General features: G+C 49.2%; 47 protein-coding genes and 1 pseudogene (1 of these 48 running past the window's edge). 24 read left to right on the forward strand and 24 right to left on the reverse strand.

All coding sequences use genetic code 11. The annotated features are described in order from the left end of the window. Positions 1–201 precede the first annotated feature (201 nt). On the reverse strand, positions 202–8,859 hold the full coding sequence (locus tag ABF87_RS10070) for a glucoamylase family protein (protein ID WP_160829000.1): 8,658 nt from the start codon (positions 8,857–8,859) through the stop codon (positions 202–204). A gap of 302 nt (positions 8,860–9,161) precedes the next feature. Further along, positions 9,162–10,967: an AI-2E family transporter gene (locus ABF87_RS10075; protein WP_160829001.1), complete on the reverse strand. Its 1,806-nt coding sequence runs from the start codon at positions 10,965–10,967 to the stop codon at positions 9,162–9,164. Between the two features lie 79 nt (positions 10,968–11,046). On the opposite strand from ABF87_RS10075, the gene ABF87_RS10080 reads away from it, so the two are divergent. The 5 genes from ABF87_RS10080 to ABF87_RS10100 all read left to right on the forward strand — a co-directional run bounded on the left by ABF87_RS10080 (position 11,047) and on the right by ABF87_RS10100 (position 15,541). Then, positions 11,047–12,162, forward strand: a complete 1,116-nt coding sequence (locus ABF87_RS10080; RefSeq protein WP_160829002.1) for a hypothetical protein — start codon at positions 11,047–11,049, stop codon at positions 12,160–12,162. 64 nt (positions 12,163–12,226) lie between these two features. Further along, positions 12,227–12,700: a hypothetical protein gene (locus ABF87_RS10085; RefSeq protein ID WP_240143625.1), complete on the forward strand. Its 474-nt coding sequence runs from the start codon at positions 12,227–12,229 to the stop codon at positions 12,698–12,700. A gap of 52 nt (positions 12,701–12,752) precedes the next feature. After that, positions 12,753–13,748: a DUF3616 domain-containing protein gene (locus ABF87_RS10090; protein WP_160829003.1), complete on the forward strand. Its 996-nt coding sequence runs from the start codon at positions 12,753–12,755 to the stop codon at positions 13,746–13,748. Positions 13,749–13,893: 145 nt separating this feature from the next. After that, complete coding sequence (locus tag ABF87_RS10095; protein WP_160829004.1) at positions 13,894–15,144, forward strand: DUF763 domain-containing protein; 1,251 nt, start codon at positions 13,894–13,896, stop codon at positions 15,142–15,144. Between the two features lie 70 nt (positions 15,145–15,214). Beyond that, on the forward strand, positions 15,215–15,541 hold the full coding sequence (locus ABF87_RS10100; protein WP_240143626.1) for a DUF1264 domain-containing protein: 327 nt from the start codon (positions 15,215–15,217) through the stop codon (positions 15,539–15,541). Positions 15,542–15,817: 276 nt separating this feature from the next. On the opposite strand, the gene ABF87_RS15305 is transcribed toward ABF87_RS10100, so the two are convergent. Next, positions 15,818–16,474 (reverse strand): calcium-binding protein, encoded by a 657-nt coding sequence (locus tag ABF87_RS15305; protein WP_160829005.1) that lies wholly within the window; start codon positions 16,472–16,474, stop codon positions 15,818–15,820. A 302-nt stretch (positions 16,475–16,776) separates the two neighbouring features. Here ABF87_RS15305 and ABF87_RS10110 point away from each other — a divergent pair, with 302 nt between their 5' ends. The 4 genes from ABF87_RS10110 (at position 16,777) to speA (ending at position 20,671) form a co-directional block, all read left to right on the forward strand. Continuing rightward, positions 16,777–17,082, forward strand: coding sequence for a hypothetical protein (locus ABF87_RS10110; RefSeq protein ID WP_160829006.1), 306 nt, complete (start codon positions 16,777–16,779; stop codon positions 17,080–17,082). Positions 17,083–17,127: 45 nt separating this feature from the next. Beyond that, positions 17,128–17,628 carry a DUF4112 domain-containing protein gene (locus ABF87_RS10115; RefSeq protein WP_164503218.1) on the forward strand — a complete coding sequence of 167 codons (501 nt, stop codon included), beginning with the start codon at positions 17,128–17,130 and terminating at the stop codon, positions 17,626–17,628. A gap of 134 nt (positions 17,629–17,762) precedes the next feature. Then, positions 17,763–18,719, forward strand: coding sequence for an agmatinase (gene speB, locus ABF87_RS10120; protein ID WP_160829007.1), 957 nt, complete (start codon positions 17,763–17,765; stop codon positions 18,717–18,719). Next, positions 18,719–20,671, forward strand: a complete 1,953-nt coding sequence (gene speA / locus ABF87_RS10125) for a biosynthetic arginine decarboxylase (RefSeq protein WP_160829008.1) — start codon at positions 18,719–18,721, stop codon at positions 20,669–20,671. Before speB ends, speA begins: the two co-directional genes overlap by 1 nt. A gap of 51 nt (positions 20,672–20,722) precedes the next feature. Here the strand turns inward: speA and ABF87_RS10130 are convergent, their stop codons facing one another. The 4 genes from ABF87_RS10130 to ABF87_RS10145 form a co-directional block, all read right to left on the reverse strand. After that, positions 20,723–20,965 (reverse strand): hypothetical protein, encoded by a 243-nt coding sequence (locus tag ABF87_RS10130; RefSeq protein WP_160829009.1) that lies wholly within the window; start codon positions 20,963–20,965, stop codon positions 20,723–20,725. Between the two features lie 329 nt (positions 20,966–21,294). Beyond that, on the reverse strand, positions 21,295–21,825 hold the full coding sequence (locus ABF87_RS10135) for a sodium:proline symporter (protein ID WP_345789901.1): 531 nt from the start codon (positions 21,823–21,825) through the stop codon (positions 21,295–21,297). Positions 21,826–22,042: 217 nt separating this feature from the next. Continuing rightward, a complete protein-coding gene (locus tag ABF87_RS10140; RefSeq protein ID WP_160829010.1) occupies positions 22,043–22,513 on the reverse strand; it encodes a ferritin-like domain-containing protein in 471 nt (156 codons plus the stop codon). Between the two features lie 428 nt (positions 22,514–22,941). Next, the gene (locus ABF87_RS10145) at positions 22,942–24,168 is read right to left on the reverse strand and encodes a diguanylate cyclase (RefSeq protein ID WP_160829011.1); all 1,227 of its coding nucleotides are present in this window, start codon (positions 24,166–24,168) and stop codon (positions 22,942–22,944) included. Between the two features lie 278 nt (positions 24,169–24,446). Between ABF87_RS10145 and ABF87_RS10150 the strand changes: the two genes are divergently transcribed. From ABF87_RS10150 to metW, 5 genes are all read left to right on the forward strand, one after another. Continuing rightward, on the forward strand, positions 24,447–24,851 hold the full coding sequence (locus ABF87_RS10150; protein WP_160829012.1) for a PTS fructose transporter subunit IIA: 405 nt from the start codon (positions 24,447–24,449) through the stop codon (positions 24,849–24,851). Beyond that, the gene (locus tag ABF87_RS10155; protein WP_160829013.1) at positions 24,841–25,110 is read left to right on the forward strand and encodes an HPr family phosphocarrier protein; all 270 of its coding nucleotides are present in this window, start codon (positions 24,841–24,843) and stop codon (positions 25,108–25,110) included. The genes ABF87_RS10150 and ABF87_RS10155 overlap by 11 nt, the downstream gene beginning before the upstream one ends. Beyond that, positions 25,107–26,834: a phosphoenolpyruvate--protein phosphotransferase gene (gene ptsP, locus ABF87_RS10160; RefSeq protein ID WP_160829014.1), complete on the forward strand. Its 1,728-nt coding sequence runs from the start codon at positions 25,107–25,109 to the stop codon at positions 26,832–26,834. Before ABF87_RS10155 ends, ptsP begins: the two co-directional genes overlap by 4 nt. 209 nt (positions 26,835–27,043) lie before the next feature. Beyond that, positions 27,044–28,171 carry a homoserine O-acetyltransferase gene (locus ABF87_RS10165; RefSeq protein WP_160829015.1) on the forward strand — a complete coding sequence of 376 codons (1,128 nt, stop codon included), beginning with the start codon at positions 27,044–27,046 and terminating at the stop codon, positions 28,169–28,171. A 23-nt stretch (positions 28,172–28,194) separates the two neighbouring features. After that, entirely contained in the window at positions 28,195–28,812 is a 618-nt protein-coding gene (gene metW, locus ABF87_RS10170) for a methionine biosynthesis protein MetW (protein WP_160829016.1), read from the forward strand. A gap of 22 nt (positions 28,813–28,834) precedes the next feature. On the opposite strand, the gene ABF87_RS10175 is transcribed toward metW, so the two are convergent. From ABF87_RS10175 to ABF87_RS10205, 7 genes are all read right to left on the reverse strand, one after another. Then, the gene (locus ABF87_RS10175; protein ID WP_160829017.1) at positions 28,835–29,665 is read right to left on the reverse strand and encodes a ferritin-like domain-containing protein; all 831 of its coding nucleotides are present in this window, start codon (positions 29,663–29,665) and stop codon (positions 28,835–28,837) included. A 28-nt stretch (positions 29,666–29,693) separates the two neighbouring features. Continuing rightward, complete coding sequence (locus tag ABF87_RS10180; protein ID WP_160829018.1) at positions 29,694–33,098, reverse strand: CheR family methyltransferase; 3,405 nt, start codon at positions 33,096–33,098, stop codon at positions 29,694–29,696. Between the two features lie 274 nt (positions 33,099–33,372). After that, complete coding sequence (locus ABF87_RS10185; RefSeq protein ID WP_160829019.1) at positions 33,373–36,639, reverse strand: efflux RND transporter permease subunit; 3,267 nt, start codon at positions 36,637–36,639, stop codon at positions 33,373–33,375. Continuing rightward, positions 36,639–37,721 (reverse strand): efflux RND transporter periplasmic adaptor subunit, encoded by a 1,083-nt coding sequence (locus ABF87_RS10190; RefSeq protein ID WP_160829020.1) that lies wholly within the window; start codon positions 37,719–37,721, stop codon positions 36,639–36,641. Before ABF87_RS10190 ends, ABF87_RS10185 begins: the two co-directional genes overlap by 1 nt. Before the next feature lie 10 nt (positions 37,722–37,731). Further along, complete coding sequence (locus tag ABF87_RS10195; protein ID WP_205012684.1) at positions 37,732–39,144, reverse strand: TolC family protein; 1,413 nt, start codon at positions 39,142–39,144, stop codon at positions 37,732–37,734. 124 nt (positions 39,145–39,268) lie between these two features. Continuing rightward, on the reverse strand, positions 39,269–39,472 hold the full coding sequence (locus ABF87_RS10200; protein WP_160829021.1) for a DUF2892 domain-containing protein: 204 nt from the start codon (positions 39,470–39,472) through the stop codon (positions 39,269–39,271). Between the two features lies 1 nt (position 39,473). Then, on the reverse strand, positions 39,474–40,766 hold the full coding sequence (locus ABF87_RS10205) for an FAD/NAD(P)-binding oxidoreductase (RefSeq protein ID WP_160829022.1): 1,293 nt from the start codon (positions 40,764–40,766) through the stop codon (positions 39,474–39,476). Positions 40,767–41,132: 366 nt separating this feature from the next. Here ABF87_RS10205 and ABF87_RS10210 point away from each other — a divergent pair, with 366 nt between their 5' ends. Both ABF87_RS10210 and ABF87_RS10215 read left to right on the forward strand, forming a co-directional pair. Continuing rightward, complete coding sequence (locus tag ABF87_RS10210; RefSeq protein WP_160829023.1) at positions 41,133–41,555, forward strand: acyl-CoA thioesterase; 423 nt, start codon at positions 41,133–41,135, stop codon at positions 41,553–41,555. Positions 41,556–41,668: 113 nt separating this feature from the next. Beyond that, positions 41,669–42,529: an MBL fold metallo-hydrolase gene (locus ABF87_RS10215; RefSeq protein ID WP_160829024.1), complete on the forward strand. Its 861-nt coding sequence runs from the start codon at positions 41,669–41,671 to the stop codon at positions 42,527–42,529. 227 nt (positions 42,530–42,756) lie between these two features. Here ABF87_RS10215 and ABF87_RS10220 read toward each other — a convergent pair whose 3' ends face one another. Continuing rightward, positions 42,757–42,924: a DUF1328 domain-containing protein gene (locus ABF87_RS10220; RefSeq protein ID WP_160829025.1), complete on the reverse strand. Its 168-nt coding sequence runs from the start codon at positions 42,922–42,924 to the stop codon at positions 42,757–42,759. Positions 42,925–43,416: 492 nt separating this feature from the next. Next, on the reverse strand, positions 43,417–44,946 hold the full coding sequence (locus tag ABF87_RS10225) for an FAD-dependent oxidoreductase (protein WP_160829026.1): 1,530 nt from the start codon (positions 44,944–44,946) through the stop codon (positions 43,417–43,419). Between the two features lie 808 nt (positions 44,947–45,754). Between ABF87_RS10225 and ABF87_RS10230 the strand changes: the two genes are divergently transcribed. The 5 genes from ABF87_RS10230 (at position 45,755) to smbP (ABF87_RS10250) (ending at position 48,638) form a co-directional block, all read left to right on the forward strand. Next, positions 45,755–46,450: an MEDS domain-containing protein gene (locus ABF87_RS10230; RefSeq protein WP_160829027.1), complete on the forward strand. Its 696-nt coding sequence runs from the start codon at positions 45,755–45,757 to the stop codon at positions 46,448–46,450. 16 nt (positions 46,451–46,466) lie between these two features. After that, positions 46,467–47,108 carry a cell wall hydrolase gene (locus tag ABF87_RS10235; RefSeq protein ID WP_240143627.1) on the forward strand — a complete coding sequence of 214 codons (642 nt, stop codon included), beginning with the start codon at positions 46,467–46,469 and terminating at the stop codon, positions 47,106–47,108. 322 nt (positions 47,109–47,430) lie between these two features. Continuing rightward, on the forward strand, positions 47,431–47,763 hold the full coding sequence (gene smbP, locus ABF87_RS10240) for a small metal-binding protein SmbP (RefSeq protein WP_160829028.1): 333 nt from the start codon (positions 47,431–47,433) through the stop codon (positions 47,761–47,763). A gap of 109 nt (positions 47,764–47,872) precedes the next feature. Next, positions 47,873–48,229 (forward strand): small metal-binding protein SmbP, encoded by a 357-nt coding sequence (gene smbP, locus ABF87_RS10245; protein WP_160829029.1) that lies wholly within the window; start codon positions 47,873–47,875, stop codon positions 48,227–48,229. A gap of 52 nt (positions 48,230–48,281) precedes the next feature. Continuing rightward, complete coding sequence (smbP, locus tag ABF87_RS10250) at positions 48,282–48,638, forward strand: small metal-binding protein SmbP (RefSeq protein ID WP_160829030.1); 357 nt, start codon at positions 48,282–48,284, stop codon at positions 48,636–48,638. A gap of 109 nt (positions 48,639–48,747) precedes the next feature. Here the strand turns inward: smbP (ABF87_RS10250) and ABF87_RS10255 are convergent, their stop codons facing one another. The 3 genes from ABF87_RS10255 to egtB all read right to left on the reverse strand — a co-directional run bounded on the left by ABF87_RS10255 (position 48,748) and on the right by egtB (position 51,441). Next, positions 48,748–48,975 (reverse strand): hypothetical protein, encoded by a 228-nt coding sequence (locus tag ABF87_RS10255; protein WP_160829031.1) that lies wholly within the window; start codon positions 48,973–48,975, stop codon positions 48,748–48,750. Positions 48,976–49,180: 205 nt separating this feature from the next. Beyond that, positions 49,181–50,167, reverse strand: a complete 987-nt coding sequence (egtD, locus tag ABF87_RS10260; RefSeq protein WP_160829032.1) for an L-histidine N(alpha)-methyltransferase — start codon at positions 50,165–50,167, stop codon at positions 49,181–49,183. Continuing rightward, the gene (gene egtB, locus ABF87_RS10265) at positions 50,164–51,441 is read right to left on the reverse strand and encodes an ergothioneine biosynthesis protein EgtB (protein ID WP_160829033.1); all 1,278 of its coding nucleotides are present in this window, start codon (positions 51,439–51,441) and stop codon (positions 50,164–50,166) included. Before egtB ends, egtD begins: the two co-directional genes overlap by 4 nt. A 785-nt stretch (positions 51,442–52,226) precedes the next feature. Between egtB and ABF87_RS10270 the strand changes: the two genes are divergently transcribed. Continuing rightward, positions 52,227–52,964 (forward strand): Crp/Fnr family transcriptional regulator, encoded by a 738-nt coding sequence (locus ABF87_RS10270; RefSeq protein WP_160829034.1) that lies wholly within the window; start codon positions 52,227–52,229, stop codon positions 52,962–52,964. Positions 52,965–53,140: 176 nt separating this feature from the next. Next, on the forward strand, positions 53,141–53,512 hold the full coding sequence (locus tag ABF87_RS10275; RefSeq protein WP_205012685.1) for a KGG domain-containing protein: 372 nt from the start codon (positions 53,141–53,143) through the stop codon (positions 53,510–53,512). A 218-nt stretch (positions 53,513–53,730) separates the two neighbouring features. Here the strand turns inward: ABF87_RS10275 and ABF87_RS10280 are convergent, their stop codons facing one another. From ABF87_RS10280 to ABF87_RS10300, 5 genes are all read right to left on the reverse strand, one after another. Continuing rightward, positions 53,731–54,669 carry an urea transporter gene (locus tag ABF87_RS10280; protein ID WP_160829035.1) on the reverse strand — a complete coding sequence of 313 codons (939 nt, stop codon included), beginning with the start codon at positions 54,667–54,669 and terminating at the stop codon, positions 53,731–53,733. Between the two features lie 36 nt (positions 54,670–54,705). After that, a complete protein-coding gene (locus tag ABF87_RS10285) occupies positions 54,706–55,299 on the reverse strand; it encodes a TetR/AcrR family transcriptional regulator (RefSeq protein ID WP_160829036.1) in 594 nt (197 codons plus the stop codon). 11 nt (positions 55,300–55,310) lie between these two features. Beyond that, complete coding sequence (locus ABF87_RS10290; protein WP_160829037.1) at positions 55,311–56,486, reverse strand: NAD(P)/FAD-dependent oxidoreductase; 1,176 nt, start codon at positions 56,484–56,486, stop codon at positions 55,311–55,313. Between the two features lie 120 nt (positions 56,487–56,606). Beyond that, on the reverse strand, positions 56,607–57,164 hold the full coding sequence (locus ABF87_RS10295) for an OsmC family protein (protein ID WP_160829038.1): 558 nt from the start codon (positions 57,162–57,164) through the stop codon (positions 56,607–56,609). 200 nt (positions 57,165–57,364) lie between these two features. After that, positions 57,365–57,568 (reverse strand): hypothetical protein, encoded by a 204-nt coding sequence (locus ABF87_RS10300; protein WP_160829039.1) that lies wholly within the window; start codon positions 57,566–57,568, stop codon positions 57,365–57,367. A 74-nt stretch (positions 57,569–57,642) separates the two neighbouring features. On the opposite strand from ABF87_RS10300, the pseudogene ABF87_RS10305 reads away from it, so the two are divergent. Beyond that, positions 57,643–57,671, forward strand: a pseudogene (locus ABF87_RS10305) (transposase) (its annotated part continues 311 nt past the right edge of the window); the annotation flags it as partial.

Genomic DNA, 57,671 nt, shown 5'->3' on the forward strand with positions numbered 1-57,671 from the left:
TCGTCGAGAATAATTCCTGTTGATGCGTTTGCTTGCCTTGCATTGATCTTTACCGGTGGTCGATAGTGAAGCTCCTTTTTATTATTAACTCGACGTAGTATTAGGGGGTTTTCAACAGGCTGTCTGAATTACTACACCTAAAATAAGTAACATTTGGTTTCCCTACAAGTTGTTAAGCTGTTTTTTATAAACAATAAAGATTCATAGAATTATTTCTACGTAATGTTGCTGATGGTCGTTTATTAAAGGAAGTCGGTATAGTGGTTGACCTGTTTCGTTTATATTCACATTGTCCACCGTAATGCCATCAAGTATTAAAAGATTCTCACGCTGACTTTTTTCTTTATTATTACGAATAGTGATGTGATAAAAGGTTTCTCTAAATCGATAATGAACCAGATACGATCTCCACTGATCCGGAATTCGTGGGGTTATGCGAAGGTGATCAACCTCTAAATGTAAGCCCAGCAGTGTTTCTACTGACAGTCGATACATCCAGCCAGCGGCTCCGGTATACCATGTCCAGCCTCCGCGCCCTATATGCGGTTCTATCGCATATATATCAGCGGACATCACATAGGGTTCAACTTTATAACGCTCAATCTCTGCTGGCGTACGGCCGTGATTGACGGGATTGAGTATAGCGAATAGTTCCCATGCTCGTTCTCGATCTCCTAATAAAGCAAATGCCATCGTAGACCAAATGGCGGCATGGGTATATTGGCCTCCATTTTCGCGGATTCCAGGTACATAACCTTTGATGTATCCTGGCTCTAAAGCTGATTTATCGAACGGTGGATCAAACAATTGAATTAATTTTTTATCTCGTCGAACCAGATATTTGTCCACTGCATTCATGGCTTGACGCGCACGCGCAGAATCTCCGCCTTTTGAAATTACTGCCCAGCTTTGACTGATTGAATCGATCTGACATTCATCGTTGCTGGATGAACCCAACGGTGTGCCATCATCAAAATATGCGCGCTTATACCAACCGCCATCCCAAGCATTGTTTTCAACATGTCGCTGTAATTGCTTGGCCTGTTCATTACAGATTTGGGCGAAAGCATCATCTCCGCGGTTTTGCGCCAAATCTGCAAATAAATGAAGATTTGTATATAAAAACCATGCTAACCAGACGCTTTCACCTTTGCCGTCTTGCCCTACCAGATTCATTCCATCGTTCCAGTCGCCACATCCCATCAATGGCAATTGATGCTGACCAAAACGTAAGCCATGCTTTATCGCACGTACACAATGTTCATAGAGACTAGCTGATTCTCCAGAACGTTGGGGTTGATCATAATAAGCTTCTTCTTCGGGATATAATTCGCGGCCTTCCAAGAAATGAATTGGCTCATCCAATATGCCGGTATCGCCAGTGGTTCGCACATAATGGTAGGTAACATAAGGTAACCACAGATAGTCATCGGAGAAATGAGTACGAACGCCTTGACCGTTAGGAGGGTGCCACCAGTGCTGTACGTCGCCTTGCGGAAATTGGCGTTCAGCGCACCGAATCAAATGCTCGCGTACGAGCCAGGGCGTTGCGTGAACCAGTGCCATACTATCCTGCAATTGATCACGAAAACCGTAAGCGCCACCCGATTGATAATAACCGCTGCGGCCCCAAAGCCTGCAAGACAAAGTTTGATAAATCAGCCAGCCATTCACCAGTACATCCAGCGCAGGCTCTGGCGTTTCTACATGGACTGCACCCAATGTATGATTCCAATATCCCCAAACTGCTTCCAATGCTTGCCGGGCGCCCGAGACTCCGCCATATTGTTGAATGAAATGTTGGGCTTCATCCGTATCATGAGCTGCACCGAATATGAATACGATTTCACGCTCTTGTCCTTCGGCCAGATCGATATGAGTCTGAATGGCTGCACAAGGGTCGAGGCCAGCTCCGGTTTTTCCAGATAACCGTTTACGACGCATCGCCATGGGATTCGATAATGAGCCATTCCGACCAATGAATTCTGTGCGATTTCCCGTTACTGAGCGTTCTTTCTCGCTCACTTTCGCGAACACAATTCGCTTGGCGTATTCGCGGCTATAGGCATTTCGAGCGAATAATGCACCGCTATGCGGATCCATTTCAGTCACGATGTGCATTATATTGGTATGGCGCCACTCACCCAGCACGAGTTCGAAGTAGCCGGTCAGCGACATTCGCCGTGGCCGTTTTGAATCATTGCGCAATTTGATGACCACGAATTTAACTGGAGCGTCCATTGAGACATAGGTATAGAGCTCGGACGAGATACCAACTTGGGAGTGTTCGAATGCGCTATATCCAAACCCATGCCGGCATACATATCCATGAGGACTACTGGTAAGTAGTGGCATCGGTGACCAGAAAACCCCAGTATCTTCATCACGCAGGTAGAACATCTCACCACTGGTATCGCTGATTGGATCATTATGCCAAGGCGTCAATCGAAATTCGTGAGCATTATTTACCCAAGTGTATGCGCTGCCGCGCTCGCTAACCACCATGCCAATATGAGGGCTGGCAATCACATTGGCCCACGGTGCGGGCGTATTTACACCTGAATCCAGCGTAATGACATATTCACGCCCATCAAGCGTAAACCCGCCAAAGCCGTTGTAAAAAAGCCGTTCGCGCTTTGGCGGAGGAAAGACAGGTTCAGGCACCGGCAGCAACCGGGGCTCCAATAGATCAGCGATGCGTTGAGACGACATACGCCGTTCCAATGGTTCGATCAAGGTATCGGCTGTGTCGCTGAATACGATCCGAGCGACCGTTTGAAGCAAGACTCTCTCATCCTCCGACAGTTCTTCGGTACGACGAACGAATACTCCTCCGGGCTTGTCAATGATCTGTGCCTCGGATCCAGCATTTATCAAGCCGATGATTTGATCGTGCAGCACTGCTCGGTAACCCGAGAAATCCTCATTTACGATGACCAGATCGGATGCTAATCCCTTCATTCGCCAGTAAGCATGTGCTTGCAGAGCTTGTCTTATCAATTCGATACGATTGAGATTGCCGATCCGTATCAATATGATGGGTAAATCTCCGGAGATCGCGAAGCGCCACAGGCCAGCTTGCCCCAATTGATTGCGGGCAATAATGCTTGGCGCGGTACGGCGGAAAAGTGTGCTGAAGATAACCGAGCTGGCAAGACGGCCATACATTTGCGCATCTGTTTCGGTTGCATTGAGACTACGCAGCACTTCCTGGCTGTGGAACCATGCCATTTCAAAGGCTCGATCTACGAAGTGCCGGTCACAATAATTTTCCAGCAACATCAGGGCGGCTTCACGTGTGCTCGCTATACCTGAGATGATTTGCACCGTAGCAGATTCGTTGGGCATCAAGGTAATGGTGCGACGAATTGCCATGATCGGATCCAGCACCGAACCGTCGGTATTCGACAGCAGAGACTGCCGGCTATTGGCAGTCAACGCTGCTGGATTGGCGACTGTTCGGCCACGGCCGATGAATTTGGCTCGATCTGTCTCATAGGATGATTCATCGATCATTACCCCAGGGGCTGCCAATAAATGAAACATCCAGGGTATCTGCTCGTTCGGCATCCGACGCCGGCGCGTGGCCAGAATGGCATGACGATCCGGAATAATTTCTGTTTGTACGAACAGATTACTAAACGCACGGTGTGCCAAGTCGGAGTTCAAAGGTGCCAACACCACCTCTGCATAGGTCGTGATTTCAATGTGACGAGTGCGGAAGGATTGGTTAGTCAGTGTGACACGACGAATTTCCACGTCATCTTCAGGCGAAACGCTGATCTCGGTATGTGTTTCGATGGCATAATCGCGGCGGCGATATTCCGCGCGCGCCTGCACGAAAATAGCTTCGTAGTGATCAGCTTTCTGTACCGTAGGCTGATATGCTGTGGACCAATATCGACCGGATTCTTGATCCCGTAAATAAATGAAAGTCCCCCAGCTATCGCAAGTCGCATCCTCGCGCCAGCGTGTGATGGCGATGTCATGCCATCGGCTGTAACCGCCCCCGGCATGTGTCGCCATGACGTGATAGCGTCCATTGGACAACAGATGAACTTCCGGTATCGGTGTATTCAGATCGGTAAACACCCGCATGATCGTGCCCGATTCTGCAATGGCTGGACGCGCAGCCGCTGTGACTTCCGCGGCGTGGGGATGCAAGGTGGCGCCTTTTTTCGGTACGCGCTCCTGCAATAACAGCGCTGTGGCCTGAATCAAAGGATCCGACATGAAGCGGCGTTGCATCGGAGAGTTGAGCAATACCTGTTCCAAGGCCAACAGGCTCATGCCCTGATGATGCGCCATGAAGGTACGGACAGTGACACAGGCTTTGCCGCGCGGCACACGCGATGGTGTGTAATCGGCGGCTTCGTAAAACCCATAGGCACCCACCAGTCCGATCGCGGCAAGCGTTTGCAGATTGTTGCAGGCTACCTGGGGCATGACCGTCAAGGCCAATGCAGAGGCGTACGGTGCAATGACCAGATCGTCTCCCAATCCTCGTTTGAAGCCGAGACCGGGGACACCGAACGCGCGATACTGGTAAATTTGCTGAACATCGGTTGCGTTATAGCAGGATTCAGAAATCCCCCAAGGCACATTGCGCTGTTCACCATATTCGACCTGACGTAATACCGCCGCTTTGCAGGTTTGCTCCAACAAGGTATTTTCGTAACTCGGCATGATCAGGCGCGGCATGAGATATTCAAACATCGAGCCGCTCCAGGAAATCAGGCTGATATCTCCGCCATGACTGGTCAGCAACCGACCCAGCGAATACCAATGCTTTTGTGGTAATTGCCCTTGTGCAATAAGTAAGAAACTGGCCAACCGAGCTTCGGACGCCAGCAGATCATAACAGGCTTGATCGCGTCGCCGTTCGCCCACGTCGTAGCCAATGGCGAGTAGGTCGCGCGATGTGTCATACAAAAATTCGAAATCCATGCGGGCCAGCTTACCGCAACGATCAATCAAACTATCGATCACTTCAATTCGCTGCACCGCAATTCTGGATGCCTTGACCGTTGCTTCTGCCGTTCTGTCGATCGATGTCTCAATCACTAATTCAGCCAGCGTCGGAATCGTGTCGAAGTGGTGGTGGGATTCCACCATCAAATGACGGAAATCTTGCTGAAATCCAGAAACTTGTTGATTAAATGCCCGCGCCCAATAATAGAGCTCGCCATCAATATCGATATCTGCTGGCAGACAGGCCATCGTTTCGTCACTGATGCGAAGTATCTCAGCCAACAGGTGATCAATGGTAGCCCATGCTTTTTGGGCCGGCTCATGAATTGTCAGGAGTTGAACATTTCGCTCCAATGCTTCCACTTTTCGCGCCAGTTCCGAATTCGGCGAGGCCGGAATGTGTTCGCCTAGTATTCGTAACGTATCCTGCAGACCATGAAAAATATTCATGGATATAATGGGTTGATCTTTAAGTTCGGCCAACCCGGCTTGCAACGTGAGCAAGCTACCGATGAGGTTGCCGCTATCAACTGAAGAAACATATTGCGGATGCAGCGGTTGCAATGTGCGAGTATCGTACCAATTGTAAAAATGACCGAGGTAGCGTTCCAGCTTTTCCATCGTTTCGACGGTTTTGCCAATACGTTGCAGAAATTCGTCGGTTGAAATATAGCCAAAATCATGCGCTGCCAGATGAGCCAGCAGTGACATGCCGATATTGGTCGGAGAGGTGCGGGTGGCAATGATGGGTGATGGATGTTCCTGGAAATTGTCGGGGGGGAGCCAGTGATCGTCAGGGCCGACGAATTGCGCAAAGAAACGCCAAGTCCTGCGCGCGGAAGTGCGCAAGAACAAGCGTTGATCGGCTGTCAACTGAGGCTCTGGCGTTACCAGGGGCTTACTGATCCACCAGCCGACCACGGGAGATAGCAACCACGCCAGTAAGACGGGTGCATAGAACACCGACTCAGCGCTTGTATTGCTCATCAGAACATATCCCAGCACTATCGCCAGGGCAGGCGCCGTCCACATTTCCAGCACAAAATCGAATAGCGTGGTGCTGGCATTGCGGCGTGTATAAGCGGGCAAATGCCACAACATCAACCCGCGCCGAGTGAACAGCATGCGCAATCCGGAGTATAGAATAGCGCCCAGATTGATTCTCGTGTCATAAGGCAACAGAGTCAACGTCAGCGCTGCAAGGATGAGCGGATGAGCTGTTGATTTGCTGGTCAAGTTCAAATGTACCCACCAGTCCCTTTCCGCCGGTTTACGTATGAATTGGATGGCTGCACCGAGTAGAATCGGCAGAAAGACTATACCGGCTACCCATACCATCCATAGCCAGGCTGGTCCGGGACCCAATAGCCAGCCACCGATCAGCAGAGCCAGCAAGGCGGGAGCAACCAGACTGCGGCGCAGATTATCGAATATTTTCCAAATCGACAAGGCAGTCAGGGGGTTCGGCTGCCGTCGTGCTTTCGATCCATTTGCACCCGCTGGCCCGGATACATGTGAAAACATCCAGCCGACCAGTTGCCAGTCTCCGCGTATCCAACGGTGCCGTCGGCTTGATTCGATCGCATAACTGGCAGGATGTTCTTCTATGAGATCGACATCCGTAACCAACGCTGAACGTGCATATCCGCTTTCCAATAAATCATGACTGAGGATAAGATTCTCGGGAAAACGCCCGTCGATGGCTTGCCGAAAAGCATTCACGTCGTAAATGCCCTTGCCGACGAATGATCCTTCGCCAAATATGTCCTGATAAACATCAGATACCTCGCGCGTATAAGGATCTATGCCCGATTCTCCCGCGAACCATGCAGTGAAGCGCGATTGACTTGCGCTGATCAGGCTGATCGATACGCGGGGCTGCAAAATCGCATACCCTTCAATGATCCGTCCTCGATCGGGATCGTATACCGGCCGATTCAGCGGATGAGCCATATTGCCGATCAGAGGCCAGGCCGATTCCCGAGGTAGTTGCGTGTCGGTATCCAATGTGATGACGTAACGGATCGATTCGAGAATCGATGGATCACCCACGATATCAGAAAAGGCGTTTTTTGCTTCTCCGCGCAGCAGGGCATTGAATTGTTCCAATTTGCCGCGCTTGCGCTCGTATCCCATCCAGACTTTCTCGTATGAATTCCAGACCCGTGGGCGGTGGAATAGATAGAAAATGTTCGGCCGGTCTTCATGGTAAGTTGCGTTTAGGGAATTTACGGCCTTACGGGCATACTCAAGCAACGCGTCATCCGTTGGTAAAGTGTGCTGCGGTGCATCGCGAAAGTCCGTCAATAGGGCAAAAAACAAATTAGGATCACGATTGCCGAGATAGCGGATTTCTAGCGCTTCGAGAAGTTTGTCGACATCTTGCTGAGTACTGAGCAAAGTGGGTACCACAACCATGGTGCGATGCGTCGGCGGAATGCCATCTGAAAAATCGAGCCGTGGCAGCGGGCGCGGCGGTAAGATGAGCGTGATCAGCATATTGACCAATGTAACTGCCATTGCTGAAGCACCGATAAGGCCAGTGAACGTAAAAAACCAGAAACGCCAGTCTCCTGGGCCGATATCCAGCGCAGACATTGCAAGTGCAGTTGCCAGGACAGTTATCAGCCCGATAACGCCCAGATAAAGACATAAGCTGTACTGTCGACACACACGGCAGATTCGTGCTCCCAATGGCAACCGATATTCAAGCGCGTGTTCCAGGGTAAGTCGGCCGTCGTCGATCAAGTAATAGCCGACATGCGCGGTGCGGTTGCCGGTACCGAACTGATCGGCTGCTGCGCGTGCCAATGCAATAACTTCGCGCGCTACTGCGAGCTCAGCTTTCGCGCTGTTTCTGGCGAGATCTTCGATAATATGCCGGTAGCGGTCACGCGTGGCGAAATCCTGCAATTTGTGCACGCCTGCAGGGTCTTCGCTCAATATATCTTCGACGATACTGAGCGATTCGACATAATCCCGCCAGTTCATGGTATCAATGAACCGCAAGCTACCAATACTGTTGGCGATCGATAATTGATTGGCCGCGGCAGTTCTGCCTGCCGCTTCGGATAGCTGGGTTGCAGTTACTCCTTGTTCAGAAAGTTTTTGTTCGACCCATGCCTGTACAAATGCTATGGTAGTTCCGTGAGCCTGAAGTCGAGCATAAAATTCTTCTACGAAAGGCGCAGTGAGCGGCACATCGGCATTGGCAAACTCAGCCAATAACTGGATCAGATGCTTGGGATCCTTTTCAGCGATGACCAGCATGCGGTCTGCCCATTTACTTGCCGCATCGAGCTCTTCGCGCCGGCGTGCAATCCGCAGAGCAACGCGGCGGATATTTTCCAACAGCGCCAACTGCAGCATGATCGGAAATGCCCATAATTCCCCCAGCTTCAACGGCTCGACCGTTTGATAGGCAGCAATGAACTGAGTGACATTATCCTTATCGATCCGGCCGTCCATATGTGAAATGAGCTGCAAGGCCAATTCATAAATCCGGGGAAAGCCGCCTGATGAGCCATTCTTCAATCGCGGCAACTGGCGGCTGTAGCCGCGGGGTAGATGCCGGCGAGCCTGGTTGATCTGTTGTTCGATGAGATAGAAATTATCGAGCAGCCACGATTCTGCTGGGAATATGCGCTGTCCCGGCGCGACAGCGGCCGTGACGATATCATAAGCTGCCCAAATGACCCGCTCGTTATCCGCTAATCGCGGTAATAAACGATCCGGTCCCGGATGGAGGTCGAGCGTGTGCGATTCCGCCAGCATCACGGCGTGACGCTTCAATTGTTCAATGCTGAATAACTCGGAACTCAATAATTCGGTTTCATGAACACTGCCGAGTCTATTCAAGAGGGAAAATCCGAACTCTTTCACAAACATACCCTCCTTGTTCGAATTTCGATAGCCAGCGTATGTTAACAATCCGAAAACGCTCGTGATTGTTTTGTGGTTATATTTCCTTCACTTAGAAGGATAATACTGAACAGCAGAGAAAAGCGTCTGTGCGCTATCGGACAGACAAAATGATCTCCTTTTCTCAATCAGACACATGTTGTTTATACTTCAATCGCCGGTTTTTTCAGAGCTTTCTCCGCGGATATCGGCTATTTATGGGTTCTCCACAGGATTCCGTTTTCATCGAGCGCTTGTACTCCAAATCGGGGTTATTCAGATTTTGACTGTTAGCCAGCGTGTGGCACGTCCAGCAGATATAATTTATCGAGCTCCAGAAGCGTATCTTCAAGCGTGTGGGTCACGATCTTTGCGCCCACGGCCTGTAGTTTATCGGAATTATTTTTCATCATTTCGGGATCGTCTATGCCCAGTCTGCTGGCGACGATCATGACTTCCGGGAATCGCGCCCGGATGCGTTTGCACAGATAAATCGTATGCGCCAGACTGCCCGGGTAAACTGAAGCGACCACGACGATGCCCGTCTTCAGCTGAACGATCTGGGCCAGGGTGTCCGTGGCTAATCCCAAGGAATTCATCTCATGCCAGTCGAAGTGATCATTCGATATCGATTTTCCTAACATCGTGACGGCCAGCTCATCCGTCGCATCGCGGGCAGGAATGGCCAGAATCACTTTACGTTCGGCCAGCTCAAGTTGTTCGTCAGTTTTTTCGACTGAATTTTTGTCTTCGGCTTCAATGACATTTTTCAAATTATCGATGAATTCTTTTTGTTCATCGATATCCATCGTGCCTTTACGAAAATCGATCCGGGCTTGCACTAATGCAGGGACAGCCAAATCATCAAGTACTTGCGGCAGGGTATGTTCGCTGTCTTCCAGCTCCTGCTCTATCAATCCGGTAGCCTCATCGACATCGTCTGCCAATAAGCGTTGATAGAAACGCTGACCAAGCGAAAGTGCCGGCCGGTCACCGAGCAGGGTGTCGAGAAAACTCAGGTAGGGAACATAGCGACCCAGTACCACGATGCAGACTGTCAAAGGGGAAGCCAGAATCAGTCCGATCGGCCCCCACAGCCAAGTCCAGAAGGCGACACAGACCAGCAAAGCCGCCTGAGATACGCCCATGCCACGGCCATACAGCAGGGGTTCAACAATCATATTGGTGATCAATTCCAATGCACAGAAAATCGCAATCACCTGGATTGCCAATGACCAGTCCGGTGAGATCAACAGGCTGAGCGTGATGGGCAGAATTGCTGTCAGCCAAGCGCCCAAATAAGGAATGTAGCGTAACAAGGCGCCGAAAAATCCCCATAATGCTGCGTAGGGGACGCCGATCAACCACAAACCGAGTCCGACAGTTACGCCATAGCCTAGATTAATCAGCAATTGCATCAGCAGATACCGGCTCACGCGTTCCCCGGCATCTTCAAATGCCCGGGTCGTGTGCACCAATTGCTCCACACCAATCAATGAAATGACGCGATCACGCAGATCTTCCCGATTCAGCAACATGAAACAGACGAGTACGATGATGAGACCGGCATTGGCCAGAGGCTCGAGCATCGGGCCGAAAACCGACCATAACTGCGACAGTTGGAACGGGCCGTCATTGATGACCCGTACGGGCTGAATCTCGATCTTTTCTTTCTCGGTGCTGGCAACCGGTAAAGTCTCTACCGAGTTATCCAGTTGCTCAGTGATGCGCTGGGTAATGACCTGTAATTTATCTAATAACCCATCCCGGTCGCGTTCATTGATCTGATGAAGTTTGGACAGGATATTGTCTTCGTATTGCGGATAAGCATCTAACAAGCTTCCGATCTGATTGGTGACTCCCCACAAAGCGCCCCCAATGCTGCTCAACGCAAGAGACGAAGCCAGAACTACCGCAACCACTCGAGCGATACCGTGCTGCTGCAGCCATGTTACTATGGGCGATAATAAGAAAGTGAGCAGAATGGAAAGCGCTACTGGGATTACGATGACTCTTGCCCAATAAAGAAAGCCCAGTACCAGCGCTAAAGCGATGAGCAACGATACGTTATTAGCGAGTTCAAGATTTTTTTTCATTGTTTTAAATTTGGAAAGATTGGTTTATTTTTATATCCATATCCACAAACATCCCTGACACATCATCAGTACACGATTTATGATCAATCCTTTCATTCTGGCCGCATTATTAGTGACGTATGGAACGAATGCTCTGGCCTTTGATATTAACCCCTTTAAAGAATACAACGGCGGCGCCGAACTAGTGCAAACTTTCGAGCAGCCTGCGCTGGAGATGATGGTGAGTTCGATCATCCATCCCGTGCATGAAGAACTGACAGTAAAGACATTATTTTTGGTCAGAGATTCACACATGCCGGGCGCCGAGTTGATCGATGATGATTTGATCAAGAAAGTCATCAGAGGCGCGCGCTGGAATGACGATCCGCTTCATTTTTTGCCCGAATATCCCCGTCAATGGTTGATGAATTTCGAGCGCGCCAGTGAACTTGCCGAGCAAGGTGGAATCAATGAGAATTTTGATTTGTTCTACCGGAGTCATCATGCCGATCTGCAATTCCTGCATGCGATGGCTTCCACTGAAACGGAGTCGGCTCAGTTGACGCGTAATGCGATACTGAGCTGGATCGAATTGACTTATAAGGTGGCGTCAGGATATATCCCTGTTCAGACACCTTTCAGGAAACTGGGAAATTTTCTGACGCCAAGAACGGCTCAGTTTGTGAAAAAATACTTTACCAAAAACGGCAGACGATTGAATTGGACGCCAGCCTATTTGTTTTCTCTCAAATGTACGCGGGAAGTGATGCCCCCGTCCGCGGTGGGAGTGCTGGACTGCGCCGATACGCCGTGGTTGCCGCCCAAACAGGATGTGCAGAATATCGCGCTCGGCAGTTTGTTGCATGTGATTCAGGATTCTTTCTCTGACAGTCACGTGACCCGCCACCCGGATTATGAGGGTAATTACTCGTTGATTCACGGACGTTCCGCAGTCCAGGCGTTCAATGCCTACCAGAAGCAGAGCATACGGCTGCACCGTGGAGCGGATTCCTATCCGCGCGATTTCGATCAGCCATTGCAGCAGCAAGGATTCAATCTGGAGGAGGTTTCAGCAGAGATCATTTCTTATGCGTTATCCGATCGGAAAAGAGCAAGGCATCAGAACCGTCATGCGATCGTTACCGCGAAATTGAAAAAAGGCTTGTTCAGGCTTCTGGAACCCAATGCCGAAGCAGGCTCGGGTAAATATAAATAATTCAGATAACTCAGTAAAACTGAATTCGATCACCCACTATGATATTTATTTTGAAAGGCGATGAATGATGAAATGGTTTGCCATCGTAAGTGTATTGATTCTGCTGATCGTATCGGTGAGATTCAGGAAATTTGCGCTGTCCGTGACGATGCTGCTAGTGTTTTGTGGCTTGATGGTATGGGTTTATCAGGAATATGAAGCTCATCAAGTCAGAAATAGAATTCTGCCGCCGGAATTGAGGCTGGAAAATGTATCATTCGCGCCCTTGAACAACGATTATGAAATGACCGGCCGGATTTTCAATGGCTCCGAGAAACATCCACTGAATGGTCTGCAGTTAAAATTAAGCGTGAAGGAATGCAATGATCATGAAGAGCTCAACTGCATCATTTTTTACGAAACTGAAGAATATGTCTATATTATGGTTCCGCCTAGGCAAGCAAGAGATTTTAAAAAAGTTATCACCTTGTACTCCAACCAAGCTATCAAAGGCCGGCTGGTCTGGAACTATTCAATCGTGTACGCAGATTCACATTGAATTCTACAGCCAAGCTCATCTTGAATATAAGCGCAATTCACAAATATCTGTCATGAGAACATTCTTTTTTTTGCTGTTGGGGGCTACGTTATCGTTGTTCGTGACTACGATCAGTGCAGATACTGATTTCTCGCTGCTCGAGCATCGCGGCATGTGTGATGCCTCCGCAGCCGTAGCGGTTGGGCCGGAAGTGTTCGTTGTCGCCAACGATGAAGACAACATCATCCGAATCTACCGCAATAACCGATCGGGCGAAGCATTGCATTCTTTCGATCTCAGTGCTTACTTGCATACGGATCCTAAGCACCCGGAAGCTGATATTGAAGGCGCGGCGTTGATTGGTAATCGCATTTATTGGATTACTTCGCATGGCGCTAACAAAGATGGCAAACAACGGCCCAATCGTCACCGTTTTTTTGCAACGGATATCAAAGTGAGCGGGACTTCCGTCGATTTGAAGCCCGTTGGCAAGCCCTTCCAGGGCTTGATCAAGGCCTTCAAGGATTTCGATGAATTGAATGAATATCAATTGGATAAAGCTGCTCGACATGCTCCGGAATCGGAACACGGATTGAACATCGAAGGATTGACGCAAACCCCGGACGGGGATTTGTTGATTGGGTTTCGAAATCCCATACCAGGCGGTAAAGCACTATTGGTTCCCCTGAAAAATCCCGATGAGGTTCTCATCAAAGGTAAATCACCAAAGTTTGGCAAACCGCTGCTTTTATCATTGAATGGACGGGGCATCCGGAGCATCGACTACTCTGTCTCCCGCAAAGCCTATTTCATCGTGGCAGGTCCCTACGATGACGATGGCACTTTCCAGCTTTATCAGTGGTCGGGGAACCCGATTGAGCCACCGGAATCATTGAACATTGATTTTCACGATTTGCATCCTGAAGCGCTTATGATCATGCCAGGCGTCACATCGAAGATTCATATTCTGAGCGATGATGGCTCAAAAAAAATCGCCGGCAAGCATTGCAAAGGTCTAACGCGCGTGCAGGACAAGAGTTTTCGCAGTCTCTGGATTGAAGCGAGATAAGTTATTTTGCCGAGAATTCTTTCCAGTGCGACCGCCGCGCCTGATTCCGTACAAATATTATGAATAGGAGATTGTGACAGGTTTCTGGTGAAGTTCGTTTAAAAGTATTGAACAGGCAGGAATAAGATACTTGCAGGAATCCGCTATGGCTCAAAGAACAGGCAGCGCTAATTTACCTCTGCATTATGGCCATGTTCCGCAATGGCTGGCCGATCGCATGACGCGGCTTGGGGTGGTTATGACTGAGGCGATCATTCATCATTACGGCCGCGATGAGGTGTTGCGGCGTTTTGCTCATCCTTTCTGGTTCCAATCTTTTGGCGCGGTCATGGGAATGGATTGGCATTCCTCAGGCATGACCACCAGTGTGATAGGTGCACTGAAGCGAGGGTTGGCGCCACGGGCGCGTGAATTGGGCATTCATGTTTGCGGAGGCCGGGGAAAATACTCCCGTCAAACACCACTGGAACTGGCCGCAATCGGACAGCGGGTCGGCCTGGATGGCGAGCAACTGGCGCAATCCAGCAGGTTGGTCGCTAAAGTGGACAGTGCAGCCATTCAAGACGGCTATGCCCTTTATCTGCATAGCTTCATTGTGACTGACGAGGGTAAATGGGCAGTCATTCAGCAGGGAATGAATGAAGTCACCAAGCAGGCCAGGCGCTACCATTGGCTTTCGGAAGATCTCAAAAGTTTTGTTGAAGCACCGCACACGGCAATCGAAGGACAGGCCCAGGGCAACATCATCAATCTCACCGATCATCGCGCTGAGAAATCCCGCAGCGGTCAAGTAGAACTTCTGCAATCCATGAGTCCTGAACGAATTGTCAATGAAATCATTCTTTTGAAACCACAATTGGTAAGGGCGACACGTCAGCAACAGCTTGCGCTGCCTCATCTGTGCATGCCCGATCATCATGAGGTTCGCAGTGCCGACATTTCTACCAAACGATTGCAGGCCACATTGATGGCTGCGGCGGAGCGTGGGCCGAAGGATTTTTCTGAATTGTTGTTAATACCCGGAATAGGGGCGAGAACTGTCCAGGCTTTGGCAATGGTGGCTGAAATATTGCACGGTGCTCCATATCGTTTTTCCGATCCGGCGCGATTCTCGTTGGCGCATGGTGGCAAGGATCGTCATCCTTTTCCCGTTCCGGTGCGGGTGTATGATGAAACGATCGGTGTATTGAAGTCGGCTCTTCTGAAAGCCAAGCTCGGACGCGAAGAAGAGTTGAACGCGATTCGCCGGCTTGATGAGCAGGTGCGCCGGCTGGAGAAGCATGTTCTTTCAGGGCCTTCGATCGATGAATTCATCCAGCATGAAAATGCTGTTTCGCGACAGTATGGCGGGCGAAGTGTAGGCAGTGCTGCACGCCCGGCCAGAACCGACGACTGACAGGGAGCAGTCGCTGATCATAATGGATTGGTGAGTTACCGAGCAGATGGGTAATTAAAATTTTGGCTGAATGACATTTCATGTGGCTCATTCCCAAGAGGCGAAAAATTCCCATGCATTGTTTTTATTGACTGTATCTCGCCTTCTTCATCCGCATAACTTTCAGATTCTGTCTGGGCAATTAATCGCCCCCAATCTTCCGGATATGGCTGAGAAGGCGCTCATGAAAAGCAAAATGAATAGTTATGGCAAAACCTGGCGTGTTTGGAATTTTGCTCCGTTTGGCAAACCTGGGAATCAATTACCGTTGGGTGAATCAGACTGGAATGGTCGTTCGATCGGGAAAGTGAAGAATTACCGGGACTTGTCCAGCAGCGAGATCAACGATTCAATGTAAGTAACGCTGCTAAGAAAGATGATCGAGTTGATTTAGTGCCACTTGCCCATCCACAATCTGGCGTGGATGCCCTGAAGGATAAATTTCCTCATCTCACTGCGCCAACTGTGCCGTTTGCGGGAGTGGAAGATGAGAACCTTCGCGAATGAGTATTGATGCTGGGGAAAAGAAATCAGTAGAAAAACGGACAGTCTTACTATCTGTCAGTCTTTTCAGACAGTGGCACTGGGTATTGCAATCTCAACTATAGTGAGAGGTTATTTCCGGATTTATTGCTTAAACGACGACGAAGTCGAATACGGAAAGGGCTGGCGCACCGGTTAAGTTGGCAATGACTACGGCTGCGCCTGCTCCGTTGCCATCTTGGTCGTAGGAAACATCTCCGGAAGCGGTATCATAGAGCACAAAGTCATTTGCATCCGCAGCGGCTACATCCGCACCTTTGACAAAGTTTTCAGGATCCAGAACGCCGACGTCCAAGTTTGAAAAAATTGTGTCATCCAGCCAGATGGTGTCATCCGCTGTCACATAGCCATTGATTTTGTCAGCATTGACGGGAGCGGCGGCGGTGTCAAATAAGTATTTATCCTTCCCTGCGGCACCAAATAAGGTATCTCTACCGATTCCGCCGTTGAGGATATCATCCCCTACATTGCCATTGAGGTTGTCATTGCCGGCACCGCCTAAGAGTTTGTCATGGCCATCTCCGCCGGATAATACATCATCGCCGGCATTGCCGGAGATCAGATCATTGCCGAGACCTCCCAGCGCGTTATCGTTGCCGCCTTGACCATTGATGACGTCGTCCCCTGCTAAGCCATTGATGGTATCAGCATTGGCAGTTCCATTCAGAATGGCAAATAATTGAAAATCAACTCCATTGTATTGCTGAGAGTTGTTGTCATTAAATCGCGTTCCATTGATAATCGCCATAATTAATATTTCCTTATGTTGAATGTTATAAAAATTACTTCAGGCCATAAAAAGAGGACTCATCAATTGCTTCCTGATGTGTTCTTTTTATGTATTTGAATATTAAGGGTGAAAAAAATAGGCGTATGTGCGCTGGCGCACATTGAGGGAAATTTTTCCACTTTTTAGGTTATCTGGGTACTCTGCCGTACAGACAATACTGTTTTTTTTTAGGAGCCTATAAGCTATTTTAAAATACTAGAAATTATTTTTTCTCATTCAAAGAAATTGGAAAATCCCAATCAACATTCGAGAACATCAAGATGAATATCAGCAAGCAGATCATAGTGTCAGTATGGGTTATCGCATCAATGGGTTTCTCCGTAAGTATTTTTTCAGCGGATGGTCCGCCTGCCTTGACTGGAGAGATAGCGGACAAGTTGCTGGATAGAGCTGATCAAGTGAAAAAAGGCGATATGGATGCACGTCGCATATCCGAAGAGCTTGGAAAACCGAATCCCGGTGACCTCGAGGAACACGTGCCTGATGACGTCAACAACTCCATTGATGAAAGTGTCGAGGAAAAAGAACCTGAAGCAGATCCGGCGTTAAAGACGACTCCGGAATAGCTGTAAGCAAATTGACCTTCAACAGATGAGGAAGGGGCGATAGACATGAATCTTTATGATAGAGATCGAATCAATAGACCAGAAGTATCCAAAGCCACTGATAAACTGAGCCGCTTGGCATGGTTGATGGATAGTTCCTTCCGTATTCCCGGTACCCAACTCAGAATCGGATGGGATGGCCTGATTGGTTTTATCCCTGGAATAGGTGATGCGCTTGGGGCACTCATTTCGAGTCATATTCTGACGCAAGCAGCGCACATGGGTGCACCCAAGTCGGTACTTCTAAAAATGGGCTTTAATATTGCTGCCGATGCACTTTTGGGTATCATTCCTGTAGTGGGAGATGTGTCCGATTTCGTATGGAAAGCCAATCAACGAAATGTCGAATTACTAAAAGATTATCTGGAACAGCCAGAACGAACAGTGGCGCATAGTCGTTTCTTTATCGGAACGCTCGGGGTATTGGTTTTCGGCGTGTTACTGTTTTTTGGTATGATAGCTTTCCTGTTGATGCGCTGGCTATGGTTGTCGGTTCAGGGAAGCTAGGAGAACTGCAGAAAGTACGGGCGACCTTCAAGTAAAGGCAATGCCGGGAATAATTCAGTAATTTCCTCGTTGCCTTATGAGCATCAATTAAATCAAACATTGTCTATTTTCGCCGTGCCAAGGGGAGCATGTTGATGAATACTTGGGATAATGGAATTCGCGGTAAACCGGGAGAAGGGATGTCGCATACCCTGAGTTTCGGAGGAGTGGGAAGTTTCTTTCGTGTTCCTTATCAAGTGGAGATGGCGGGGGTGGACGTAGCCGTAACCGGCGTACCGTTCGATATTGCCACGACCAACCGGCCGGGCGCCCGTTTGGGGCCTCGCGCCATTCGTAATGCATCGCTGTCATTGGCGTGGGAGCGTCCCTGGCCTTGGTCCATTGACCCAATGGCCGCGCTGCGGGTCATTGATTGCGGCGATTGCGAGCCAGCTGACGATGATTTGCTGAGTATCTTGCATATCGAAAAACACATCGCCGCGATTGTTAATTCCGGCGCGGCAGCGTTAGTGCTCGGAGGGGATCACTTCATCGCCTACCCCAGTTTACGGGCGCATGCCGCCGCCTATGGCCCGATCAGCTTGATCCATTTCGATGCGCATACCGATACCTGGCCATCGTCCGGTAACGGTGTGAATCACGGCACGATGTTTTATCAGGCGGCATTGGAGAACATCGTTAATCCTGCTTTGTCGACCCAGATCGGTATCCGTACCACCAATGATGACACACTTGGTTTTCATATTATTTCTGCAGCCGATGTGCATCAAACTTCTGGCCGCGATCTAGCCCGGCAGATCATCGAGCGCGTAGGGAGTTCTCCAGTTTATATTACTTTTGACATCGATTGTCTGGATCCGGCGTTTGCGCCCGGAACCGGTACGCCGGTGCCGGGAGGATTGTCAACTTTTCAAGCGCTGAACATTATTCGCGAGCTCAAAGGCATCAATCTCGTGGGAATGGATATCGTCGAAGTGGCGCCCGCTTATGATCATGCGGAAATCACTGCGCTCGCGGCGGCTCAGATCGCTATCGAGCTGTTATGTTTGTACGCAGAGAACCGGAAGGCAACACGGCGGAAAAATGACTGATGACAAGAGCTGACACAACAGCACCGCGGGAGTGGTCGGGTGCCGATTCACAAGTGCTGTATGCCATGGACAAGTGGGCCGATGGCTTTTATTCGGTGAATCAACACGGGCACGTTTCGGTTTGTCCGTTGGACGATCAGGAATTGCACATCGATATCATGGATGTGATCGATGCCGCCCGCTCGGAGGGTGCTTCACTGCCGATGCTGATTCGCTTCCAGGATGTGATTCGATCGCGAGTGCGACGCCTGAATCAGAGATTCCAGATGGCCATTCAGGACAGTGGTTATGCAGGTACTTACCGCAGCATCTATCCCATTAAGGTCAACCAATTGCAGGAAGTGGTGGCAGAAATTCTGGAAGCTGGCCGAGAATTCAATATTGGGCTGGAGTGCGGTTCCAAGGCGGAGTTACTGGCCGTATTGCCGCTGATCACTGACGAAACGTTGTTGCTTTGCAATGGGGTCAAAGACCGCCCGATGCTGTCGTTGATGTTGAATGCGCAGCAGATCGGGCAGCAAGTGATACCCATCATTGAGAAATACTCCGAGTTTGAGCAATTGCTGAATCTGGCTGATGCGCGTCAGTTCAAGCCGCGACTGGGCGTGCGATTGAAATTGAATACCACCGGATCAGGGCGCTGGTTTGAATCGGGTGGAGTCAGCTCCAAGTTTGGACTGACTGTTCCAGAACTGGTGAAACTGATACAAACGCTTGAAAACCGAGAAATGGCCGGACAACTGGAGCTGTTGCATTTTCATCTCGGTAGTCAGATTACCGATATCCAGGTACTGCGCAGCGCGGTCAAAGAGATCATGCAGATCTATGCGGATCTGATGTTACGGGGTCTGCAAATCAAGTATCTCGATGTCGGTGGCGGGCTCGGAGTGAATTACGGCGGTGATTATGATAATCCGGAATCTTCGATTAATTACGGATTACGGGAATACGCCAATGTCGTTGTGTATACGGTCAAGGAAATTTGTGATGAACGGCAAGTGCCCATGCCGCATCTGCTGTCGGAAAGCGGCCGCGCGCTTACCGCGCATCATTCCGTACTGGTAGTTCCTGTATTGGGTGTGCACAGGCCGGACAGTCCTCCAGTGGCTGAAGTACCAGTTGATTCGCCTGCTGTCGTGGCACGCATGGCGGCTGTCTATGAAGACGCACAGGCTGCCGAAAAAAATGGTGCGTTGCTGGAATGCTATCACGATGCCCAGGAGATCCGGGAAGAGACCGAGCAAATGGCACGCCTGGGTTATCTGTCGGTGGATCATATGGCGCAATCCGATAGCTTGTACTGGAGTATCTGCCGAGAAGTGCTGTGCAAGCTTGCTGCATCGGGCCAGACCCCGGTATCAGCTGAACAGATGGCGTTGGAGAAGCAGCTTACCGATATGTATCTGGGTGATTTTTCAGTATTCCACTCGATTATCGATCACTGGGCCATTGGCCAGATTTTTCCGGTCATGCCGTTGCACCGATTGCAGGAGAAACCCGAGCGTCGGGGGCAACTGGTCGATTTGACGTGTGATTCGGATGGTAAGGTGAGTCGTTATGTACTTTCAACAGGAACCAGCGAGTATTTGTTGCTGCATCATTTACGTCAGAATGAACCTTATTATCTGGGCATTTTTTTGGTCGGAGCCTATCAAGAAATATTAGGCGATGCTCATAATCTGTTTGGACGGGTAGACGAGGTGCACGTATATGCGAATACCGACGAAGCTAACGGTTTTTGGATCGAAGAACTGTTGAAGGGAATCAGCACCAAGGAAATGCTGAGCCAAGTGCAGTATTTTCCGAATGATCTGGAGCGGCGAATGTCGGAGTTCATCCGGCGGCAGATTAATGCTGGCCGTATCAAACCAGCCGAAGGGACTCGAATTCTGAATAATTATACGCGGCGTCTGGAAGAGACCACGTATTGTGAGATAGCACCCGCTGAATAAAAAAGAAGGCCAATGCAATTCAGCATTGACCTTCTTTAAGCCTACGAGAGTTTAGGCGTGAATCTTCTTCGAAGGAAGGCGTGTTCTGTTGCGTGACAGGCTACCGATCACTAAGTAACCGAGGAAAAATAAAGCTCCTAAAATAATATCAGCTTCTAACCAACTGAGTTGGGTTTCCATTAATGAGAGTGATGGTAAGTCTCCGAATACCATGAACACAATCAGAGGTAAAATTCCAAATAACACAAACGTGATTTTTGCAGCTTTAAAAATCATCTCTTGAGTGGGTTTCATGTCAATCTCCTAGGTGTTTGTATGAGATAACTGAATATAAGATAGCATACTTCACAGAAAGTTCACATTATTTTTATAAAAATTTCACATGAGGTGTATTTTAAAATCCACTGATGCATCTCAAGCAAGTATGAAATGTTATGAATCCGCTTTAAGTTAGAGGGGGTTAGAGGGTTTTCTGCTCAGATTATGGTATTTTAGTTCTGAATATTTATTTTCGTCTTTTTTCTTTAAGGCATTGATCAAAAGTGCAATAATTCCGCTTCATCTCATCCAATGCCGCAATTTTTATAGATCAGGGCAAATCTGCATTATTCATTTTAAAATTATCACGGTGTGATAAAAGCCTTATAGACCCTAGCGGCAGAAACGCCGAATACGAGATGGGCAGTGACTGTAATCCAATCCCGCGTTTCGATAAACCAAGGGAAGATCATGACGAATCCGTACATATTGATAAGAAATATTCCCAGACCAAACAAACCTCCAATGATCACTGAATTCTTTCTATCGAAACAATGAATCAGATAGGAAAGTCCTACTGCGTAAACAATCGAGAGGCTAAAGTGAATGCATGCTGCAATCAATGCAAGTTCCCAATCGAATGTGGCGGGTATTTGTAAAACCGCTTGCCCGAATATCATTGCGGCAGTAAATCTTATGTCTCGATACAAGATCGAAGGTAACGCATCCCAGAATAACCACCAGAGGATGATTTGCGCAGCAGTTGAAAATATTCCCGCCGCAATTCCTGCATAAAATATGGCTTTCCAATATTTAGTGAATTTGGGTGGGTTGACACATGGAGTGATCAATTGAATATTCTTTTTACTGTCATGGGGCGAAAGTTTCTCGTTCACGAAGAACTCCAGGGACATTCTGGAGAGCTACGCATTGGTTTTCGTGCGCTGAAATCCGGCTTAAAATGTTCATTTGCTGCTCGTAAACTGGGCTTTTTCATCTGATCCCAGCCTGACCGTGGATCGCTGCTTTTTAGAGATTTTCTGCTGAAATGATGATAAACCAGCGAGAAAAAAAGTAGCGCATAATAAATGAGCATTGTAAGCCTGGTAGCTTTTAAGTTCTTCTCGTCTCTAAAAATGTTTCCACCGCTCCGGGACGACGCAGCATTTTATCGACATCTCCCTGATGCATTTCTTCTGCAGCGATCATTCGACGCGCATATTCTTCAAGCATCACGAATTTATCATTGACCAGATCCAACAGTTCCTTATAAACCGTTAACGCTGTACGCTCATGTTCCAGCGATTCGCGCAATATGTCACCGATGTCGTGTTGATGGGTTTCCAATAATGGACCAATTGCCAAGGAGGGGTGAGCACCGAGATGAGTGATCATTTCGCCTGCCTCACGTGCATGCATTAATGATTCGTCAGCTTGTTCCTGCAGCCACGAAACGATGGGGATGCGATTGTAACCATAAATCATCAAGGCATAATGGGTATAACGCACGACACCAGCTAATTCAAGTTCGAGGATCTTGCTGAGGCAATTCAGCACAGCAGTCTTGTCGTAATTTTCATTCATTCTTTTTCTCCTTATATGATTCTCGATGAAACTGACGTCATAGCTCGTCTGTTCGAGGGACCTCAGGAATTGTATGTTTATCTTAATCTGATAGCTTTGTTTCTAAAGAGTGCCCCTAATTTCAAAAAATCTCGGCAAAAGCTTGCGTTTTTCATTGAAATGAGGCGTGATTTGCGCCCAGCCTCGAGTGCTTGAGAAATTGGCAGGTTTTGCAAAGGATGGTTTCGTTTGCAGGAGCTTAAAGCAAGTTTGCCCGTGCTCTGAGAATTTATATGGGATTGAATTCTTCTTGCACCGGCATGCATTCTTCAGCGCTCAGGTCAACGCTGAAATCGCCAGGACGCGTCTGAGGGATGAGATAAAAGAGCTATTCACACAACATGCAATTTGATTCGGCATATCCAAGTTGTGCGATGGATTAGCGGTCATCATTCAGTTTTTTTAACACTCATATCCGCCAGTTCCACCCGGTTTCTCCCGTTGTGCTTGGCTTGATACAAGGCTTCATCAGCTTTCTGCAGCAGCAGATGCTCATCCAATGTATCTTCCCCGGTGCTGACCGCCACACCCAGGCTGATGGTGGCTGGAACCAGGCGTTTATTGGTATGGATTTCTTTGCATGCGACGGCTTCGCGGAATCGTTCGGCGGCTTTGACCGCACCCTCCTGATCATACGGGCAGACAATGACCAGAAACTCTTCGCCGCCATAGCGCCCGAGATATTCGTGGGAGCGGGCCGATTTTCTGAGACGCTCGGCGATTTCACACAACACAGCATCGCCGGTGAGATGGCCGTAAGTATCATTGATCGCCTTGAAGTGATCGATGTCGATCATGATGAGGCCTACTGTCAATCCGCCCCGTTTTGCACGCAGAATCTGCTTGTGCAGAATATCAAAAATGGCCGGGCGATTGTAGAGACCGGTGAGCGCATCATGCGAGACTCGACGTTCCAAGGATTTATTTTGCGCGATCAATTGCTTGTTGAGTTTGACTCCTTTGTACAACTGCGTTTTTTCAATGATCAGCGCCAGGTGACTGGCAATTTGCAACGATAAATCCTTGTGCAGCTTTTTATAGATATTTTTCTTGCGGCATGAGAATAAGATGAAGCCAATCGGTTTGCCGGTCGCGATCAATGGGCAGATGAGGCAAGAATGTATGCCCTCCTTGAAGGCCGACTGCACCAGACTGGAGTCGGAATGCTGATCCAAATACTGGCTCAGATCATCGACGATGAGCATGTCATGCGTTTCGAGAAGCTTTTGTGCATGACTGTCAGCAACCGGAATCGAAAAACCGGTATTTAATTCGAGTATGTGGTAGTTGGCGCGCACCCAATGCAATTTCAGCTTGCTTTTGTCAGCCTCGAGCAGCACCAAGCTGACCCGGTCATAGGGTAGATGATCCTGAAAAGATTCATAGATGTGATTCAGAACATCAATCAGGCGAAGATTGAAATTGGATTCCACCAATATCTTATACAGAGATTGGGTTTTATCCGATTGTTTTTGCAAATGGGAAGACAATTTCTTGAGAGATTGACCCAGTCGGCCAATTTCGTCATCGCCGCAAGGAATCGTTACCGTGAAATCGCCGCTCGTCATCGCTTCAGCAGCTTTTTGCAATGCCAGGATTCGATCACTTTTTTTCATTGTTCATATCCGATCGAAATATCAATATCGATATATCAAGTGTATACCGTATAAGCCTTGCGGGCTAGGTAACTCGTCGACAGTGTGACTGCTTTGCGGATGATTAATTCAACATTGCCGGCAGCGGAGCGACAGCGACTGATGGCGACGGTAAATACTATCGTGCGAAGGTGAACTATTTTTGTAGGCGGTCATAACAACACAATGATCATTAGGCAATGTCAGTGCTAAAATCGAGTCATTGATTGTTGCGAACAAAGGATGGGGACAGAGGTACGATGATCGGAATTTTGATTCTTACTCATGAAGATTTAGGGGAGCATATGATACGGTGCGCAAGTCATGTGTTGGGCATGAATCCGCCGCAATTGGATTGTCTGAGCGTGTTCATTCAGGACACGCCCGAGACGGTACTGACAAAAGGGCGGGCATTGATCGAACAACTCGATAGCGGCGATGGTGTGCTGATTCTCAGCGATATGCTCGGCGCTACACCCTGTAACGTCGCCAGCCGTCTGGTGCAGCCCGGTAAAGTGGAGTGCATTGCCGGTGTGAATCTGCCCATGTTGGTGCGGGTGCTGACGTATCGTCATGAATCGCTGCCGGTTGTGGTCGAAAAAGGACTCAGCGGCGGTCAGGGCGGCGTGATGCAGATTGAGGCGGAGCCTTGTCATGCAAACTAGAGAAATCGAAATCGTCAACAAGCTGGGATTGCATGCGCGGGCATCGGCAAAATTGACCAAGCTTGCCAGTCAATTCAAATGCGAAGTCTGGGCGACAAAAAATAACCGGCGCGTCAACGCCAAGAGCATCATGGGCGTCATGACACTGGCCGCCAGCAAGGGTTCGCGCATCCGGCTCGAAACAACCGGTGACGACGAGGTTGAGGCGATGACGGCGCTGGTGGCATTGGTTGAAGATTATTTTGGTGAAGGCGAATGAGTTTTATCCTGCAAGGTATCGGCGTATCGGAAGGTATTGCAATCGGCCATGCGCACCTGGCTGCACCGGCTGCATTGGAAGTCATGCATTATCTCATTTCCAAGAGTCAGGTGGAGAAGGAAATTGCCCGTCTGGACAATGCCTTTGCCGTGGTACGGCAGGAATTCGAGGCGCTGCAAAAGTCGGTGACTGACGGTCATGCACGGGCTGAATTCAGCGCGTTTTTGGATTTGCACCTGATGATTCTGGATGACCCGATGCTCTCCGAGGCCACCCATAGCACGATCGCGCAGACGTTATGCAACGCCGAATGGGCGCTGACGCAGCAAATGCAAGAGTTATTGGCGCAATTTGAACAAATTGAGGATGCCTATTTGCGTGAGCGTAAAGCCGACGTCGTGCAAGTGGTCGAACGCGTGCTCAAGGCCATGCTGGGTTATCCGCGGCACTTGCCGGTCGCGACGAAACTGACGGGCGACAGTATTCTGGTCGCGCATGACCTGAGTCCTGCCGATGTGATGCAGTATAAACAGCATCAATTCACGGCTTTTCTCACCGATTTGGGCAGCCAGACGTCGCATACCGCCATCGTGGCGCGCAGCCTGAATATTCCGTCGGTAGTCGCGCTGCACTACGCACACCAGTTAATTCTCGAAAACGACGCGTTGATCGTCGATGGCACGCATGGCGTCATCATCGTCAATCCGGACAAGTATGTGCTCGATGAATATCGCCTGCGGCAAGAGCAACTGGAACTGGAGAAGCAGAAATTAAAGCGCCTCAAAAGCATCGCCGCAGTCACCCTGGATGGCACGCCGGTCGATCTGTATGCCAATATTGAATTGCCGGAAGACATCGAGCAGGTCAAAGAAAGCGGCGCGACGGGCATAGGTTTGTTCCGCAGCGAATTTCTGTTCCTGAATCGCAATGATTTGCCGGGAGAAGACGAGCAGTTCGAAGCATACCGCACCGTTGCGGTCAAAATGCACAAACAGCCGGTCACGATACGCACGTTCGATCTGGGTGCAGATAAAAGCCTGCGCGGCGCTGTGCAAGTTGCGGCTAACCCGGCATTGGGATTGCGAGCAATTCGCCTGAGCCTGGCCGAACCGAGAATGTTTCATATCCAGCTTCGTGCCATCTTGCGGGCATCCAAATTTGGAGATGTCCGCATTTTGATTCCGATGTTGTCGAATGTGAGCGAAATCGAGCAGACGTTGAATCATATCGAATATGCCAAGCAGACCTTGCGTGATGACGATATTCGCTTTGATGAGCATATCAAAGTCGGCGGCATGATCGAGATTCCAGCGGCTGCGCTGAGTCTGGATACGCTCATGCGAAAACTGGACTTCTTATCGATCGGAACCAATGATCTGATCCAATACACACTCGCGGTTGATCGGATCGACGATACCGTGGCGCATTTGTACGACCCTTTTCATCCCGCCATCCTGTGGTTGATTTCGCACGTCATTCAGAGCGCCAATCGCGCCAAAATACCCGTGTCATTGTGCGGTGAAATGGCGGGTGACAAACAGTTTACGCGACTGTTGCTGGGAATCGGATTGCAGCAGTTTTCGATGTACCCGGCGCAATTGCTGACCGTAAAAAATCAAATATTGAAGAGCCACTTGCCTGATATCGTTCCGTTAGTGAACAAGATCATCAAGGCAGATCACCCGCAGAAAATGGCTACATTGCTGACCAAACTGAATGACTAGAAGCTCGAAAGAAGACTGCACGATTGGATATCGCAAAGTCAGATGGAAACGCGCAGTTCCCGCGTAGTCGATGAGCATTATGTATTGACTCTGATGCAGTCGGACCAAGCGCAGTAGTTTTTCAGAGTTTCCCTAGTCCCGGTTCGTTCTTTGGCGATATAATCATTATCAATATGTTCAGTCGTTTCTTCGGAATTTCCTTACATTAAATGCAAGAACCAAAGTCAATGGGGGTGGTGACCCCCCAGTATGTGCAGATCGTCAAACCATTGCAGTTGAAAAGCGGGTACGTGCTCGATAGCTACCATCTGGTCTATGAAACCTATGGCCAGCTCAATGCAGCACGCTCCAATGCCGTGCTGATATGTCATGCGCTGTCGGGCAACCATCATGTGGCCGGGATCTATGCCGACAAGGAAAAGAGTTCTGGCTGGTGGGATAACATGGTCGGACCAGGCAAACCGATTGATACCGACCGTTTTTTTGTGATTGGTGTGAATAACCTGGGGGGCTGTCATGGCTCCACCGGCCCTGCGAGTATCGATACGCGGACAGGTAAGCCTTACGGTGCGAGTTTTCCGATGGTGACGGTTGAGGATTGGGTGGAAACGCAAGCACAGCTTGCCGATCACCTGGGTATTGAACAATTTGCGGCGGTTGTCGGTGGCAGCCTTGGCGGCATGCAGGCGTTGCAATGGACGCTGGATTATCCGGAAAGAGTTCGCCATGCGGTGGTGGTTGCGGCAGCGGCAAAATTGACGGCGCAGAATATCGCCTTCAATGATGTGGCGCGCCAGGCGATCATGACCGATCAGGAATTCTATGGTGGCAATTTTTATGCTTATGACACCTTGCCAAGACGAGGCTTACGGTTGGCGCGCATGCTCGGGCATATCACCTATCTGTCGGATGATTCTATGGCGGCGAAATTCGGCCGCAGCTTGCGTAAAGGCGAACTTTCGTTCGGTTTCGATGTGGAATTTGAGATCGAATCCTATCTACGTTATCAAGGTGATAAATTCGCCGATTTGTTCGATGCCAACACTTATTTGCTGATGACCAAGGCGCTGGATTATTTCAATCCAGCTGACTCCTACAATGGCGATTTAAGCGCGGCTTTCCGCGTCGCGATGGCGAATTTCCTGATTGTGTCGTTCACATCCGATTGGCGTTTTTCGCCGGAACGTTCGCGGGAAATTGTCAAAGCCTTGTTGGATAACAAAATCAATGTCAGCTACGCCGAAGTGACCACGACGCATGGCCACGATTCATTTTTGATGGAGGCGCCGTATTACCATCAGCTTGTGCGCGCTTATATGGACAATATTTCTATTTGAATGATCGAATTGACGAATCAACCATGAACGAGACCCTCAACCCTGCAACGAATACGTTACGACCCGACTTTGCTGCCATTGCCGAATGGATCAAGCCCGGCGCAAAAATATTGGACTTGGGCTGTGGCGATGGCTCGTTGTTGCGCTATCTGCGCGATACGCGCGATGTCTTTGGCTATGGCGTGGAGATTGATGACGATAATCTGCTGAAATGTTTTCACAATGGCATCAATGTCATCCAAAACGATCTGGAAGCTGGGTTGTCCGGTTTTGAATCGAATTCCTTCGATTATGTCATTTTGTCGCAAACCCTCCAGGCGATGCGCCATACCGAAGGCATTATTCAGGAAATGTTACGGGTAGGAAAGGAAGGCATCGTGTCATTTCCGAACTTTGGCTATTGGAGAAACCGCATGCAGGTGATCGCCGGACATATGCCGGTATCCGAGACACTGCCTTATTATTGGTACGATACGCCGAATATTCATTTGTGTACGCTCGGCGATTTCGAAGCGCTGTGCCACCAATGCAATGCCCGCATTCTAGAACGTCGCGTGCTGAGTGCACATAACCGTCCGGTTAATTTCTTCCCCAACTTGATGGGAATCCTGGCGTTTTACCGTTTCGAACGGCGGACGTAGCAACACTTTATTTTGGAAGATCTCAGGTTGAAGAGCGTGCAGCATTGGTTGCGAGACATTGCACATGTTCAAGCGCGCGCAGTTCCGCGGCGGTGAATCCCGCTTGTTGCCGGGCTTCGTAATGAAAAGGGCCGGCTATTTGCCCGCTGAAATGTTGAATGGCCAGTTCGCAAAAGGTATGCTCAGGATCCAGTCCACGCTCCCGACAAAGATAATTGAACCAGCGCGAGCCGATTGCCACGTGGCCGATTTCATCGCATAGGATGATTTCCAAAATCGCCACGGTTTTTTCGTCACCGACCTGTTGCAGGCGTTTGATGATGCCAGGCGTGACGTCCAGTCCGCGTGCTTCAAGAACGCGTGGTACGAGCGCCATGCGCATCAATGGATCAGTCGCTGTGCGCACAGCCATCTCCCATAAGCCATTGTGAGCGGGCCAATCGGCGTAGTCATATCCCAGCGCATTGAGCCGTTCACGCAATAATTCAAAGTGATGCGCTTCTTCAGTCGCCACAGCCACCCAGTCGCTATAAAATTGCTTAGGTAGATCGCGGAAACGATAGACCGCATCCCATGCCAAGTTGATCGCGTTGAATTCAATATGCGCAATCGCATGAATCAATATGGCCAGTCCGTCCGCAGCGCCCAGCCTGCGTTTGGGCACTTTACTCGGCAGCACTAATACCAGTTTGCTTGGGCGGCCCGGCTCCGCGATCGGCTTGGGTTGATCGGGCGCATGCAGAGAAAGCAAACCCTTATCCCATGCCTGGGCGGTTTGCCGAGTCAGCGCTATTTTTTCACTGATCCCGCAAGCGTTCACACATCGATCGGCGGCTTCAAATAAAGAATTCATGGATCAGTAAATGGAGTGAATGACCTGGTCAGGATTTATTGAAGGAATTAAATAGCAAACGATATTTTTCCTCGCTCTCGCACAGCGCACGCTCAGCACGTTTGCGTTCAGTAATGTCGTCGAAAATCACCGCGATAAGACGGCTACATGCATCACCGACACGATTGGCATTCGTATAATACCAGCGATCCAAATCAGCGTTATAGTCTTCACGAAGCTCAGGAACGCCGGTCGATGACACGCGATCATAATATTCAAACCAGTAATCCTCAAAATCCGGCATTAACTCCCGGACGCTCTGCCCAGGGTTCGGTTGAAAGCCGGTCAAACACGCGAAAGCTTTATTGACTTCGCGATAAAGGAGATCGACCAGCCGGCCTTCATCGTCTCTCACCGTTTCGATAATCGCAAATCCTGTGTTAATGGATTCAAACAACGACCGATATTTCTCTTCGCTCTCGCGCAGCGCCGATTCGGCCTTTTTACGCTCGGCTTCACGTTCTCCCAAGCGGATTTCGGTGCGCCGGCGTTCGATAAGATGGGCGGCCAGACCGGCATATAAGTCAGCCCACCCCAGTTCCCGCTCTGTCGGAATATGTGGCTCTCGGAAATGCACTGTCAGCACGCCCTGCAGTTCTTCATGGCGTGTTTTCAGCGGGGAACTGATGGCAGCTTTGTAATTGAGCGCTGCGGCAGTTGAAGCATGATCTGCAAATTGTGAATCCGATGTGAGATCGGTGACCACAATTCGGTGGCCAGTCCGAATTGTGGCAGCGCAGGTGGAATGAAAATCGCGGTCGATGGGGGGAATGGACGACAGGAGATCCAGACCAAACCCGCGTGTGGCAATGTAGCGCAAAACACCGGTTTCCGGATCATGAATTTGGATAGTGCCCTTATCCGCGCCGTGCAGACTAATGGCAGTATCCAGTACTTGGTAGAGCGCATCAGAGACATCCTTGCTGGATAGCAACTGATCAGACAACTCGCGCAGGCGAGAGATAGCATCCAGCTCCTCAGCGAGCGCCTCCTCGGCCTTTTTTTGTTCTGTAATATCCGCAAAAGTAATCGCAACACCTTTGATTTTTCCCTCAACACTAAAAGGCCTTATTTGGCGCTGATACCATTTGCCGGACTCTGTCTCGACTTCACTTTCCCGGCTTGCCTTGCCTTCCAATACAGCTTGGGCATCGGATAAAAATTTAGAATCTTTGAATTTGGGTCTCAAATCTGCAATCCGGCGACCTGTATCACTTTCATATAAGGGAAAAAGTTTTTTCATGGCCGGCGTAAACCAACGCACACGCAAACCTTGATCAAGAAAAAGCGTCATTACCGCACCGCTCGTCAGGATATGACGTTGCGTTTCAAGCTCTTCAACGTTGATGCTCAGTTGCTGATTGATCCGTGTGATTTCGTCGTTGCTGATATTGAGCTGATCATTAACCGTGCGCAATTCTTCGTTAAGCGCCTGCAATTCTTCACGAGAAGCATCCAGTTCTCCCATTGAAATGCGCAAAGCCTCGTTCCATTTTCCATTTTTATCTTCATCAGAGAAATTAGAGTTAGCATTTCTATCGGCGGATAGAAAGGAAATGAGAAGCCTTAAAGAACCATTTTCTCCCTGCGTAATAGGTGTAAGCATCAATCGTGCAGTAATAATTCCCTTACTTGACGATTGCAGCTCGCCTTCGATTGTTGTGGCGCATTGTTCAAGCAGCACGAATTTTCCACTGACCCTTATCCTCTCTCGCAAAGCCAACGGCACCATCTGGAGCAGATTGTACGTTGGCTGACCCGCAGGCAGTTTCAGAAATCCCTCTGTGCTTCCATGAATACGTAACACATTGAATTGCTCATCAACTAAAACGGATGGAAGATCGAATGTCTCGACAAGTGCCCTGTGAGCATTTTCTGCTGCCGAAATACGGCCTGTCTGGCGATCCAATCGCTTCTGCAACCGTTTTGGAAAGTTAACTTCCGCATCATAAAAAACCCCTGTTTTGCGATAAATACGCAATGCCGGAGATACTGCCTCAAATCCAGATTGCTTCGGTGAAAGAGACTCACCCTTGCCAAGAAATAAATATCCCCCAGGACGTAAAGCTGAATGCAAGAGATAAAGAACCTGTGTAATTGCACTCGGCTCTAGATAGATAAGCAAGTTACGGCATGTAATGAGATCGAGAGATGAAAATGGCGGGTCCGCCAGCAGGTTTTGCGGCGCAAACACCATTTTTTCTCGTAATGCTTTTTTCACCCGGTAACCGCCATCAACCGTGTAAAAATAATCTGACTTCAACTCTTCGGGAATAGCGTTCCCCGCATTGGCAGAAAAAATTCCTTGACTGGCCCGGGTAACGATTTCTGCCGAGGTATCAGTTGCAAAAATCTGAAAATCGATGGATGTGGATAACTTCTTATTTTCCTCATTCATCAACATAGCCAATGAATAAGCCTCTTCCCCTGTTGAGCAAGCAGGTGTCCACGCGCGAATAACATCAGTCGCATTTGCAACCGAAAAAAGCTCATGCAACACATCCTGCTTCAGCACATTCCATGCGTCCTCATCCCGGAAGAAAGACGTTACATGAATAGGAATTTTATGGATCAGTATTTCCAGCTCTACGACATCATCGGCTAGCAAAGCTTCATAGTCATTTAAATGATGGATCTGCCGCGCCTGCATCCGCCGATGCACACGCCACATGAGCGGTGCCAATTTATAACCTGTTAAATCAAATCCGGCATGACGATAAATATGATCGGCAATACGCTGCATTGTCTCCAACATATTACTGGTCCAGGCGGCTGTACCATTGAGTCTTTTATAATCTGGGTTCGGACACGCATATAACTCAAGTGCAATATCCACTATCGGAAGAATATGATTCGCCATACCCGTTTCGATAACCGCGAGCGGCATACTGTCAAACTCTGCGGTTGTGGGATCTTGAACGATGACCACTCCACCCGCTTGTCGTACACACAACGCACCCGCTGCACCATCCGATCCACTGCCTGAAAGGATGACGGCTGCCGCATATTTGCTTTTGTCACGCGCCAGACTTTCAAACAAAATATCGATGGTGTTGTTGCCAGCATGTGCGGAAGCCATCATAGGCCGACAGCGTAAAATACCATTTTCAATGGTCAATATATTTCCTGGCTTCGCGACATACACATGATCAGTCGCGGGAATAACGTCATCATCTGCGTCCTGAACGGTAAGCGTCGTGGACTTGGCGATCAGGCTTACCAGACGGCTCGGCTTTTCAGGTTGCAAGTGTTGTACAACAATAAAAGCAAGTCCATGACTTGGCACCAGAGTTTTAAACAAACTGAGCAGCGCTTCAACGCCGCCAGCCGATGCACCAATCGCTACAATAAAAGGATTAGGAAATTCCGATTTTTTCTTTAGTATTTTGGGCATATGCACTGCCTATGCATATCTTGAAAGGCCAACACGCGTGTGTACCATTTTGCGCTCCGTACTAGAAATCCTGAATACGTTCAATATGTCAAATCTAATGGCGTTAACCTAATCTCTATTCATCAGATAGAACAGCTTGTTTTGCATGTCATCATATAAATTTGGATTAATGGCTGACTAGAATGTTCATTTACGTTGCAGGACATGGAGAACAGTCGTTGTTGCCCAAGCGTGTAGTAACCTGAGCAAATCAAAGATCAAGATATTCGAGTGATCAAGTGGCAACACGACTGCTATTTTTTCTGTGAATCAGGAAATAAACCACCGGTATGACCAGCAACGAAAACAGCGTTGAGGCAAAAATACCGAAGATAAAACTCCAGGCCAATCCGGAGAAGATCGGATCGAGAATGATCACGAAGGCGCCGAGCATCGCTGCGCCGGCGGTCAGGAAAATAGGACGCAGGCGGATTGCGCCGGCTTCGATCAGGGCATCCGGCAGAGTGATTCCTTCCCGGGAACGAATACGTTCGATGAAATCGACCAGAATAATGGAATTGCGCACGACGATTCCGGCCAGGGCGATCATGCCGATCATGGCCGTGGCGGTGAAATAGATCGGATTGGGATAGCCTTCGATCGGCGATGCCATGACCAGGTTGAGTAACCAGAAGCCAGGCATGATGCCGATGATCGTCAGCGGTATCGCGATCATCATCACCAGCGGCATCGTCAGCGAGGCGGTCTGGCCGACCAGCAGGATATAGATCATGATGAGCGCGGCTGCAAAGGCAAGGCCGAGGTCGCGAAAAACATCCACGGTGATTTTCCATTCGCCTTCTCCCGCGAGTTCCACGCTGTAGCCTTCCGGCAATGGCCGTTCGGCCAGAATATCCTGCAGATCAAAGATGGCCTCCACTGGACTGCGCCCTGCCATGTCGGCCACGACAAAATTTACCCGCTGCAAGTTCTTGTGATAGACAGGTTGATCTGTGTGCAACTGCACAGGCGTGACGATTTCACTCAACGGAATCAGATGACCCTGCGCGTTTTTTACCCGCAACGCCAGCAGATCGGAAACGGAAGAACGTAGCGTACGTGGCAGTTGCAGCACGATTTCAAGCGGTCTGCGCTCGGTGTCTGAGTGCACGATACCCACCACATGCCCGGCAGCAGCTATGCGCAGCGCTTCCGCAACCTGCGCCGTATTGATACCAGCCAAAGCGGCTTTTTCGCGATTGATCCGGAAATGAATCTTGTTATGGGATGCTTCCGAAAAATCATCCACATCGACAACACCCTCGATCGTTTCGATATCGCCGCGTACACGTTTGGTGACCTGCATCAGGTCCGCAGTGCTGGCTTCGGGTGGGCCATAGATTTCGGCGACCACACTGGCCAACACGGGCGGGCCGGGTGGGATTTCAACGATTTTCAGGTTGGCGCCGTATTGTTTGCCTATTTTTTCCACTTCAGGCCGGATGCGCAGCGCGATTTCATGTGATTGCTGTGCGCGCATGTCCTTGGGCAGTAAGTTAATCCGGACATCGCCCATATAACCGCCATTGCGCAGATAATAGCGGCGTACCATGCCATTGAAATCCTTCGGTGAAGGCACGCCGGTATACGTTTGATAATCGGTCACTTCATTGACAATGGCCAGATAGCTTCCTAGCGCTCGCGCAACTTCGTCGGTTTGTTCCAGCGTTGAGCCGCGCGGCATGTCAATCACAATCTGCAACTCGTTTTTGTTATCGAACGGCAGCAGTTTCAGCGGAACGGCGCGGGTAACCGCCAGCATGACCGACATTCCAAAGGCAACTAAAACGATCAGTAAGAAGACCCAGGCCCGGCGGGGCGTCACCAGCAGCGGGTACAGTATGGCGTGATAACTGCGGTAAATCAGCGTTTGCTTGAAGTCCTCGGGGGCTTCATGCTGCGGTTTGTGGTAATCGCTTTGCAACAGCTTATAGCTGGCCCAGGGCGTGACGGTAAAGGCCACGATCAGCGAAATGAGCATGGCTACGGGCACATTGAAGGCCATCGGCGCCATGTACGGACCCATCATGCCGGTAATGAAGAACATCGGTAGGAATGAAACGATAACGGTAAACGTGGCCAGAATGGTCGGGGGCCTGACTTCCTCGACGGCTGTCAGCAGGGCAGCCAGCGGTGATTCCTTGCGCATTTGATAGTGGCGGTGAATATTTTCGACATCGACGATCGGGTCATCCACCAACAGACCCAAAGACAGAATCAGTGCAAACAACGTGACCCGGTTGATCGTGTATCCGATCAGATAATCGAACAGCAACGTCAACGCCAGCGTCATCGGCACTGCAATTGACACGATGAATGCCTCTTTCGGCCCGAGCGAGAATGCCAGTAACGCCATGATGATCACGATGGCAAAACCCAGATGTTTCACGAGTTCGTTGACCTTGTGATTGGCGGTTTCGCCGTAGTTCCGCGTCACCGTCAGCAAAACATCCTGCGGCACGGTCGTGCCGTGCAGCTTACTGGCCATTGCCAGCACATCATTCGCCACTGTGACGGCATTGCTGCCTTTGCGCTTGGCAATGGCGATCGTCACCATCTGGCGTTCCTGTCCGGCCTGAGGCTGCGCACCGGATGCCCGGCCCGCCGTGACCATATTCTCCACCGCGGGACCGAAGCCAATGCGCGTGTAATGACTGACATCGGCCGGGCCGTCGATGATACGCGCGACATCGCGCAGATAAACTGGCCGGTTGTTGACGCTTTTGATGACGATGGCCTCGACTTCCGTTGCTGAGCTGAAATGTGGGCCAGCTTCCAGTAACATTTCCCGGTTGCCGCGTTCAAAACTGCCAGCCTGCAGATTGACATTGGTTTCGGCCAGTGCCCGCGCAATTTCGTTTAAGCTGACGTCATGTGCGGTCAATCGTGCAGGGTCGGCGTAGACTGACACGCGCCGCTGTTCACCGCCGACCACCCAGCTTTTGCCGACATCGTCGATCCCCCTGAACGCAACGATCAGTTCATCCGCAATGCGGCGCAAGGCCATGGAATCAAACTGACTGTTTTGCGACGACAGCGTCAACAAGACGATAGGCACATTGTCGATTTCGACCGGATTCACCTTCCAGCCGGTAACTCCCGGCGGAATCAGATGTTGATTGGACAACAACGTATTCCACGTTTTGATCAGACTGTTCTCGTAATTCTGGCCGACGTAGTAACGTACAGTGATCACCGCCGCTCCAGGCCGGGATACGGAATACACATATTCCACGCCTGCGACCTGCTTCAGCAAAACCTCAAGCGGTGTAGCAGCCAGCTTTTCCACTTCCTCACTCGAAGCACCGGGATACTCCAGCAATACATCCATCACCGGCACGACGATTTGCGGATCTTCTTCACGCGGCGTCAGTATCAGCGCCATCGCGCCCGCCAGCATCGACATGATCAGAAACAGTATCGAAAGCTGGGAAGTCGTGAAAACATTGACGATCCGGATCGTCAGCCCATGTTTGACGCTCGGTTCCGGGAGATTATCCATTACCGCATGTGCCGGGGATCGGCGATGATGGTTTCGCCGACCCGCAAGCCTGAAATGACCTCGATCCGGTCGCCGAAGGTTTTGCCCGTTCGGATATGACGTGCGATTTGCCGTCCATCCGCCAACACTCTGACGATTTCGAGTTGGCCGAGATATTGCACGGCACTGGCGGGTATCAGCAATGCCACATGCTCGTCGCAAGCCTGTTGAAGCCAGCCGAAATATCCTGGTTTCAAACCTTCGATGGCTGGTAATGCGATTTTGATCAATTGCGAGTGTGAGTGCGCATCGATTTCTGGAATGATTTCATCGATCGTGGCGCTAAAAATTTGACTGAAGGTGTCGATTCGTACCGCTGCACCTTCACCGGATTGAAATGCGCCGGCACAGGCGGCCGGCACTTCAACTTCAAGCCTGAGGCTGCGCGGTGCCTGTAGGGTTACGATCGGAACACCGGGCATTCCCATATCTCCTGGCTGTTTCAATCGCTTGACTATGGTGCCGTCAAAAGGTGCCAGCAAAACGGTGTCGGCCAATCGCGCCCTGATTTCATTCAACATGCTGCTTGCTTGATGGGCGCGTGCCTGTGCTTCCTTTGCCAGTGCAACCGCAGCGTCATGGTTCGCACGTGTTGCCGCCTCCTTTTCATACAGGCCGCTGATCCGCTGTTGATCCGCGCTGGCGCGGTTTGCCTGAGCATTTGCGCCGGTCAGCGCAGCAAGCGCTGCTTTCTCCTGCGCTCTCAGATCGCGCTCGTCAAGACGCGCAATGACATCGCCTTTTTTGACGGCGTCTCCGGCGTGGACTTTGATGTCGAGAATCCGGGCTGTCAATCTGGGCGCAATATCAGCAACGGTTCTCGACTTCACGACGCCCGGCCAGGACAAGACGTCGCCGACCTGCTGCGCGGTAACCGTGGCGGTATGAAAGGTGTGGGTTTCGTCCGGCTGCGGGCTCGTACCAGGCGACACTTTGCCGATAAAACCGCCCTGCATATAGATCAGCAGCACGATCAGGGTCAGCGTTACGACAACAATCGTGATGATTCTTTTGGGTATTTGTCGTTCATGGCTCAAAGACATAGGTAGTCCTTTATTTCCAATCGCCGACGGCTTTTTTTAATGCCATTTCCGCACTCAGTGCATCATAATGCGCTGCGATGAAACTGGATCGTGCTTTATTCCTGGCGACCTCGGATTCAATATAACGCGTGATGGTTGCCATTCCGGCGCGCCGTTCCTCATTCACCAGCCTTAATGCTTCTTCAGCAGCCTGCTGGGAGGTTTCAGCCACATGCAGCCGGGCTAGCGCTTCCTGCAACTTCAGAAAAGCGGTTTTGACTTCCTGCTCGATGCCGAGCCTGGTTTTTCGTTCCCGTTCGCGCATTTCTTTCACTTTTTGTTGCGCAGCACTGACCCGTTGTTTGATATTGAAACCTGAGAACAGATTCATTTCTACGGCGACTCCGACGGTGACATTGTCTTTTTGACCGGAAAATCCAGGGGATTGGCTGTTCTGGCCGTAACTGACATACGCATCAGCCTTGGGCAGATAGGCGCCCATCTCAACTTTGAGCTCGCGTTCACTGATTTCGACCTGCCGGGCTGCCGCCATGATTTCAGGGCGCCCGGTCAGGGCCAGTTCACGCATCTGATCGAATGATGCCGTCGGGCTGGGCCTGGTCAGTTTGGATGCGGGAGCGACTGAGAAAGCTGCAGAGTTTTCCAGTCCGAGCAAATTCGCCATGCTGATTTTGGACAGCTCGATCGCATTGGCGGCTCTGATTTCAGCTTCTTTCGCCTCGGCCAGTTTGACATCCAGTGACAACACCTCGGATTTCAGCGTAGTTCCTGCCTCAAACCGGATTTTGGTTTGTTTCAGTTCGCTGGAGAGGGCATGGATGGAGTCTTGCGCGACTTTCATCGCTTCCTGTGCCGTCAGGTAGGCATAATAAGAAACCGTGACCGCCTCCACCAGCGCATTTCTGACGGTCGAGCGCTCGAATTCGGCTGCATCGATGCCCAGTTCGGCTGCTTTACTTCTTTGGTAATCCTGTCCGCCCCGAAAAATTGAGAGTGTGCCGATGATTTCCGGGCGGAAATTCTGCCGATAGCCGGGACTGTTGATGCTCTGCATCGCATTGGCGTCAAAATCCCGTTGCGCGACGATCATCGCAAATACCTGCGCCGGGTTGTTGGAGTGCTCATAACTGGCGCGGGCGGAAATTTGCGGATAAAACGCGGAAAGTGCCATGCCCAGACGGGCTTCAGCCTGTTTGATGCGCTCGATGGCGATTTGCAGGTCTGGATTGTTTGTGAGCGCATAGTCGACAGCCTGATCGAGTGTATAAGTTTCCACAGCCGATTTTCTAGTGCTCGTTTCTGCGGCATCAACGCCGAAAATCGCGCTTCCGGTTACCGGCGAATCGGCTGCAGCGGCCGAAGCGACTGATATAGCGGTCAACATCAGGACTAATACCGGTTTATTTAGAATTATGTTTGGCATAACTTCACGCATGAGGGTTCGCCAGCAGCGGCTCACACCTGACCGGCACACTGCATTGGGCTTGAGGCAAATGGAGCAAGCGCACAATGCCTTATTCGTTTACTTTCCGTTGACTCGTGTCAGATTATCCGAAAGCGCTTCCCGGCTTGATACCGAGCTTTTTCAGAAACATCGCCATCGGACAGAATCCTGTGAATGCCGACTGCAACAGATTGGCGCCCACAAAAGCGGTAAACCACAACCAGTTTTGCGAATGAAAGTGTGCCAGCAACAGACTCGATAAAATAAAGCTGCCTGCAACTGCCATCACTGCTCTATCGAGTGTCATTCTATTCACCCCCTTCTCGTTCTTTTAGTCTCTTAAGACCCATCAGTTCAAGGATTAATTTTTCATAATAGGGTTCGGCGATACCCTTGCGTATTTTACGCATGAAATATTTCTCAAAACCGATCTTAGCCAAGTGTACCCATTTTCCTTCTGAAGACCACGTGGTATTGCGCGGCGGAATTTGCGGCTGCGCCAGAAAAGCCACGCCCGAATCGCCGAAATCGGCCAGGCATAAGGCATTCCATGTCGCCTTGTACGACGGTTCCTTGCCTACTAATTCTTCGCTGATATTATGAGCGACAGCCGTCACCATGGATTCAATCATGTAACCGGTTTTGGGCGCGCCAACCGGCAACGGTGTTTTTTCGATGGGCGGAATAGCGATACAGACACCCAGGGAATAAATGTTTTTATAAGCCGGATTGCGCTGATGTTCATCCACCAGAACGAAACCGCGCGGATTCACCAGACCTTGCGCTTTGACATGACGCACGGCATCGACACCGGTAAAGGCGGGTAACATCATGGAATGTTTAAAGGGCAGCTCATGTTTTTTCTTGTCATGACCGTCTTCGTCGACTTCAGTCACAAAAACCATCCCGGGTTCAATCTTGTCGACCCGTGCATTCGTTATCCATTTGATGGTCTTGTCGCGCAGAGCGCTTTCGAGCAAACCTTTGGTGTCGCCTACGCCGCCGAGTCCCAGGTGACCGATATAAGGTTCCGGGGTGATAAAGGTCATCGGCACTTTGTCGCGCATTTTCCTTTTACGCAATTCAGTTTCAAGAACCATCAGATACTCATACGCAGGACCGAAACAGGAAGCGCCCTGTACCGCTCCAACCACAATGGGGCCGGGATCTTCGACGAATCTGCGCCAGTCTTCCGCCGCAACGGCGGCATGGTCGACATGGCAGACCGATGACGTATAACCGCTCGGCCCCAGACCCGGAATCTCATCAAACGCCAAGCGCGGCCCGGTCGCAATGATCAGGAAATCATACTCCACTGCAGATTCATCCTCGAGTATCACCTGATTATTATCCGGATCGAGGGATGATGCCGCTTTCTGAATAAAAGTGATGCCTTTACTGCTCATGACCGGCGCCAGTTCAATTTTCAATGCTTCCGCAGTACGCCATCCGGGCGGAACCCAGACATTCGATGGTACAAAATGAAACGTGGGTGTATTGGAGATCAAGATCACTTCATGGCGGTTGCCGACAGCTTGCTTCATTTCGTAAGCCATCGGTACGCCGCCGATTCCCGCACCTAAAATAACAATACGCGCCATTCTGCCTCCTTGAACATTTTTGAATGTTATTCTCCTCATCCAGAGACGATCAGGTTGAGGTTCCTTTTACCGGCCCATCCTGTATCAAGCTTTTAAATTAAGAATAAAATAAAACTTTACAAAAAGAAATAATAATTATCCGGCAAACTCACATTATCCATATCGAATCAATTCAGAAAAGTGAGTCGGCGACGGAAAGTCGAGCAGAAATCAGCAAAGATAATGCAACTTGGATGTAGTCAACTTGAATAAGTTTTGAGCATGAAAATTCAGTTTGAATAATCCCGCTCTGTATGAAATACTCAATGCTTAATTTGAACAACCTCATGGTTACTAATTGCTGGGGTTTTGTTGATAACGTGTGCCATGCCCAATACCTCTCATAATCCAACGCTTCATGTTTCTTTGCCTGATGGACAGCCTGTGCTGCGCACCGTGCCTATGCCATCGGACACCAATTATGCCGGTGATATTTTTGGCGGCTGGATCATGTCGCAGGTGGATATGGCTGGCAGCATACCGGCGATTCGACGTGCGCGCGGCCGGGTTGCAACCGTGGCGGTCAATTCATTTGTATTCAAGCATCCGGTTTTTGTCGGAGATCTGGTCAGTCTCTATGCGGACATCATCCGGGTTGGCCATACATCGATTACCGTCAATGTGGCCGTCTATGCTCAACGCGGAGTGCGGGAAGGCGGCGAAGAAATTTGCATCAAAGTGACTGAAGCCGTACTCACGTACGTCGCCATTGACGCCAACCGGCGACCCAGAATGATTCCGCATGAGTAGGTGCGGCGTGCATCGAGAGTGATTGTCTCAGTGTTTTCCCCTGCAATTGGAATGTAAGAAGGTTGTGCGAGAAAGTGGATGGACATCCTGTCAATTCAAGGAAAAAAATCATCATGTCCCCCAATATCCAGCCATTCTTCGATCCGGTGACGGGGACGGTAAGCTATGTGGTCTATGATGAGCCGGAGGGAAACTGTGCCATCATCGATTCCGTGCTGGATTATGATCCAAAAGCGGGGAAAACGAACACCGCATCTGCGGATATGTTGATTGCATTCATCCAGGAGCAGCATCTTTCCGTGCAGTGGATTCTGGAAACGCATGCCCACGCCGATCATTTGACGGCTGCACACTATCTCGAACAAAAACTGGGCGGAAAAACTGCCATTGGCAGTCTTATTCCTGTCGTGCAGGACGTGTTCAAGACATTATTCAATATGGGACCCGAGTTTACAACCGATGGGAGTCAATTCGATCATCTGCTGTCGGATGGGGAAATATTCACTGTGGGTAAGCTCAGCGCTAAAGCTATTTCGGGGCCAGGACATACACCAGCAGATCTGGCCTATCAATTCGGCGATGCAATTTTTATCGGCGATACGCTGTTCATGCCGGATGTGGGCACGGCACGCGCTGATTTTCCTGGCGGCGATGCCCGCCAATTGTATCGTTCGATTCGAAAGCCACTGGATTTCCCTGCTGAAACAAGGCTGTTCATGTGTCACGACTATCCACCCAACAATCGTCCTCCCCAATGGCAAAGCACGGTCGCGCAAGAACGGCTGAACAACATTCATGTTCATGACGGAGTGACCGAAGATGATTTTGTAGCGATGCGCACTGCGCGAGATTCGACGCTGGAGATGCCGGTACTCATGCTGCCTGCAGTGCAGGTCAACGTTCGTGCCGGGCGTATGCCTCCTGCGGAGAATAATGGAATAAGCTATTTGAAAATACCGCTCAACGTCCTTTGAGATAATCACCACTCTCGCTCCGACTGCTGAGAGAGGATGGAAGGGGTTAAACTCCAGCCACCCCGCAGTAGAGCTTGAGGAATTCAGAAAAAACCTGGTGAAGTGCGTTCAAAAAATTAGATTCCATAGCTAAATGCTAAATGCTAAATGGACCTGAGTTCAACGTCACGACCAACCACCTAATAGCTTTTCAGATTTCCTCAAGAAGTCTTCAGTTGTCCTGCGATTTAAGACGGTGGAGATCCTCTTCCAGTGAAAAAGAAGAAAATCGCCATAATGATGCCAATGACGAATGCAATCCACGCTATTTGGGTGGCTGTGCCGGCAATGCCGGAAAACCCCAGCACCCCTGCAATGATTGCGATAATTAGAAATGTGACTGCCCAGCTAATCATGATTTTCTCCTTAATTATTTAAGTATCAAACAAAAGCAGTGAAGAGTCGGATTAGAGGAGCGGCTTCTTTCCACCTCTCGTCTGCACCGCTTTCAGGGTTAATCAATAGCCGCCTTTTTTATCCGACTTGGCAGGAACGTCCGGATTCGTTCCCGAGCAGTTGTCAGTACTGGCGTCATGACCAGAAGAATTTTTTTATGATCACTCCCCTCGCTTTTCTTATCGGGAAGCACGAAGTTGCGAGAGACGCTCGGAATCCTTGTCGTCAACGTTATTCTGCTTTTGTGAATATTCAGCCCAGCCGGTAGCAGCCAACCATTAACATCATGCCGTCGATATACGCTATGACTGACTTTTTGTTATCGTGGATCATGGGACAACTCCTTTTCGGTGGGTGATATTCAAGAAATTACGTATGAATACTCCTCCGGATTTGGCTGCCAGTCTGTTCGTCAACCCACATTGATTTTGTTCTGATCGGCGTGGTCTTGATTATTTTCTGATCGACAATGGCGCAGAGGCTGGGCCATGTAAAACCTCACCGTCGATGCCAAAACGCGAACCGTGGCAAGGGCAGTCCCACGACCGTTCTGCCGAATTGAAATGCACGATGCAACCCAAATGGGTACACACCGCAGAAAGAACATGAACTTTCCCTTCGGCGTCATGATAAACGGCCAGTTTGTCCGCGCCATCCTGAACAATTGCGCCTTCTTGCCGGGGAACCTCGCGGATCGAACTGACTTCTCCTCCTTTCACCCAGTCGCTATATTGACTCAGCGTATTGGCCTGTTCGGCGACAAACTCGAAGAATCCATGGGTGATTTTGCGTCCGGGGTCATACAGCGATGTCCAAGGATTTTTCCGTCCTAAAATAAGGTCAGTCACGATCATGCCACCCAGCGTGCAATGCGTCATTCCATTGCCGGAATCACCGCTGATCACGTATACATTGTCGTTATCCAGGGGGTTGCGACCTAGGAATGCCGCTCCATCGGCTGGCTCCATGATTTCGCCCGACCATCGATAGTCGACCGACTGCGCCATCGGGAAGCGTTCTCTGACCCATTGCTCAATCTCATCATAGCGGTGCTCAGGGTGCGGGTCTTGTCCCACTTTATGATCTCTACCTCCCACGAGGAGCATGTCATAGTCACATTCAGGGTTACGCAACTCCAGCCGGACATAGTAATAGGGGTCGCCGTTGTCCCACATGAGAATAGGCGGTAAAGCGTTCAATGGTACGCGAACGCCAATGACATAGGTGCGGTAGGCAGCCTGTTTGGTATGAAGGACTACCCTGTCGTTGAAAGGTGTGTTGGTAGCCACAACGACGGCTGGAGCTCTGATTTTTCCATGTTGCGTGCAAACAGTCTGATAGTTATCGTGATCTTCGATCTTCAACGCCCGAGTATTACCATAAATAGCTCCGCCATTGCGCACCAGGGCTTCTGCCAGGCCTTTCAAATACTTCAGCGGATCAAACTGGGCTTGATGAGGAAATCTGATACATGGGCCGGTGACGAAGGGTATGCCGGGTATCTGTTCGAGTTTCTCCACGGCAACGCCGACGCGACGTGCGGCGTCAAATTCTTGGTCGATATCCATATAATGACTTGACGATAGGGCGTATAAATACCCATCCACGCGCTGAAACGCACAGTCTATTTGCTCCATGCCGATGATCGACTCGACCGTATCCGTGGCTGCAGCATAACTGTTGGCGATGAGCGAGGCATGATCGGTACCAAACGACTCCTCTAGAGCGGCATACCACTCATCAGGTGGGAAAAAGTGAGCGGTGGTTCGTCCCGTTTCACCTGCGCCCAACGTGAATGCATCAATCAATATCACTTTTTTTTGCTGCTTTGAAAGAAGATAGGCAGCGGTAAGTCCCGCAATTCCCCCTCCGATTACGCAGACGTCGGCTTGCGCATTATTTTGAAGTGGGGAAAAGTCGGGAAAGGATACGGTAGCGTGCCAGATCGAGGTGGAAGCGCCATTCGTTATCGTAGGTTGCATATTTTCCTCATTGTGTTAAAGGGATGACATTGCCACCCCAACAGAGAAATAAAAAATTAATTCTAGTGCAAGAGCTATAGCACCATGATTATTAGAGAGAAATACTTTCCGACAATAATTTGTTTGCTCATAAAATTCAGTACGGCCGCGCACACTCTGAGTGACTTAGGAGAAAAGATCGGAAAAGATAAAACCAGTTAAGAAACGCTGATGAATTGGCTAATCACGCGAATCGCTTGGTTGGGCGGTCTTCATACCTTCGTCTGTCTTGTGAGTTGTCTTGGTGGCTGTATCTTTCATGCTTCCCTAAAATGGCATATCGATTGGAGCCGAATGGAGCAAATGCCGCCTCATTGAGAACAGCGCAAAGTCAAAATCCCATGCTCGAAAAGGATATAGTGCTGCATTCCTGCAGTTATGCCGGATCAAGCTGAACAGTTGACATTCATTAAGATATTGACGAATATTGATTTTAGGTTGTTATTGGAGAGATAAAATGAGCTTGCGTAGTAACTTGCGCGCATCGTCAGTCATTTGATGTTGTACTGGAGCAACACGTGTTTTTAGGCGTAAAATAGTTCGAAACCCGCATATGGGGGATTAAAAAACGTTGCAAAGTAATGACGGACGCTCAATCGATCCGATCAAACGGTCAATCGGTTGCGCTGCTTAAAGGACAGTTCTGGATTAAAAACAGGGGTCGACAAGATATCGGGCATTCAGGTTTTTAAAGAATGTATTGAATTGGGAAAATGTTTTATATATTCTTAGTCGTAAGCCCCTCCACTACCCGAACAAAGGAATATTTATGAACTCAACAAATAAAGCCTGGTACCTGGCAGGTTCCTCAGGTAAGCATAGGGTTGAGGTTTGTCCCACGGATGCTTGTCAGGTAGAAACGCTCGTCCGCTATTTGATGGAAGGCTTGCGCGACAATGAGGCGATGATTGTGATTGCCAAACCAAGTTTGAGGTCGACTGTACTCTCGCAGTTGGCTGTCTTGGGGTTGGATGTGCAAGCGATTAAAAACCATGGGCAAATCCGATTTTTTGATGCAGATTTTTTGATTTCTCGATTTACGATCGATGGCGTACTCGATGAGGAGTTTTTCCAGGAATATGTAGGTACCCATCTTGAAATTTTGCGTTTAAGGTTTGGAAAAGTAAGAATTTTTGGTGGTATGGTCGCTTTGTTATGGGGTCAAGGCAAGCACAGTGAAGCCATGCAACTGGAACAATATTGGTGCAATTTGTTGCAGCAACACGATGCAATGCTGCTGTGTTCCTATTCGCTCAGTCATATTGCGCCGTCTTCGTTTCAAGAAAGCCTGGATTTTATCTGTAAATGTCACAGCCATCTGATCCTGGAAGAAAAGGAAGGCGCCGACGTTCACAATAGCCAGGAAGTCATGGAGGTTTTGAAATCCGCTTGGGAGAATATGGTTAAAAATAGAGTTCAGACACAAACACCCGGCACGTATTCATCACCATTTTCAATGAATTGAACAGCAGCTTATTCAATTGAACTTTTTGCGTGCAAAGCAGGGCTTTTTCCGATTGCCGGTACTGGTAGTGGTACTCGGTATGATGAGTGAAAAAATCCATGCAGTTGATTCTACGCCGCTGGCGGATGCGGCTAAGGACAAGGCGGAGGTTCTCGAGGAAAAAGCGGCCTCGCAAACTACCGCCAAGCCGCCTCCAGCCCAACTCATTACCAAGCCGCAAGCGCAGGCGGTGGATCCTGCCGGGGATGAGCCATTGGAGGATGGAATCACATGTCTTGCCCGTACCATTTATTGGGAAGCCAGGGGCAGAGAAACAGCAACTATGGAACTCATCGCCAATGTCGTGATGAATCGGGTCGGTCATGACGGTTTCCCCAATACCATCTGTGGTGTTGTCAAGCAGGGTCACGAGCATGGCGCATGCCAGTTTTCATGGTGGTGTGATGGCCGTCCTGATGATGCCAAGGAAGACGAGCCCTACGCGATTGCCAAGGAAATAGCGCGCAAGGCGCTCAATCGTCAGCTCAATGACCGAACTCATGGTGCATTATATTTTCATCATCAGACCGTAGCTCCCGATTGGTCAAAGAAATACCTCAAAACGGTCGAGGTCGACCAATTCATTTTTTACAAACCCGCTGGCGGCAATGCTCAATAGATGAGATCGCTGAATTCATGAGTATTTTCATTTGTCGGCGATAGAAATACCCGTCAGCTTTGCCGCAGTATCTCAACTTCCACTATCCATCATTGTCGCTTCAATACTGATCCTGTTTTTTCTGCCATTTCGCTCTGCCTGAGCATCCTCCGTCTATCTCTCACTTTCTTTTGGTTTCCGGTCAATTAGCATTAAGTTGCGGCAAAGTTGGCTAGCGTACAGATTTCCATGATGCATTAGCGATAAGCTGGTTTCAAGGATAATGCTATTGGTCATTGTTTGAGCATATTTTGGGTTTTATATCACCATTTTGGAGAATCTTATGAAAGCTTTATCATTCTTTGTAAGTTTTTTACTCATCTCTTTGATGTCGTTGAACGTTCATGCGGCGAGCAATCTCGACCAAGCGATTCAACATTCCGAAGCTGCGCTCAAGTCAGAGAAAGGCACCTCAGTTGCAGAGCATGCAGCGGAAGCAAAAAAATATGCCCAAGCTGCAAAAAATGATAAGGATAAAGTCATTGAGGGTAAGCATCTGGACGAAGGGATCAAGTGCTTAAGTGATGCGATGAAAGAAGGGGAGAAAAATAACGCTGATGAAGCCAAGAAAGCGGTAAAGGATGCCATTGAGCATTTCAAGCAAGCTAGCAAATAATTTTCGAATCAATCGTCATCAATGCAATAAAAAAGAGGGGAGAAGCTGAGGCAGAAGTGCACTGCGAATCTATAAATATGACAAATTGAATGGTGAAGGAAATAATCACATGAAGAATAAATCATTATTTAATATCATTGGGTTAATGATGATAGTGAGTTCCTATCATGCATCGGCTTCATTTGGTCCATTTCCTAGAGTAGATCATTTAACGCAAGCTATCGTACAGACTTACTTTGCCATTCATGCATCCGATGCACAAACCATTGTTCAGCACGCCCGAATGGCCAGAGGTCATGCCCATACCATCAGAAGCGTTCACGATGACGAAGTAGATCGTTATCTGCTGGAACAGAGTATCAATAGTTTGAACATGGTCGTTGAAGAAGGCAATAACGGCAATTTAGAAGCTGCAAGAGCGGCGGCGCAGGCTGCACTGATCCTGATGACTCAGTCTGCAAAATGAAAATGGCGAAGATTCTGTGCTTTTCCTCTCTAAAATTTATGGAGAATCACCTGTGAAAGACATTCATTGCAATCGTTATATGATAGGTATGATCCTAACGGTAGTTGTTACCTTAGCTGCTTGTTCTGCAGAGAATCATCTCGAACAGGCAATCCAGCATACCAAGGCTGCCTCCCAGGCTAGGGAAGGAAAATCTGTTGTTAAGCATGCACAGAGCGCTAAAGACCACGCCACGGATGCCAAAAACGCTAAGCCAAACGAAAAGCATTCCCCAAATAGCAGCGAACATTTGGTCGAAGGAATCAGGAGTTTGGATCAGGCTATCGAAAAAGGTAATTTGGATGCTGTGGATTCAGCCAAGCAAGCTGCTGAGGATGCCTTGACTCATCTCCAACAAGCCAAAAAATGACTTGAATAGGGCAGTGCCGAGATTAGGAAGGTAGTAGGATTTATGCTTCCGATTATTGATTCAACAGATGATGCCCCCTCCTGGGGGCATTGTTACGTTTATCCTTAGATCAGAAGTGGCTGTTGATATCTCGATCCTGGAGGTACAGGGGGTAATAGCGATCGTATCGAGCTTTTACGTCATGCTGTGATTGATTTGTTTCTGCAGAAGGATCAATGTTTGCAGGCGTGTCATTTATGTGCGCGCCATCCAGAGCAGGCGTGCCGCCCTTCTTTTTATTAGTCAGCCAATGATGGATATGGGTTAAGACAGATTTAAATGAAATTGTTTTTTTCATCACCAACTCCCGTAATAGTCCTTTTAAAGTATTACATTATCATAATGAAACTGCGAGGTCTGTATGGAACCCCACAAAACCTGCTTGGATGATGGAAATGCAAAATCGACAGTAAGCCCGGGCAATAAGCGGATCAGGAGGGGAAAGGGAGCTGATGATTCCATATAGTGTTGAAGAAAAGAATTTCTGATAATACTCAACATTATTAGTCAGGTATGGGATTCAATAAGGCAATCCAAAACCATTCGCGCCGATCGGTGAATAATTGATCAATTTGAAATCCACTGGCTTCGAGCAAGGTATTCAAGCTCTCTTCATTGTATTTGTAAGAGTACTCAGTACGAATGGTTTCACCCGCATCGAAATGAATCAGCTGGTCGTTAATCATCACCTGATGGGTGACCAGAGACTCCAAGTGCATTTCGATCCGACTGATTTCTTCATTAAAGAATGCCAAATGGCGAAAATGTGAAATATTGAAAGTCGCATTCATCTCGCGGTTGAGATGTCGCAAAATATTGAGATTGAATGCTGCCGTAAGTCCTAATCGATCATTGTAGGCAGCATGCAATATGTCGGGATTTTTGCGGCGATCGACTCCGAGAATCAGTTTTCCATCCGGCATGACGGTTTGCCGAATCTGTGCCAAGAAATCCGCTGCATCAGGAGGATGAAAATTGCCCACCGTGGAGCCTGGAAAAAAAGCAATATACCTCGCCTGATAGGGTAAATAGGGAAAATCGAATGGTTCGGTATAATCCGCACAGATAGGCAGAACTTGCAACAGGGGATGTTGCGCCGAGCGCTCAGCCGCGAGTTGCATAAGTTGCTCGCGGGAAACATCCAGAGGGACATAAGCGGTCAGAGTGGGTAACTGATCCAGCAGGAACTGCGCTTTTTCCCCTGAGCCACTGCCATAGTCGATCAAGACAGCATCTGCTCCAATGCGAGAAGCGAGTGCAGGTGCATATTGGCGTAGAATCGCCGTTTCCGTCCGGGTAGGATAATATTCCGGCAGTTTGCAGATTTCCTCAAATAGGCGTGCTCCAACAGCGTCATAGAACAAAGCGGAGGGCAGCGTTTTGGAAGAATTTTCAAGCCCTGATAAAGCTGCACTTTGCAGGGAATCCGACAATGATGATGCTCCGAATTCCAGCGACGTGTGGTGTGAATGAGGCAGCGTATTGTTCATCCATCTGCCGCCAAACGAAGGCCGGTGAACTGCCAACGAGCATCACTCGGGAAAAAATTTCGATAGGTTGTTCGTGTATGATTTGGTGGCGTCAGGCATGAAGAGCCACGCAGTACCCACTGATCGCACATGAACTTGCCGTTGTATTCACCCAGTACATCGCAGGAAGGATAAAAACCTGGGTAGGCGATGTAAGGACTCCGGGTCCATTGCCACACGTGGCCGAACAATTGCTGAGTATCTGTGTTGCGCCAGGCAGCAGACGGATGGAAATTGATGTGCTGTATGGCATGGTGTTGGGCATCATGCCTAGCAGCGAGAACCTCCCATTCTGCTTCTGTCGGCAATCGGTAGCCTGCCCAGCGTGCAAAAGCATCAGCTTCATAATAGCTGATGTGGCACACGGGCATCGAGGGAACGACAGGCATCTCACCACGCAGCGTGAATTCGCGCCATTGACCTTCTTGCTGTTCCCAATACAGAGGGGCTTGCCATTGTTGGGACTGCACCATTCTCCAACCATCACTCAACCATAACCCAGAGATTCGATAACCGCCATCCGCAATGAAAGCTTCATATTCCGCATTCGTAACTAGGGATTGTGCTAACTTCGCAGCTTGCAGGTAGGTTTTGTGTGCCGGCCGTTCATTGTCAAAGGTAAATTCTTCTTCTGCACCCCCGATGGTATACAAACCCTCATCAATGTGTTCCCAGCGCTGTCTTTGAAACGGGGGTTCCCGGGATGACACAGTGTCGTTCCGATACGCGGGACGTAACGGATTCGTCCACAGCACATGCTTGATATCGGTCAGAAGCAGTTCCTGATGTTGCTGCTCATGATGCAACCCCATTTCCAGTCGCCGCCACGCTGGATGTTGCAGATCATCACCAATCATTTCACATAAAATCTCAACAGCTTCATCGACATACATGCGATATGAAAACACTTCCGCGACCGTTGGGCGCGTAGCCAATCCCCGTAACGATCTGCAATGGCGCGCGCCGACCTGCTCATAATAGGAGTTGAAAAGAAAGGCATAACGCGAATCCAAGCTCTGATAGGAATGCAAATAAGGTTTTACGATGAAGGTCTCGAAAAACCAGGTGGTATGGGCTAAATGCCATTTCGTGGGGCTGACGTCGACCATACTGGAAACGACATAATCTTCCGTTTCCAACGGCGTGCACAGCGCCATCGTCTGCATCCGCACCGCCCGGAAACGTTCAATGAGAGGCAGCGATGCGCTTATATCATCAAGAAAAGGAGCATTCATATTTTTTGGGTAATAGTTTGTTTTATAAGGATTCAATGGTTGATGAGCTGCCCGGTTGAACCATGCTGATCAATCAGCAGACTAGACTACTCATGTCCTTGCTGCAGATAGAGTTGTATCCTGGTTATGTTCACTGCAGGTCAGCTATTGAAAATAAAAGCATTGTCTTTAGGCTTCATTCGTGAGTCTGTGCGATTTCCAACATAGGATTGTGGTTTTGTTATGTTTGTCATTGGCTGACAAATGAATTTAGAAGGCGGCACTGTAAGTATGTGCCATGGAAGGGAGAACGAAAGCAGTACTTTGCGTCTTCTGATATTTCCGATACTTCTATTTCTCTCCTTATTATTCTTGTTTGATCATAAGGATAGTGATCGCCGGAACTGTTGAAGCCGCTGAATGCTAAAAAATGAGATGGACAAACAGGCGAGTTTGTCACATGAAGAAGCGTGTCAGGCTATAATGGCCAAGATTGATATTTTTCTCTTTCCTGCTGGTGGAACAAAGGAAGAGTATCTATGGAAACTTTGATTCATTGATTGCACGAGTGAATTGCTTCGTTGTGCGGTACTCACTCTCCGCCTATCTTGTTGATATGTCTCGATTGCTGCGTTCCGTGCGCGCCTTCATCTCGTTCGCCGAATTAATCAGTGTTTCCCTAGGATTCATCAATAACAATAATTCTTCAACTTTCAATGGATCAAACAATTATGACTGTAATTACTTGCGATCCCAGAGAAAATCATCTCTTGTGTGCTCTTACAAATTCCGAATTGGAACAGCTAATGCCTCATCTCGAATTAGTGACTTTGTCTGTGGCTGAGGTCGTGTTCGAAGTGAATGAAAAATTGAACCATGTCTACTTCCCCGTTTCAATCATCGCCTCCATGTTATGTTGCCTGGAGGATGGGTCGACTGTGGAAGTAGCGATGGTGGGAAAGGAAGGTGTGTTGGGTTTCTCAGCATTTCTCGGTAAAAGCGAATCATCGACTCAGGTGATCATCAATCAATCCGGGCATGCTTATCGCATTTCCATCGATGCTTTGCAGAAGGTGCTCACTCGCAGCGGAGGGCGCCGGCAGGGAAATCTTCGAGAACTGGTGCTGCGCTATGCCGAATCAGTCTTTGTCCATATGGCACAAACCATTGCATGTACGCGCCGCCATGCCGTTGACCGTCAATTGTGCACGTGGTTGCTGATCAACTTTGATCGAGCAACGACCGAAACCTTATCGATAACACAAGCCTCGATTGGTTATATTCTTGGAGTCCGTCGCGAAACTATCACGGAAGCCGCGAGAAAATTGCACGATGAAGGAATGATTGACTATGGTAGGGGCTATATTGCCCTCAAGGATAGAGAGAAAATGGAAGCTGGCGCTTGCGAATGCTATGACATTAAAAAAGATGAAGCTGTGCGCTTGAGTGAAGATCTGGATTCGTTAAAAACGAAATCGAATAATCGCGAGCGGCGCACATTCTCATTGAACTTGACAGCGACTGTGAAGCAATCTGCGGAGTAAGCCTGCTGAGCTAGGTTTTAGCCCAGCTTTACCGTCGAGCGTGAACATACATTTTTCTCAGACGTTCTTTAACTTTAAGTTAGACAGCGTACATACCCTGGCAAGTAACTGCAGTAAATTGAAAGCGATGATTGGATTAATACGGATCGTTTTTTAAATTTATTGGAGATTTCAAGATGACTACTTCAAAAAGTAATCAGGGTACGAGTAATCGGGGCTTCGCTTCGATGGATGAAGACAAGCAGCGCGAAATTGCCTCGAAGGGAGGGCGTGCTGCCCATGCAAAAGGCACTGCGCATGAGTTTGATTCCGAAGAAGCGCGAGAAGCAGGTCACAAAGGCAGTCAAAGCAGATCGCACAGCGCTTCAAGCTCAAGCAGTAGAACCCGTAGTAGTTCAAAGTCTGACCGGGACGATGACAATGACTCAGGCAATCGGGGCGGGTCAAGATCAAGCTCCGGACGCGGTGGAAATGCTTCGTCGCATACTCGTGGCGAGTCTTCTGAGGATCACGCGCGGGCAGGCAGGCAAAGCCATAAAAATTCATGAAACTGCTGAATAAGTGCTGATGGGGAAGATATTTTCTTTTCCATCAGAACGATGACATGCTCAAGATGGCTCTCAAAGGCCGATATATGTCATTGAGGGACTCGAAATTCTTCAGATTTAGTTCGATTTGATTCAGCAATGCATTCGTACATCTTGCAGCAACGCTTGCTGTTCGATTGTATTTGCTTGCCAATCACGCCATCATTCCAAAGCTTTCTTTAATTTGGCACCGTAACCACTCGCGGTCTGAGTTTGTAGACAATCAACAGAACCATCCACAGTGTAAGAATAAAAGGTGAGGCCAGCACCGGCAAGCCGAGTGGAATGAATAAGCTCGTCAATACCGCCTGCCAAAAAACCGCCAACATCCCCGCTAAAGCTGTCAATAGCGCATTTCTAAGCGTAGGCTCAAGGAATACCGATCCCAGTGCAATCATGGTCAACACCGGATTAAATCCATAAAGTCCGGCTTCGACTGCCTTAGGATCCATTCCAATAGCCATGGGCAGCGCGACGCCAATGATGGCGCCGCCGATAGCCATGAATGCGCCGCGCCAAGTGGAGAGTGCAATGCCGATCAGCAGCGCCACGCCAACCTCAACCTGATCACTGAAAAGAATCTGACTGATCGACCGCGCGAACGCAAGCAGCCATGTTTCAAAAGGGATGGTGCTGAACTCGAGTGCAACATTTAAAGCCGGATCGGGCGGTGGATTGCCGGAAGCATGCATGAACAAGAATATCCAGCTAATCAGTACAAATGGCGACGTGGCTGCAGGAAGGCGGCAAAAATGAAGAAGTCGAGTCATCAGAAACCAGACGAGGCTTGACAGCATGGCGGCAATGACAATATAGAGCCAAAGCCAAGGCGTGTGCGGAAGGAATACGGATAGGCTGACGGCCGCCAGAATTCCGTTGAATCCATAGAGTCCGACCTGGATGTCTTCATTACAAAATCTAAGCGCATAGGCAGTAACGGTACTGCAGACCACTCCCAGAGTGGCGGCCATTCCTGCGGTCATTCCGCTCATATAGAATGCCGTCAAAACAAAGAATCCAGTTAAGGCATTGCCACAAAATACTACTTGCCCCGCACCTCGTAGCATGACCCGCACGGGTTCGGGTAACCTTCTGTCAATTTCCAGCGGCCAGTTCAAGATTCTCTATCTCCTACTGTTGAGGGTTTAATTCGGTCACGAAATAGAAGCGCTGCGCAGGATATCGTCGGCAGCCAGCCGTGCGATATGGGCAATGTTGCCTTGGCCCGTAACCATGGCGGTTACGATAGTGCCGTCGATCAATAAGCTCAATTTTTCCGTTGTCAAAGCAGGGTCGCTTATACCGCTGTCCGCGACCATCGCGCACAGTTTCGCGTTGATTTTTTCGCGGTGGCTGTTGGCAATCTCTTGTACCCAACTGTTGCTTTTGTCATGTTCGGCGACAGCATTAATGAAGACGCAACCGTAGAAATGCTCGCTTTCAAACCAATTGTGCATCAAATCGAACAGTGCCAAAACACGTTCCCGCGGCTGGCATGTTAGAGCAGTTAAATCAGTATCAAACCAACGGAACCACATCTTGGCTTCTGCTTCAAAAACCGCTCTGAGTAAGTTTTCTTTTGAGCCATAATGCATATAGAGAGCACGCCGAGACACCCCTGATTCTTCTATGATTCTGGCTATTCCGGTGGCATGGATACCTTCTTTGCAAAACAGACGGCACGCGGCTTGCAGTAATCTTTTTTTACTGTTTTCCTTGCGCGGATTTTTCTTAGGGCGGTCTTCCATGACAGGCTCGTTTAAAGTTGGTGCTTGATTTTCTGCACAATCCTTCCAGCCTCGAGGCGAATTTCACGCAGCAATCCGCTTAATGGATTGATTTGCCCAATGAAATAGAGTCGAGGCGCATCTTTGAATTCTTGATCACCTGCAATAACTGATCGATCATCCTTGTCGGCGATACCGGGAACCTGAACCAGTTTCGAAATGCCGGTGCGAAAACCGGTGCCGGCGATGATGACATCAGGTTCCAGCGCCACGAGGTCATTTTCTTCAGTTGGGGAAGTGTGGATATGGCGCAGCACATGGACGGATTTACCGGTGATTTTTTGAATGGGACCGACAATTTTAATTCGACCGGCGCGAACATCGTCGACGAACGGCCGGTAAAGAATGGGCACTACGTTGTTGATGGCGTATTGCTTGGAAAGCGGCAAATCAGGATAGGGCAGACCATGAGCACTCAGGTCACCTATCATGCTGTGTTGCAGAAAACGTAATAGGCCATCTACCCAGGCGGTAGGCCAGGATCGGGTCCATACGCCAATCCCTATCAATGGAATGCCATAAATGCTCTTCGGCAGGATATGCGGGGCAGTTCTTACCGATACCGTCACTGAACTGGCATGATCCGTTAGCTTGCTGGCAATTTCAGCAGCGGAATTGCCACTGCCGACGACTAATATATGCTTGCCCGAGAATGCTTGAGCGTTCTTGAATTTCGATGAATGAAGGATCTCGCCGGAAAATGTCTCTACCCCTTCCCAGTTGGGAATCACTGGGATACGGCATCCTCCAATCGCCATGACGACTGCTCGAGATTCAAAATGCTTGCCCTCCGTGCTGGTAATGAGCCAGATATCGCGCTGCCGGTCATAACTGACTTTGTCGATATCGATGTCGGTATGGACCGTAAACCCTCCGCGTGTCGGGAAAGTTTCCAATAAACGCACGACTTCTTCACGGGAAGGCCAGGAGCCTGCGGATAGCGGAAACTTGCTGCCGGATAGCGCAGAAAAATAGCGTCCGGAATTCAATCGTACTCCATCATAGTGATTGCGCCAGACATCGCCGACAACAGCGGTCCGCTCCACTACGAAGGGTTTGATACCCGCATTGACTAACTCATAAGCGACTGATAATCCTGCTGGACCTGCACCAATGACGGTTACATCATGAATATCGTTATTTTCCATGGATAATCCTTATGTGAACATCACCGCTGAACTCCCGAGATGCTGCAAATAATCGGATAGGGGGATGAAATCTAAACAAATTGGGGCTGGTGGGAAATGCCTTGCTGAATGACATACTCATCAAGGAGAGCTTGCTTTTGTGTCGGAATGATGATTGATTTCAACTTTCACTGGCACTGGCCGCAGGATGGTATCGGGTATCGGTGCCATTTTATACAGCTTTTGCAGGAGTTGAGTTACCTCTTTCTCCGGAGCATCGGTTTGTAAATCCACCACAACCTTAATATCCTCGAATCCGGGAGAGCCAGGTTCGACTGCAAAAGCTGCGCGAAAATTAACGCGCCCTGAAACGCTCAGACGCAGGTATTCGACGTTAATCGAAGCTGCTGATAGCCCGGCAATATAAGTAGCTACCAGGCATGAACCAACGGCAGTCAACAGCAAATCTTCCGGAGTGATTCCCATCCCTTCGCCGCCAAAATGATGAGGTTCATCAGCAAGCACCACTTGACCATCGGTGACATGCATGGTGGCATGGAATCCGCTATCCCATGCCACCGTGGTTCGAAACTCGGGCTTTGCGGTATCACCTGTAATGTCATTTCTGACGAGATTCAATATCGCTTGTGCTCGTTTTGGATCAATTCCATTGACGATGTCATTGTTTGAATGAGTCATCACTGAGTCTCCTAATAAAGGTCTGCATGAGCACCGAGTGCAAATGTCTTCGAATGATTTTTAGCATTTTATCCAAGGGCTCATGAAAAGTAAACCGATCGTTCTCGTTAATAAACTCTGATTGACGCGATTGAATCACTTCCGGTAAACGAATGTTGCGCGCTGAATAGTGCGCATCATCAGCTTCGGTAGTAGGGTATTTAAAGAGCCAGAGTCACAATAAGCTGTGTGGTATCGAAGAGATTAACCATCTGCATAAAAATGTTGCCATCTTTTTTGATGGTTTGCAGTGTTTCACTGAAATTGTTACTAGATTTTGCAGCGTCATGGGTTCGATTGAGCTTGAAAAGCTTTTGTTTTGATTGAAACTGGCGCAAAAATTGGATGATAGCGAATTCATCCACAAAAAATTCTTGAAAAAGATCTGTCCTGTGGATGGATACGAGGGGAGGAAGCTTAAGTCAGATGTGAACGAAAAGCTGTTGCCAAATGCTGGCCTCAGACCGA

It is taken from the genome of Nitrosomonas sp. JL21 (assembly GCF_009833095.1).
GTDB lineage: Bacteria > Pseudomonadota > Gammaproteobacteria > Burkholderiales > Nitrosomonadaceae > Nitrosomonas.

Excerpts from the sequence above, each read along its gene's own strand:
- ABF87_RS10070 (WP_160829000.1), bottom strand. The coding sequence starts at position 8,859 with ATGTTTGTGAAAGAGTTCGGATTTTCCCTCTTGAATAGACTCGGCAGT.
- ABF87_RS10075 (WP_160829001.1), bottom strand. The coding sequence starts at position 10,967 with ATGAAAAAAAATCTTGAACTCGCTAATAACGTATCGTTGCTCATCGCT.
- ABF87_RS10080 (WP_160829002.1), top strand. The coding sequence starts at position 11,047 with ATGATCAATCCTTTCATTCTGGCCGCATTATTAGTGACGTATGGAACG.
- ABF87_RS10085 (WP_240143625.1), top strand. The coding sequence starts at position 12,227 with ATGATGAAATGGTTTGCCATCGTAAGTGTATTGATTCTGCTGATCGTA.
- ABF87_RS10090 (WP_160829003.1), top strand. The coding sequence starts at position 12,753 with ATGAGAACATTCTTTTTTTTGCTGTTGGGGGCTACGTTATCGTTGTTC.
- ABF87_RS10095 (WP_160829004.1), top strand. The coding sequence starts at position 13,894 with ATGGCTCAAAGAACAGGCAGCGCTAATTTACCTCTGCATTATGGCCAT.
- ABF87_RS10100 (WP_240143626.1), top strand. The coding sequence starts at position 15,215 with ATGACATTTCATGTGGCTCATTCCCAAGAGGCGAAAAATTCCCATGCA.
- ABF87_RS15305 (WP_160829005.1), bottom strand. The coding sequence starts at position 16,474 with ATGGCGATTATCAATGGAACGCGATTTAATGACAACAACTCTCAGCAA.
- ABF87_RS10110 (WP_160829006.1), top strand. The coding sequence starts at position 16,777 with ATGAATATCAGCAAGCAGATCATAGTGTCAGTATGGGTTATCGCATCA.
- ABF87_RS10115 (WP_164503218.1), top strand. The coding sequence starts at position 17,128 with ATGAATCTTTATGATAGAGATCGAATCAATAGACCAGAAGTATCCAAA.
- speB (WP_160829007.1), top strand. The coding sequence starts at position 17,763 with ATGAATACTTGGGATAATGGAATTCGCGGTAAACCGGGAGAAGGGATG.
- speA (WP_160829008.1), top strand. The coding sequence starts at position 18,719 with ATGACAAGAGCTGACACAACAGCACCGCGGGAGTGGTCGGGTGCCGAT.
- ABF87_RS10130 (WP_160829009.1), bottom strand. The coding sequence starts at position 20,965 with ATGAAACCCACTCAAGAGATGATTTTTAAAGCTGCAAAAATCACGTTT.
- ABF87_RS10140 (WP_160829010.1), bottom strand. The coding sequence starts at position 22,513 with ATGAATGAAAATTACGACAAGACTGCTGTGCTGAATTGCCTCAGCAAG.
- ABF87_RS10145 (WP_160829011.1), bottom strand. The coding sequence starts at position 24,168 with ATGAAAAAAAGTGATCGAATCCTGGCATTGCAAAAAGCTGCTGAAGCG.
- ABF87_RS10150 (WP_160829012.1), top strand. The coding sequence starts at position 24,447 with ATGATCGGAATTTTGATTCTTACTCATGAAGATTTAGGGGAGCATATG.
- ABF87_RS10155 (WP_160829013.1), top strand. The coding sequence starts at position 24,841 with ATGCAAACTAGAGAAATCGAAATCGTCAACAAGCTGGGATTGCATGCG.
- ptsP (WP_160829014.1), top strand. The coding sequence starts at position 25,107 with ATGAGTTTTATCCTGCAAGGTATCGGCGTATCGGAAGGTATTGCAATC.
- ABF87_RS10165 (WP_160829015.1), top strand. The coding sequence starts at position 27,044 with ATGCAAGAACCAAAGTCAATGGGGGTGGTGACCCCCCAGTATGTGCAG.
- metW (WP_160829016.1), top strand. The coding sequence starts at position 28,195 with ATGAACGAGACCCTCAACCCTGCAACGAATACGTTACGACCCGACTTT.
- ABF87_RS10175 (WP_160829017.1), bottom strand. The coding sequence starts at position 29,665 with ATGAATTCTTTATTTGAAGCCGCCGATCGATGTGTGAACGCTTGCGGG.
- ABF87_RS10180 (WP_160829018.1), bottom strand. The coding sequence starts at position 33,098 with ATGCCCAAAATACTAAAGAAAAAATCGGAATTTCCTAATCCTTTTATT.
- ABF87_RS10185 (WP_160829019.1), bottom strand. The coding sequence starts at position 36,639 with ATGGATAATCTCCCGGAACCGAGCGTCAAACATGGGCTGACGATCCGG.
- ABF87_RS10190 (WP_160829020.1), bottom strand. The coding sequence starts at position 37,721 with ATGTCTTTGAGCCATGAACGACAAATACCCAAAAGAATCATCACGATT.
- ABF87_RS10195 (WP_205012684.1), bottom strand. The coding sequence starts at position 39,144 with ATGCCAAACATAATTCTAAATAAACCGGTATTAGTCCTGATGTTGACC.
- ABF87_RS10200 (WP_160829021.1), bottom strand. The coding sequence starts at position 39,472 with ATGACACTCGATAGAGCAGTGATGGCAGTTGCAGGCAGCTTTATTTTA.
- ABF87_RS10205 (WP_160829022.1), bottom strand. The coding sequence starts at position 40,766 with ATGGCGCGTATTGTTATTTTAGGTGCGGGAATCGGCGGCGTACCGATG.
- ABF87_RS10210 (WP_160829023.1), top strand. The coding sequence starts at position 41,133 with ATGCCCAATACCTCTCATAATCCAACGCTTCATGTTTCTTTGCCTGAT.
- ABF87_RS10215 (WP_160829024.1), top strand. The coding sequence starts at position 41,669 with ATGTCCCCCAATATCCAGCCATTCTTCGATCCGGTGACGGGGACGGTA.
- ABF87_RS10220 (WP_160829025.1), bottom strand. The coding sequence starts at position 42,924 with ATGATTAGCTGGGCAGTCACATTTCTAATTATCGCAATCATTGCAGGG.
- ABF87_RS10225 (WP_160829026.1), bottom strand. The coding sequence starts at position 44,946 with ATGCAACCTACGATAACGAATGGCGCTTCCACCTCGATCTGGCACGCT.
- ABF87_RS10230 (WP_160829027.1), top strand. The coding sequence starts at position 45,755 with ATGAACTCAACAAATAAAGCCTGGTACCTGGCAGGTTCCTCAGGTAAG.
- smbP (WP_160829028.1), top strand. The coding sequence starts at position 47,431 with ATGAAAGCTTTATCATTCTTTGTAAGTTTTTTACTCATCTCTTTGATG.
- smbP (WP_160829029.1), top strand. The coding sequence starts at position 47,873 with ATGAAGAATAAATCATTATTTAATATCATTGGGTTAATGATGATAGTG.
- ABF87_RS10255 (WP_160829031.1), bottom strand. The coding sequence starts at position 48,975 with ATGAAAAAAACAATTTCATTTAAATCTGTCTTAACCCATATCCATCAT.
- egtD (WP_160829032.1), bottom strand. The coding sequence starts at position 50,167 with ATGAACAATACGCTGCCTCATTCACACCACACGTCGCTGGAATTCGGA.
- egtB (WP_160829033.1), bottom strand. The coding sequence starts at position 51,441 with ATGAATGCTCCTTTTCTTGATGATATAAGCGCATCGCTGCCTCTCATT.
- ABF87_RS10270 (WP_160829034.1), top strand. The coding sequence starts at position 52,227 with ATGCCTCATCTCGAATTAGTGACTTTGTCTGTGGCTGAGGTCGTGTTC.
- ABF87_RS10275 (WP_205012685.1), top strand. The coding sequence starts at position 53,141 with ATGACTACTTCAAAAAGTAATCAGGGTACGAGTAATCGGGGCTTCGCT.
- ABF87_RS10285 (WP_160829036.1), bottom strand. The coding sequence starts at position 55,299 with ATGGAAGACCGCCCTAAGAAAAATCCGCGCAAGGAAAACAGTAAAAAA.
- ABF87_RS10290 (WP_160829037.1), bottom strand. The coding sequence starts at position 56,486 with ATGGAAAATAACGATATTCATGATGTAACCGTCATTGGTGCAGGTCCA.
- ABF87_RS10295 (WP_160829038.1), bottom strand. The coding sequence starts at position 57,164 with ATGACTCATTCAAACAATGACATCGTCAATGGAATTGATCCAAAACGA.